Origin of the sequence: Campylobacter mucosalis, from assembly GCF_013372205.1 — a bacterium.
Classification (GTDB): domain Bacteria; phylum Campylobacterota; class Campylobacteria; order Campylobacterales; family Campylobacteraceae; genus Campylobacter_A; species Campylobacter_A mucosalis.
Map to the genome: position 1 here is coordinate 1 of NZ_CP053831.1, position 57,671 is coordinate 57,671.

Genomic DNA, 57,671 nt, shown 5'->3' on the forward strand with positions numbered 1-57,671 from the left:
TTGCTTGCAAATGAAATTTTAGAGATGCTTAAAGATAAAATATCCCCAAATGAGTATGATTTTTATATAAAACAGCTCAAATTTAACGAAAAAGCATCAAATGATGATAACATCGTATACAACGCACCAAACGAGATAATAGCAAAATTTATAAAGACAAAATATGCAGAAAAGATAGCCTATTTTTTTGAGGTAAAAACTGGTAAAAAAGTAAATATCACGATAAATACCCAAAATACGAAAAAATCAAATTTACGCACATCAAAAATTGACGTTAAAAAGATAAAAAGCACGGATTTAATTCAAGATCATACATTTGAAAATTTCGTTGTTGGCGAAACAAACCAGTTTGCATTTTTTGTTTCAAAAGAGGCAGCACAAAAGCCAGGAACCCAGTTTAACCCGCTATTTATCTACGGCGAAAGTGGCCTTGGTAAAACTCACCTACTTCACTCGATTGGAAATTTTTGTCTAAACACTGGAAAAATAGTCATTTGTGTAACCAGTGAAGTTTTTATGAACGATTTTATATATAACCTAAAAAATAATATGATGGAGAAATTTCGCGAAAAGTATCGAAACTGTGATGTTTTACTTATAGACGATGTCCAATTTTTGGGTAAAACTAGCGAAATTCAAAATGAATTTTTCCATACATTTAATGAAATTTATGGCAAAAATGGTCAAATTGTAATGACATCAGATAAACCACCAAAGACTTTAAAAGGCTTTGAAGAGCGTCTAAAAACACGCTTTGAATCTGGCTTGATAGCAGATATTACGCCACCTGATTTGGCTACAAAAATAGCCATTTTTCATAAAAAATGTGAAATAAATAATCTAAATTTAAACCAAGATATAATCAACTACATAACAACAAATTTAGGCGATAACATAAGAGAAATAAATGGAGTTATAACAAACCTAAAAGCATATAAAACTATGCTAAATGAAGAGATTACGCTTGATCTTGCAAAAAACATAGTAAAAGATATGCTAAAAGAAAAGATGGAAAATGTAAGTTTAGAACGTATAATAGATATAGTTTGTAAAGAGCAAAACATAAAACCAAGCGACATAAAGAGCAAATCTAGGGTAAAAAATATAGTAAAAGCAAGACAAATAGCGATATATTTAATAAGAAATTTAACGTCAAATTCAATGCCACAAATTGCAAACTACTTTAATATGGGCGATCACAGCAATGTAAGCAAAAATATCAAAAAGATAAACGAGCTTATAGAAAATGATGAAATTTTGAAGTTAAAAGTTGAAGAGATAAAAAATAAAATCATATCAAAAGGATAAAATTAAATATGAAATTTGTGAAAAGCTGTGAAAATTATAAAAATTTAATTCACATACAAAATACGCAAATAAAGGGAAAAAATATGAGTTTTCACATTTTCAACAACCCTACTAAGACTACTAAAAGAAATTTAAAAATAGACGGAGAAAAAATATGAAAGTCAGCATAAACAAAAACGTTCTTGAAAGCATAGTTGTAAATACAAATCCGTATTTAGAAAAAAGAGATTTAAGTGCTATAACATCTCACATTTACATTTGTGCAAAAGATGGAGTACTAAACATAAGAGCAACAGATCACGAAATAGGTCTTGCATACAAACTATCAAATGCAAAAATAATAGATGAAGGTTACGCAACTGCAAATGGTAAAAAACTTCTTGATATCATAAGAAGTCTAAAAGATGAAGATGTTATGCTTGAGAGCTTAAATAATTACCTTTATATAAAACAAAAAAACTCAAAGTATAAACTTCCAATGTATAAATTTGAAGATTTTCCAGAATTTCCAAATATACAAAACAAGGCAAAATTTGACATTGACGCTGTAATGCTTGGACGAAGCCTTAAAAAAATAATGCCAAGCATAGATAGTAATAACCCAAAATTTGAACTAAATGGAGCTATGCTTGATATAAAAAATGGCTATATAAATATCGTAGGAACTGATACGAAACGTCTTTCGATTTTTAAATTTGAAACTCCAACACAGAGTGAATTTTCACTAATAATCCCAAAAAAAGCCATAAGTGAAATGCAAAAGCTATTTTTTGACAAGATTGAAATTTACTACGATGAAAATGTTCTAATCGCACAAAGCTCAAATTTTGAGTTTTTTACAAAGCTGATAAATGGCAAATATCCAGATTATGATAAAGTAGTTCCAAAAGAGATTAAAAAACGCCTAAAATTAAGTCGTGATAAGATGATTGATGGCATAAAAACCATATCGATGTTAAGCGATACGATAAAAATAACATTTGCACCTGAAAATATAACTTTCGAAAGTATTATAGAAGATAATTCAGAAGCAAAAACAACTATTGATTATAAAACTGGACTTGATGAAGAGTTTTTTGTCGGCATAAAAAATAGATATATGCTTGATTTTTTAAGTAGCATTGAAGATGATGATTTTGAACTTGGTTTTAACGACTCAAATTTAGCATTTATCGTTAGTTCAAAAGAGTTAAAAACAATCATAATGCCTATAAATTTATAAGAAAAGAGATTAAATGAGCGAAAATAAAATTTACGACGAAGGTAATATTAAAGTATTAAAGGGGCTTGAAGCCGTTAGAAAACGCCCTGGTATGTATATTGGCGATACAAATGTAAATGGCTTACATCATATGATTTATGAAGTCGTTGATAACTCGATTGATGAGGCAATGGCTGGATTTTGTGATACCATAGATGTTGAAATTACACGTGAGGGTAGCTGTATAGTTACTGATAATGGCCGTGGAATTCCAGTTGGTATGCACCCAACTGAAAATATGCCAGCAGCAACCGTTGTTTTAACCGTTCTTCACGCTGGTGGTAAATTTGATAAAGATACATATAAAGTTTCAGGCGGTCTTCACGGCGTTGGTGTTTCAGTCGTAAATGCACTTTCAAAAAAGCTAGTAGTTACCATTAAACGAGACGGCAACGTTCATAGGCAAGAATTTGCAAAAGGAATTCCAGTAACTGATTTAGAGGTCATTAAAACTACAAACCGCACAGGCACGGCTGTTGAGTTTTGGGTAGATGATGAAATTTTTGAAGTTACAGATTTTGATAAAAATATCCTAACAAAACGCTTTAAAGAGTTAGCCTACCTAAACCCAAAAATTACTATAAATTTTAAAGACCAAAGGGACGGCACAAACGAGAGCTATCACTTTGAAGGTGGTTTAGAGAGCTTCGTAAATGATATGAATACAAAAGAGGCGGTAAGTAAAGCTGTATTTTTTAGTGGTGGCGAAGAGGACGTTATGGTTGATTTTGCCCTGATGTATAATGAAACTTATTCAGAAAATTTACTAAGCTTTGTAAATAACATTAAAACCCCAGACGGCGGAACACACGAAGCTGGTTTTAGAGCTGGTCTAACTCGTGTTATTACAAACTATATCGCCGCAAACGCAGCCGCTCGTGAAAAAGATACAAAAATCACTGGCGAAGATATCCGTGAGGGCTTGATCGCCGTTGTAAGTGTAAAGGTACCAGAGCCTCAGTTTGAAGGACAAACAAAAGGAAAACTTGGTTCAAGCTACGTTAAACCAATCGTTCAAAAGATGACTTTTGAGGTTTTAAGCAAATATTTTGAAGAAAATCCGATTGAAGCACGTGCGATTATGAACAAGGCCCTAATGGCAGCACGTGGTAGAGAGGCAGCTAAAAAAGCACGTGATTTAACTCGCAAAAAAGAGGGTTTAAGTGTTGGCACACTGCCTGGCAAACTTGCTGATTGTCAGAGTAAAGATCCAAGCATTAGTGAGCTATATTTAGTCGAGGGCGATTCAGCTGGTGGTTCAGCTAAACAGGGTCGTGACCGTGTGTTTCAAGCGATTTTACCGCTAAAAGGTAAAATTTTAAACGTTGAAAAATCAAGATTAGATAAAATTTTAAAATCAGATGAGATTAAAAATATGATAACAGCACTAGGTTGTGGTATCGGCGATGAGTTTGACGCTGAGCGACTTAGATATCATAAAATCATCATTATGACCGATGCTGACGTTGATGGCTCACATATTCAAACGCTACTTTTAACGTTCTTTTTTAGATTTTTAAATCCAGTGGTTGAGAGCGGTTGTATCTACCTAGCACAACCTCCACTTTATCGCTATGAAAAGGGCAAAAAAGAGGTGTATTTAAAAGATGACAAGGCATTAAATGAGTTTTTAATCCAAACTGGCATTGAAGGTATGGAATTTCAAGGCATTGGTAATAACGACTTAGTTGATTTTTTAAAAATCGTAGCCGCTTATGATAATGTTTTAAACGAACTTGCAAAACGTTTTAATCTACTTGTTGCACTTCGTTATTTAATAGAAAATCCAGATATTATTGGCAAAAGTTACCCTGAAATGTTTGAAATTTTAAAGAATTTTTTAGAAACTAAGGGCTATAACATACTAAATTCATACGTAAATGAGAGCGAAGCTAGAATTTATGTCCAAACTGAAAATGGACTTGATGAATTTTATTTAAATGACAATCTTTTTGCAAATCCTCTTTTTGAAGAGGCACTTCATATTAGTAAGAAGATTAAAGAGCGTGATATGGATTTTGGCGGTCGTGATGTGATTGAAATTTTAAAAGATGTCACGGATAACGCTAAAAAAGGCTCAAACGTAAAAATCCAACGCTATAAAGGTTTAGGTGAGATGAACCCTGATCAGCTTTGGGAGACGACTATGAACCCTGAAAATCGCCGTCTTTTAAAGGTTAGCATAGCTGACGCTCAAAGTGCAAGTGATACGTTTAATCTATTTATGGGCGATGAGGTTGAGCCTAGGAGAAACTATATACAAGATCACGCAAAAGATGTAAAACACTTGGATATATGATGAATTTTACTCAAAAAACGGAGAGGAGTGAGCGTTTTAAAAACGCACTTAAGATATCCTTTCCATTTATATTTGTTATTTGTATCTTGATTTTTATCTTTCAAAAATCAGAGCTTAAAATTTTAGATGTTTTGCTTCTTTGTGTTTTGATAATTTGTTATGTTTATTACACTTTTTATATGATAAAACAAAGCTCTGAAAGTGGCGTTTTAGACGATACAACTAAGGTTTTTAAACGTGAAAAATTTGAAGAAATTTTAAAAAATCTTATAAAAAAATCAACCAAAAATGATAGCATTGTTCTTTTAAGATTTAAAAATTTAGCCGAGCTTTCTGAAATATACGGGATTAAAAAAGTTGATAAAATTTTAGAAAATAAGCTAAATGAGCTAAGCCTATTTTTAGAAGAAAATGGAATGAAAAAAAGTATCATAGGTCACTATAATGCTAGTTATTTTTTGATGTATTCTTACACTCAAAGTACTAAAATATCGCATTTTTTAACTATATTTTCCAAGAAGCTGCAAACTCAGGATATAAGTTTAAATTTAGACTTTTCGGTTGTAAATGCTGATGTTGATAACGATATTTTTAGGATCATAAACTTACTTTTTGATGATATAAAAGATAAAAGTTGTGTAGATAAGAATTTACTTGATAATATACAAAAAGAGATTTTAGATAGTATCGATGATAAAAATTTTAGCTACAAGATACAAAAAATGATTGACATCAAAAATAATGATTTTATGTATTCGTTAATAACTAGCATAAAAACTAGAAATTTTGGCGATATCTCAAAATCAAAATATAGCGAAGTAAATGTAAAAAATGGATATAGTATCGTTTTTGATAAGTCAAATTTTGTCAAATTTTGTGAGATTTATAGATCTAGGCTAAAAAATGATAGGGTTTTATTTGAAGTCAGCTTAAATTCCATAAAAGATACTATGTTTTTAAATTTTGTAACAGACTATGTTTTTAAAAATGACATAGAGCCTAGAAATATAATATTTGAATTTGATGAGTGTGATGAAAACGAGGATCTAAATTTATTAAACGAAATAATAAATAGGCTAAAAATTGTAGGTTTTAAAGTAGCTCTTGGACATTTTGGTGGAGTAAGTGGGGCGTTTTTTAATTATTTTATGAATTTAAATATCGATTATATCATATACGATATATCGATGAGTAAGGGGCTTGGAAGTGAAAAAGTGGTGCAGGTTGTTACAAATTTAAATAAAGCTTGTAATGAACTTGGCATAAAAACCATAATGAAATTTATACAAAATGAGTATGAGTTTAATACGATAAAACATTGTGGTGTAGATTATATACAGGGTTTTTATATAGAAAAACCAAAAGAAATTAAAGGATAAAAAAATGAGTGAAAATTTACGATACGGAGAGCAAATTTTAAAGGAATTTGACCCAGAAACTGATTTAGAAATTTGGCAAAATAAGCACGAGCGTGATTATTTGATTAAAATTACCTTGCCAGAGTTTTGCTGTCTTTGCCCACGTTCTGGCTACCCTGATTTTGCCACCATTTACGTTGAATACGTGCCAAACAAGCTTGTTGTGGAGCTAAAAGCGATCAAACTTTACATAAACAGCTTTATGGGGCGAAATATCAGCCACGAGGATAGCATAAATGAAATTTACTCGCTTTTAGAGAGAAAGTTAGAGCCAAAATATCTAAAAATAGTTGGCGATTTTAACCCGCGTGGAAATGTGCATACCGTGATAGAAATTTGCAGTGATAGCGTTATAAAAAAGCAAAATGAGCCACAACTAAGAAGCGAAAATAGAGCAAATGGTGCAAGACGTATAGAAGAGAGAGAAAAAGATAGAAAAAGAGATGAAAAAAGAGGCGGTTTGAGGGATTTTAAAGGTGATAAAAAGCGTGATGAGAAACCAAAAAGAGGCTTAAAAGAGGGTTTTAGAAAACCAGCCTTTGCAGACGATAAAAAGCCAAGAGTAGTGAAAAAAGATAGATGATAAGTGCAAAGCTGATTGAACATATCTTTAAAGCCGCCTCAATTTCACGCTGGAATGACTATCCAAAAATGGCAAATTTAGTTGAGCTTGACAAACAGGCTCACAAATTTATCATCGCCTATTTTTTAGCAAAACTTGAAAAAGACGTGGATATAAACTTCATCATTGAAGCTGGAATTTTTGAGTTTTTAAGCCGTGTGGTAGTCACTGACATACGACCTGACGTCTTTCATCATATACAAAAGAGTAAAAAAGAGCAGGTAAATTCGTGGGTTATAAACGAGCTTGAAGATTTAATAAGCCAGATTAATGGCGGAGAATTTTTTAATCGTCTTAAAAACTATCTGCAAAATAGCGATAAATCGCACGAAAAAGAGCGTCTAATCCTAAAAGCAGCCAGTTATCTAGCCACACGTTGGGAATTTTCTATCGTCTATCAAACAAGCCAGTTTTTAAGCGATATAAACGAGCTAAAACGCAAGGTTGATGAGGAGCTTGAAGATTATTTTGAGCTAATTGGAGTGCGTAAAATCGCGATGAATCAAAAACTAGCCAAACTAGTTGATTTAAGCGGACGGCTTAGATTTCAAAAACGCTGGGCTCAAACGCCACGAATCCCTGAAACTGCGGTGCTTGGGCATATGCTTGTTGTTGCGATTTTAAGCTATTTTTACTCACTAAAAGTAAATGCGTGTGAAAAAAGAGCAGAAAATAACTTCTTTTGTGCCTTGTTTCACGACCTACCAGAGAGCTTAACTCGTGACATCATAAGCCCCGTAAAATACGGCATAAAAGGGCTAAATGAGATTATAAATGAGTATGAGATGAGACTTATTGATGAGCAAATTTTGCCATTTGTGCCTGAAAATTTTAGAGATGAGTTTAGCTATATTTTAGGTATTAGAAGCCAGGGCGAGAAATTTATTAAAGATGAGTTTGAAAACCGCACTTTTGAGCATAAAATTTTGCCATTTGACGGCACACTTGATAATGTCAATGAAAACCGCTTTAAAGCAATTGACGGCAAAGCCCTAAAATACTGCGATAAACTAGCTGCTTACATTGAGGCTGGGATTTCGATAAGCTATGGTGTTAAGTCAAAAGAGTTGCTTGACGGCTTTAAAAATATGTATAGATTTTTTATGGAGAAGCCAAGCGTTAATGGGGTGAATTTTTATGAAATTTGTAAGGATTTTAACGCGCATTTTAATTTAGAGGTTTAAAACCCCCTCTCAGATGGCTGCGGCACACACTATTTACAAGTGCTCTGCTGTGTTCCCACCCTGAAGCGGTGCCCATAAGTAGCATTGCACAGGTCTAAGAAGGAGCAAAGGGGATTTTATAGAAATTTTGCTTAAATTTTAGTAAAGGATTTTTTATGATAGACGCTTTTGATATTGTAAAAATGGTAAAAAGTGATATTTACCAAAATGCACTAAAAGAGTGCGTTAAATATTCTAAAATTAAATACAAAGATGATGAAATTTCAATTAGCTCTTGCCTAGAGCCTGAAAGAGTTATAAAGTTATCAGAAGTTAGCATTTTAAACATAATTTCTAGCATAAACTCGAGGAAATTTAGGGCATTTTTTTGCTCTTTAATAAATCTACAAACCGATATTGGATACGTAGATAGCGATAAAATTTATGATAACAACGCATTAGTTTTACCCGCTATATATTTTTATTTTTTAGAAAACAGTCTTGAAAATGAGCTTGAAAAATTTGTTAAAAAACTCGGTATGGATAGCTCATTTTATGAGAATTTGATACTTTTAGAGCATTAAAATGGGTTTTAAATTTAGGTTTTTATCCGCTTTTAGGGAATTTTTGATATATCATCACAAATCTCTTGAATTTCGTGCAAAAGTTTTTGCGTCCATAATTGCAGCAAAGCTTGATCCAGACGAAGATGACTTTGATGCTTTACTAGACATAGCTTCTGAAATCTACGATAAAGATGAGGATAGAAAGAGCTTTTTGGTTCAAACTACAAAAGAGTATGTATCAAAGGTAAAAAAGCGAGATTATATAACGCTAGACGCTTTGCTTTTAAGTATCGATAAGGATATGAAAGACCACCCAAGATATGCTAAAAAGATCGATTTTTCGCACCTTCGGCGATTTATAAACGGATGTGAAGATGAGGTCATAGTCCAGCAAAGAGTGTATGAGTTTTTGATAAATGAAGTCAAAATTTATCTACCAAATTGACCTAAATCATTGAAAATAAGACAATAAATATCTAAAATATCAGAAATTTTCTAAGGAGCAAAATGCAAACGATTTATCCATACGTGCAACTTATCCACATGATATGTGCTATCATTTTTTTAGGTTTTATATTTTTTGATGTTGTCATTTTTTCTAGGCTAAAAAATGTGCTTGGAAGCGATTTTGAGCGCGTTAAGAGTGCTATTAGCTCAAAAGCGATAAAGATAATGCCAATATGCCTTTTACTGCTGTTTTTGACTGGCGGTATGATGATGAGTACTTGGGTCGGCTCAAAAGCTGGTGGCTACTTTAATACTCCGCTTCAACAGGTCTTTATGCTAAAGGTTATACTAGCTGCCGTGCTTGGTTGTGGTGTGATTTTTAACCTTACACATAGGGCTTTAGGCAAACAACCGCCTAAATTTATGAGAGAAAATTTACACAAAATCGCTTTTGTTTTTGGCTTTATTATCGTAATTTGTGCCAAAGTAATGTTTTTAGTTTAAAAATTTCGTAGTTTTATATCTAAATTTGTCTTGATTTTTGTGGTATCAAAGCTGTTTTTTGGCTCATTTAAAGAGCCAAAATTTTGACTTGTAGGTAAGAAATTTTGTAAAAAATAGCTGTTTTTATAGCCATTTTGCTCTAAAAATTTTGCCATTTTTGATATATCGTCTTCGTTTAAAATATCAGCGTGAATTGTCGTTCTAACTTCAAATTCAAAGTCTAAATCTATTAAAAACCGCAAGGTTTTAGCAAAATTTTCATATAAATTTGAGCCAGTAACGGCGTGAAATTTCTCTTTTGTCGCCTTAAAGTCAAGTGAGATAAAGTCGATTAGATTTTGGCTTATTGCCGTTTTTAAAACGTTAAAATTTGTCCCGTTCGTATCTACTTTGATCTTGAAATTTCGCCTTTTAACCTCGCCTAAAAGCTCTAAAAAATGCGGACTTAATGTGCATTCTCCACCGCTAAATACGATACCTTCAAGTCTATTTTGTCGCTCGTTTAGAAATTTCATCAGCTCATCAAAGGTTATTTTGCCCTTGCCAAGCACGACAGGGACGTTGTAGCAATACTTACAACGCATATTGCATTCACTAAACCAAAGCACTGCTGATAGCGTATCGGTGTAGTCAGTCATCGTAAAAGGCGTGATGTCAAAGATATTTAGATTTTTCATTTTATGTTTATTTCATCTTATGTTTGCTATAATTTGCCTACATTCACGGCGGAGCTTATTATCCGCCATTTAAATACTCAATTAAACCGCTATCAAAACATTTTAAAATATCGTTAAAAAGCACTCTATTTTGGTTGGCTCTATGCCTATAATTGTTTTGCCACGCTTTGTAGATAGTCTTGGCGTTTTGTTTTCATTTAATTTGTATAAATTTTCAAAGTGAAACGCCCTGTTCCTAATCGTTCTTACTAGCGAATATGCAAACCAAACCTTTTGATAGTTTAAAAGTTTGTTGTTTTTGTTGCCTTTTGAGTAATCTCTAAAATCAATATTGCCAAAATCCACGATTTTATTGTGAATTTTCTCATTATCCATTAGCTCCACCCAATATCCAAGCGTCTGACGTGAGATAAATGTATCATCTTTTATATTAAACGTTTTAGCCACTTTGTTTCGTGTGATAATCTCTATAACGCCAAGTTTATCGCTTATGTTTTTTATGAGCTTAAAATTTGCTATATGCTCGTCATCATCGGCGTAGCTACTAAGTCGCTCTTTTGAAAATAGCTCAATTTTCCTATCGCTAGTCATTTATGCACTCAACAAATTTCACTCTCTCCTTGTGTTCGCCTTTCTTGCCTAGATTAAAGCTCTCAACAGGGCGATGATAGCCCATTACACGTGTATAAACCACACATTTTGTGCGTTTGTCAGCGTATTTTTTTAAAATTTCATCTCTTTTCATCTGTTCTCCTTTTGATATTCATTTACTATCTCTTCATCACAAAGCGGACAAAACTCGTGCTCACCAGCTATATATCCGTGTTTTTCGCAGACGCTAAATATCGGTGTTATCGTTATATAAGGCAGGGTGTAGTTTGTTAATATATTTTTTACTAGCGTTTTACAAGCAGTTGCTGAGCTAATACGCTCTTTCATATAAAGGTGAAATACCGTACCACCAGTGTAAGCACTTTGAAGCTCATCTTGTAAATCTAGGGCTTTAAACGGGTCGTCTGTAAAATTTGCAGGGAGCTGGGTTGAGTTTGTATAATAGATATTTTCACCACCACCAGCTTGAATGATGTCATCGTAGCGTTTTTTATCCTCTTTTGCAAAGCGATATGTTGTGCCCTCAGCCGGTGTAGCTTCAAGGTTGTAAAGGTTGCCGGTTTGTTCTTGAAATTCTTTGATTTTTTCACGTAAGAAATTTATCATTTCAAGTGCAAACTCGCGTCCAAAATCACTTGCGATGCTCTCTTTATCGTCCGTGAAATTTCTTAAAAGCTCGTTCATACCATTTATACCAATCGTGCTAAAATGGTTATTAAAATGCTTTAAATACCTAGCCGTGTATGGGTAAAGCCCACGCTCATACATATCGGTTATAAATTTTCTCTTCTTTTCTAGCGTTGATTTTGCAAGGTTTAAAAGGTAGGTTAGGCGTGTGTAAAGCCCCTTTTTGTCATTTTTATAAAGATAACCAAGACGTGCTAAATTTATTGTTACAACGCCAATTGAACCAGTCATCTCAGCACTACCAAAAAGCCCACCACCACGTTTTAAAAGCTCCCTAAGATCAAGCTGTAAGCGACAGCACATTGAGCGGACGTGTCCTGGTTTGTAAGCATTTTCGTTTGGTACTAAGTTGCCGTTTTCATCTTTTTTATATTGTGAGCCGATAAAATTTTGAAAGTAGCTTGACCCCATTTTTGCGGTGTTTTCAAAGATAATTTGGGCGATATCGCTATCCCAGTTAAAATTCTCAGTAATATTTATCGTTGGTATTGGAAAGGTAAATGGCTGCGAGTTCTTATCGCCAGTTGTTAGCACTTCATAAAATGCCTTTGTTATACGCTTCATCTCAGGCTCAAAATCGCCGTAAGTAAGCTCGGTTAAGCTATTTTTGCCACGTTCTTTTGCTTTGTTTAGCAAATTTTCATCATCAATATTTTTAAACAGATGAATATCATTTGCCGTTGGAATTTGAGCCTTTAAATCATCAGGGCAAGTAATATCAATCGTAACATTTGTAAATGGGCTTTGACCCCAACGTGCAGGGACATTTAGGTTAAAAACAAAGCTAGTTATTGCCTTTTTAATCTCTAAATCACTTAAATTATCTTTAAAAACGTAAGGCGCAAGATATGTATCAAAGCTAGAAAATGCCTGAGCCCCAGCCCACTCAGACTGCAAAATGCCTAAGAAATTTGCCATTTGACTAAGAGCCTCTCTAAAATGTCGTGGTGGACGGCTCTCAATCCTACCACGAACGCCGTTAAAGCCCTCGTTTAGCAAGGCTCTTAGCGACCAACCAGCACAATATCCAGTTAGGCAATCAAGGTCGTGTATGTGATAGTCAGCCTCTCTGTGTGCTAAGCCCTCTTCTTTGCTATAAACAGCGTCAAGCCAGTAGTTTGCGATGACTTTGCCGGCGGTATTGTTAATTAGCCCTGCGTTTGAGTAGCTTGTATTTGAGTTTGCAGCGATTCGCCAGTCGGATTTGCCGATGTATTCGTTAATTGTTTGGGTTGAGTTTATGTAGGTTGTATCCTCGTTTAGCCCTAAAATTTGCTCTCTTTGCATTTTGTGAGTGTGGCGATAGAGCATAAATGACTTTAAAACGTTAAAATGTCCGCTTTTAAAAAGCTCACTCTCAATGGCGTCTTGCACGTCCTCAACGCTGATTATATCAGTGTATTCAAAGACTTTTTGCACCACATTTGTAAAAATTTGCTCATCATAGTTTTCGTTTTCACTAGCAAATGCTTTTTTTATCGCATCTACGATTTTATAGGCTTTAAATTCCTCTTTTTTACCATCTCGCTTTAAAATTTCTCTCATTTTTTTGCCCCTTTTAAAGGCGAAAGTATAGGCAATTTTAGCTTAAAATTTAAGTTTTAAAAATTAGTTAAACGATAAAAATTATCATAAAAACATAAAAATTTCATTTTAATTTTAAGTTTATAAATTTAAAATTTCACGTTTAAAACGATATTTATTATAAAATTTCAATTTTAAAGCTTATAAAAAATATTTAATTTATTTTTTAAAAAATATAATATAAAATTCCAAGCCCAAAAATATCAGCCAAAGCGTGAGATAAGAAGTATGGATAGAGATTTTTAACTCTTAATTTCTCATACAACAAAAAGTAAATACACCCCAAAATAAGCGTGATTCCAAGTGCTGACGTCACGCCTTGATAGGTGTGAAATGAGAAGCGAACAAACAAGGAGTAGATAAAAACGCCTTTTATAATTTTAGGATTTACGCTAAGGCAGAGCCCAATAAAGAAAAATTCCTCATAAAAGCCGTTAAAAAGCGAGTAGATGACGATTGAGGTGTCAATGTAAGATGAGGCTGGATAGGCAACACCTAAAATGTCTAAAAGCCAAAAATAGCCGTCCATTAAAAGTGCTAAAAAGCAAAATAAAATCAGGGCAAAAATCGTGCTTTTTAGTGTGATTTGAAATTTCAAAACGCTAAAATCATACTTTATAAATTTTAGATAGCAAAGGGCTAAAAAAAGCCAAAAAAGTTGTATCCTAAGCCCCAAATAATTATCTCTTTGGCTAAAATCAGTAAGACTTGCAAAGTCGCTTGTGTCATTTAGAAAATATATCGTTGAGGTGTAGGCAGCATAGCCAAAAAGTGTTACTGAAAGTAATAAAATATCTTTAAATCTTAAATTTCTCATAGTATTATTTTAGCGAATTTTTAAAATTTCCGCTATAATCGCACCTATGAAAGCACTTTTATTTCCGTTTTTAGCAGTGATTTTTTCGCTGTTTTGTTATAGTTTTGCTGAGTTTTTTGTGCCTTTTAAAGGGCTTATTATACCTTGTTTGATGACGATAATGCTTGGTATGGGGCTTACACTAAATTTAAGTGAATTTCGCGGTGTTTGGGCTAAAAAATATGCGGTCGTTTTTGGTGTGGCGATTCAGTTTGTAGCTATGCCACTTTTTGCACTTCTTGTTTCAAAAATTTTTGGCTTTAATGAGGCACTTACGATTGGTATGATGCTTGTTGGCACGAGTGCTGGGGGGACGGCGTCAAACGTGATAACCTACCTTGCAAAGGGTGACGTGGCGTTGTCTGTGAGTATGACGCTTGTTTCTACGCTTGTTTCAATTATTTTAATGCCGATTTTAATGTGGTTTTATGTGGATGCTAGGGTTGATTTGCCGGTGATGTCAATGCTTTTTGACTTAATTAAAATCACGCTTTTACCGCTTGTGGTGGGTGCTTGTTTAAATACATTTTTTAATAAATTCATAAACTCATTTAAGCCGTTTTTGCCCATAGTTTCAATGGTTGCCATTATCTTTATAATCGGCGTGATTGTAGCGGTTAATGCTAAGAATTTTGCTGATGTTGGCGTAGTTGTGGCTTGTGCAGTGGCTGTGCATAACGTGCTTGGTATGTTAAGCGGATATTTTGGGGCTATGGCGTTTGGCTTTGATAAAAAGACGGCTAGGACGATTGCCATTGAGGTTGGTATGCAAAACTCTGGTCTTAGTGTGGCTTTGGCGATGAAGTATTTTACATCAGTTTCGGCGCTTGCTGGTGCGATTTTTAGCATTTGGCATAACATTTCAGGTGCGATTTTTGCTGGGTGGTGCAGTAAAAGCCAAGATTAGTCTTGGCTTTTATAAATTTTGTCTTATAAAACTATATAATATTTCAAAAATTTCGTTCTCTCTGTTAATAATATCATTCTTACCCCACTCATCTTGCGGTAACTCTGATAACTGCTTAGCTTCTAAAAAGCTTGATGTCTTATATCTCTCTTTTTTAGATTTAAAATAATGATTACTGGTCTTTATGTTTAAAGATTTTTCTAGCCACATTTTATTGCCAATACTTTCTATGTATCTTTGATGCTCATCTTTGGTTATATTTTGATAGCAGGTATCTTGCCAGTTTCTAGGTAAGATATGTTCTACTTCACCTTTTATTATATTTTGATTTTCGTATTGCAAGTATAAATTTAAAGATATTAAAGTCTTTGTTAAAGCACCACTTCTTAAAAAATCCTCTTTAAATCTATTTTTAACATCTAATATACTTTTTACATCAACTCTAAAATCCAAATTGCCGTTATCGTAAAGATTGACATACGCATTAAATATTGGGTCTTTAACAGCATTGACGGTTGGATTGTTTATGTAAATCGCAAGTATATTTGATATTGCTTTTGATAAAAATGGCAATAAAATTTTATCACTAAAAAAATCTTTTTTATTGTCTTTGCAGTAAAAATAAAATGCTGATATGAGCGATTTTGGATACTGATTAGGGAAGTGGTTGATCACATCAAGAAATTGCAACGCCCTTTGGCTAAAATTTTCATTAAAAACACCAAGCCAAAAATCCGAAAGCTCTTTTAACTCATTAAAAAGATTGCCATCTTTTAAACGCTCTTTTGTATAAAATTTTCTAGAAGCTATCTCTTTGCTTTTATCCTTATTTCTAGCTCTAATAACGTGCGTGTAATATGTAAAAATAGTATCTATGCTAATATCTTTTTCTTTTAGACTTTCTTCTAGCTCTCGCCACCCTTTGGCAAAGTTTTCTTTGCTATCTTTATCTTTTTGATATCCGTAAATTATGCCTTTAAAGATATCAGCATCACTTAGTGGCAAACCTCTGTTGTTTAATGTATTAAAAATTCTAAGTGCATTTTCTTGCTCATCACATTTGATAAATAAAATTTTTAAACGACCTTTATCGTCTATTAACATTTTACAAAGTGGCTTAAAAAGCGTGTGCTCCATAGTATTTACTTTTTCTATAAAAAGTTAAATTTTTAGCCCATCCCACTAGTTTATTTTGCGTTGCTTTTTGTAAAGCACCACGCATAAAAGAGTAAGGGTTGTAAGATGTTGCTGTGTATCTGTGGCTTCGCATTTTTTTATCATTTAAAAACTACAATAAAACATAAAACATACTTACCAAAGTCAAAGCTTATCTTATCACGCTCTTTACTATTTATGTTGTTTTCTAAAATATTCTTAAAGCTATTCGCGCTGCGTTTTTGCCTCCCACACATATGGTCTTTGATATGTTGGGATAGCAAATTTATATTACTTTAAAGCAGTTATAATACGCTTTTTATTTTAGCTATTTTGCTAAATTTACTGACATCCTTCGCATTCTATTGAGCGGTCGGCGACGCTATTTACCTTTTCACTATCTGGGCTTTCTGAGCGTAGGTAATAGGTTGATTTTAGCCCTAAACTCCACGCAAGGGTGTAAATTTCATTTAAATATCCACCACTTGCCTTATCAAGGCTCATAAAGATATTTAGGCTTTGACCCTGATCTATCCACTTTTGGCGGATAGCACCGGCACGGATTAGCACCCTTTGGTCAAGCTCGTAAGCTGGTGTGTAAAACTGCCACGTATCAGGGCTTAAATTTGGCACGACATTTGGGATCATACCGCTTAGGTTATGCTCAAACCACTTGCGTTTATAAACCGGCTCAATGGTTTGGGTTGTGCCAACAAGTATGCTTATGCTTGAAGTTGGTGCGATTGCCATTAGGTATCCGTTTCGCATACCATCGGTTTTTACCTTTGCTCTTAGCTTATCCCAGTCGCAATTGTTTTCATCAAATAGCCCACCGCGATTTACCAACGCTTTTGCGTTTTCGTTTGCGATGTCTATTGGCATTATGCCCCTGCTCCATTTTGAGCCTTCAAAGCTAGGGTATCTGCCTTTTTCAACGCTTAAATTTGAACTAGCGTAGATCGTGTGGTAGCTGATATTCTCCATTACACTATCAATTAACGCCAAATGCTCGTAACTGCCCCATTTTACCTGCTTTGAGGCAAGCATTTGTGCCTCGCCCATTACGCCAAGTCCTATCGCACGAGTTTGCAGGTTTGTATCTTTTACCTTTTTATGCGGGTAGAAATTTAGATCAATCACGTTATCAAGCATTCTAACGGCTATTGGCACTACTCTTGCGATATCTTCTGGGGTGTTGATTTTACTTAAATTTATACTTGCAAGGTTGCAAACTGCCGTTTGCCCAGCGATAGGCTCTTTTTCTACGATGAAAATCTGATCATCTTTTATGCTATCAAGAGCTGAGAGTTTTTTAGCTTTTTTTGTTATCCCGCTATCAACTAAAACATCGTCCTCTTCGTTATAAAGGCTGATTTTGCCACTATTAAATGTAACCTTTATCTGATAGTAGTTTGGTTGTGTGTTTTGAAAAATTTCGGTGCATAAATTTGAGCTTCTAATTATACCGGTGTGGTTGTTTGGATTTGCTTTGTTTGCGTTATCTTTAAAGCCAAGAAACGGCATACCGGTTTCAAAATAGCTTGTTAGCACCTTTTTCCAGAGCTCTTTTGCAAGCATTGTATTTTTTTGTATCGTGTCGTCGTTTTCATACTCTATGTAGCATTTTTCAAATTCATCGCCGTAAAGGTCGGTTAGGTCGCTAACTTGTGCCGGATCAAAAAGTGTCCATTTTTCATTCGCTGCAATTCGCTTCATAAATAGGTCATTTATCCAAAGTGCTGGAAATAGCTCGTGTGCGCGGCGTCTTTCTTCGCCTGAGTTTTTACGTAAATCCAAAAAGTCGCTCACGTCCATATGCCACGGCTCTACATAAACAGCGATCGCACCCTTTCTCGTGCCAAGCTGATCGACGGCTACGGCGATATCGTTTGTAACTTTTAAAAATGGTATGATGCCACCAGCGGCGTTTTTATGCCCATCAATGCTGCCGCCCATAGCACGAACCTTGCTCCAATCCCAGCCGATACCGCCACCAAATTTTGACAGCAACGCCATCTCTTTGTAGCTATCAAAAATGCCTTCAATATTATCAGGTGTAGAGCCGATGTAGCACGAGCTTAGCTGGTGGCGTGGCGTCCTTGCGTTTGAAAGCGTCGGCGTGGCTAACATTACTTCAAATTTGCTAATTAGATCGTAAAATTTCTTAGCCCAGCCTTGGCTGTCAAGCTCGTTTTGTGCTAAAAACATCGCAATTGCCATAAACATATGCTGAGGTAGTTCAATTGGCTTACCATCTTTATCCTTTATCAAATAGCGGTCATACAGGGTCTTAATGCCAAGATAGGCAAACTGCAAATCGCGCTCTGGCTTAATGTAGCTGTTTAGATCATCAAGGTCATATTTTTCTTTAAGCCCTGGCACAATTCGGCCTGCCTTTTCGCCCTTGATAAGATACTCACGCAGGTGGTTATAGCCGCTAAAACCAGTAACCTTGTGATAAAGGTCGTATAAAAACAGCCGTGCAGCAACAAATGTCCAATTTGGGCGGTCAATATCAATTTTTTCAACCGCTGTTTTGATTAGCGTCTGCTGAATTTCTTCGGTCGTAATCATATCTCTAAATTGGATTTTCGCATCAACTTCAAGCTCACTAAGGCTTACATTATCAAGCCCAAGCACCGCTTCACTCGTGTATTTTTTGATTTTTGAGACGTCCAGCTCTTCTGTGCGTCCGTTACGTTTTACTACTTTCATATTTGCACTTTCTGTAAATTTTAATTTTAATGTGTGGATTGTATCAAAATAGATATAAAAACTCTCTTGCTCGAACAATAATTTTTAATCTAAAATTTGCTCATATTTTAGAAAAATTTTTAAAATATTGGAAGTAAAATTTTTAAAATATTGGAAGTAATAGAATTTAAAGTATAAAAAAAATATACTATAATAAGTATTTGTAATAAAAAATATGGAAGTAAAATAAAATGAAAAAAGAAGTAAATGACAAAAACATAACTATACCAGAGCCATCTTTTGGAAGCAATTTAACTAGTATTATTGTAGATTTAGAAAAGTTAAGAACCAAGCGACTTGGTGGCGATGTGCCTCCTTATATATTTTTTCAATTAAAAGATATTTTTCAAATTTTAGAAACATTGGGGTCGGCTAGGATTGAAGGAAATAATACAACGCTTTCTGAATATGTTGAAAAAATTATAGATAAAAATTTAACAGATGAAAGCGACGATGAGATAAAAAATTTAGAAAACGCTATAAATTTTATAGAGGATAATACTGATGAAAATACCAAATTTGACCGCGCTTATATTTCACAAATTCATAAAATTATTACAAATAATTTAACACCGCCTCCAAATGGCGAAGGATCTATGTATCCAGGAGAGCTAAGAAAGCACGATGTAAGAATAAAAAAGTCAGGGCATAAACCACCTATTCATATTTTATTGCCAGACTATTTTGATAGTTTTATAGAATTTGTTAATCAAGAACGCAAAGAGCAATATCAGCTTTTAATGGTTGCTATTGCACACCATAGATTTGAGTTTATCCACCCTTTTGACAATGGAAATGGTAGAATGGGGAGACTATTAAATTATGCTTTTTTAATTAAGCTTGGATTTAGAGTAAAGCAAGGCAGACTTATTAACCCATCCTCGGTTTTTTACACAAACAGGGATCAGTATTATAATATGCTTTCAAGAGCCGATAGTTTAAACCCTGATAACTTATTAGATTGGTGTGAATATTTTTTAAAAGGGCTTAAAAATGAAATTGAAAAAATAGATTATCTTTTAAAAAAAGAGTATGTGCAAAACGATATACTTTTACCTATGCTTAAAATAGCCCTTGAAAAAAAATATATCACAGAACAAGAATTTAAAATACTAACATATCTTGTTAAAAAGAATGATATGTGCATGAAATCTGAGGAGCTTAGCAAATTTAATATAAACAATTCAAAAGAAAAATCATATTTTATGTCTAGATTAAAAAATAAAAAAATGATTGCACCTACATCTGAAAATGGACGAATATACACGATATATTTTGCAAACAACTATTTGCTTCGTAGTACTATGCAAGTATTAAAGCAAAATGGTTTTATATCTGATTTTCTAAATAACAATTAACAAAAGATATTATCTAGCTATCGTTTTTTTGATAGCTAGAAATTTTACTTTTCAAACACCCTTTTAAAAATTCTATCCACGTTTTTTGTGTAGTATGAGTAGTCAAAACACGCTCTAATCTCGCTCTGGCTAAGACTTTCTCTAAGCTCAGCGTCGGCTAGTAAATTTTGTAAAAATAGACTTTCGCCATTTTCGTTTAAAACCGGCTTATTTTGCCCCAAATCAGCCCAAACTTTCATCGCATTTCTTTGCACGATTTTATAGGCATTTTCGCGTGAAATTTCACGTTTTGGAAGCTCTAAAAGCACACGTTGAGAAAATACTAAACCGCCGGTTAGGTTTAAATTTTTCATCATATTTTCTGGATAAACGACTAAATTTTTAACCAAATTTGTAAGGCGAGCGAGCATAAAATCAGCCGTGATAAACGCATCAGGCAGGATAAAACGCTCAACCGAGCTGTGGCTGATGTCTCTTTCGTGCCAAAGCGCTACGTTCTCCATTGCTGGTAGTGCGTAGCTTCTAAGCATTCTACAAAGTCCAGTTACGTTTTCGCTTAGCACCGGATTTCGCTTGTGCGGCATCGCTGATGAGCCTTTTTGACCGGGGCTAAAATACTCCTCGCACTCATAAACTTCGGTGCGTTGGTAGTGGCGAATGGCAACAGCGATCTTTTCACAGCTTGAAGCCAAAATCGCAATCGCACTCATCACCTGTGCGTAGCGGTCGCGCTGGATTACTTGATTTGACGCTGGGGCTGGGGACAAATTTAGCTCGGCACAAGTTAGCTCTTCAAGATCAAGTGGTGCGTGTGCAAAATTACCCATCGCGCCTGAAATTTTACCAACTGAGATGACCTTTTTTGCGTGTTTTAAAAGCTCTAAGGCACGAACGATCTCATCATACCAAATGGCTAAAACTAATCCAAAGGTTATCGGCTCTCCGTGAATTCCGTGTGAGCGTCCGACCATTAGTGTGTTTTTGTGTTCAATCGCACGTGATTTTATCGCTTCAAGAAGCTCAGCGATATCAGCCTCAATTAGCTCTAAACTATCACGAATTTGAAGTGCGACAGCTGTGTCAATGCAATCTGAGCTAGTCATACCAAAATGCACAAACCTGCTCTCATCGCCAAGGCTTTCGCTTACACTTGTTAAAAATGCGATGACATCGTGCTTTGTTGTAAGCTCAATCTCATCAATCCTAGCTACGTCAAATTTTGCGTTTTGACAGATTTTTTTGCAGTCCTCATTGCTAATAAAACCAAGCTTATTCCACGCTCTAACCGCCGCTAGCTCCACTTTTAGCCACGCATCGTATTTTGCCTGTTGCGTCCATTTTTCACTCATAATCTTACGTGAATATCGCTCTACCATAATCTGCCTTTTACAAAATTTTAGTATAATTTTAGAATTATGGATTATATAAAAATGGCTCTTATAGGCTGGTTAAATTCCTATAAAATTTAGCTTAAAAGGAAAAATTTGCCCTACGTAAATAAAAAAATTGCAACTGCAAACGGCGAAAAAGCCTATGAAATTTTGCTAAAAAACGGATACGATACGAAAACGGCTCAGCGTTTGATTGATAGGGCAAGGCTTCATTGTAACGGCGTTTTGGTGAGCGAGAAAAATGCTATTTTAAAGGGCGTCGTAAGCCTTATTGATTACGAGTGCCGTCCGCTTGGGTTAAAGCCGATTTATGAGTTTAGCGACTTTGCGGTCTTTGATAAGCCAAGCGGTGTGCTAAGTCACCCAAATGGCAGACATTGTAAGTATAGCCTAAATGATGAAATTTGGTCGCTTTTTGGACGAGAAGCAAGTGTGGCTCACAGACTTGATAGAGAGACTAGCGGACTTATCGTGGTGGCTAAAAATAGAATTTCACAGGTTAAATTAAAACAAATTTTTGAAAGCCGAAAAGTTAAAAAAAGCTATCTAGCCGTGGTTTTTAATAGAGTTTATTTAGATGAATTTTGCGTTGATTTGGCTATGGATTTGGCCGATGATTATGATGATATAAAAACTCGTATGAAAATTTGCGAAAATGGCAAAAAGGCAGTAACGAAATTTAAGGTTTTAGAGCGTTTTTCTAACATTACACTGCTTCGTTGCTACCCGATAACTGGCAGACAGCACCAAATTAGACTGCATTTGTTTCACGTGGGACATAAAATTTTAGGCGAACCGCTTTATGGGCTAAATAAAACGCAAATTAGCGATATTTTAGATGGCAAACTAAGCCAAATTGAGCGGATAAATCTAACGGGTGCGGATAGACTTTTGCTTCACGCTGATGAAATTTCGTTTGAATTTGACGGACAAAAATATGAATTTAAGAGCAAAATGGACTTTAAAGATGAGTTTTATAATAAATTTGTATAATTTCATTTTATCAATTAAGGAGTAAAAATGAGAAAATACGAAACGTATAAATGTCAAAAATGTGGCAATGAAGTTGAGGTGCAAAATGTCGGTGGCGGGACGTTAAGTTGCTGCTCGGAGCCTATGGTTTGCGTGACTGAAAATTTAACGGCTATAAATTTAATGAAAGCGTTTGCAGGAGAAAGTCAAGCTAGAAATAAATACGAACTTTACGCAGATATAGCAAAAGAGGCTGGTTATCACGCTATCGCAAGGCACTTTTACGAGGCGGCTGAGAATGAGAAGTGGCACGCAAGAGCAGAGTTTAAACGCTATCACGAGCTGATAAACGATCCGATTGACAAAATGGACGCAAATCTAATCGCAGCAGCACAGGGCGAAAGATACGAGCATGAGATAATGTATCCTGAGTTTGCAGCTATTGCAAAAGAGGAGGGATTAAGGGATATTGAGAGGCTATTTAACGCTATTGGTAAGGTTGAGGTTGAACACGAGCGTGAGTATTTGGAGCTAAAACGAATACTGCAAGATGAGGGATTTTTTAGTAGTGATGATGAGGAGATTTGGGTTTGCGAGGTTTGCGGACACGTCCATCGTGGTAAAAAAGCACCAAACGCCTGTCCTTTGTGCAAAGCCGGACAAGAATACTTTAAGAAGGAATTTTTGGGGTAAAAAATAGCCGATTAAATTCGGCTATTTTAGTCTGAAATTTTCATTTTCTTTTGCGATATTTTCAAGTTCTGTTAAATTTTCTCTACTTTGTTTTAATAGCTCGTCAAATTTAAATCCTAGCATTACAATCCTATAAAGTTCTGGCTTATTTTTACGCCAATTGTAAATCGTCTTTGTGTCTATTTTTAAAATTCCAGCCATATCTCTTTGAGTTAAATTTGTCATTTTATGCCTTAAAAATTTATACGATTTTATGGCATACTTATTTATTTTTATAAAGGAGAAATTATTATTGATATTAACAAAAAAGGTATCATAAGTACGGGCGGTCAAAAAAATGATGGCGGACACGACCATAGGACAAATAAGGGAAATGATAGAACTCCTAGTCAAAAAGAGGGTGATGAGAAACGTAAAAAAACAACAAAAATAAGGAGAAGTAATGGCTGAAATGGTAGAAAAATATAGAAAAATGCTAGAAGATGGCACTTATGATAATGAGTGGGAGTTAATGAATGCTGAGGGCATAAATATTGATGACCTGTATCAAGATGAGGAAGATGATGAAACAAAAGAGGAGGAAGAATGGGCTTTTGGGAAAATGTAAAAAAAGTTGGTAAAGAAGTTCTAAATAGTGCCCTTGAAACTATGGAATATAAATTGCAAGAGTTAAGCGACGAAAAAATCAGAGAGCTTCTGAAAAAATCGCCAAACAATAGCCATTATATCAAAGAAGCTCGGAGGCGTGGCTTGATATAAGCGGATTAGTTTTAGTCCGCTTTTGTAACGTCGCAAAATTAAACATTTTTCTCATCCCTTAAAACTTTTAGTATCATTCCAAGTCCGCCCACTACGACGATAACTATAAAAATAAGTTGCGCTATGTCAAGTCCGCTCATATCCGTCCTCCTTGCTTCGCTCTTTTAGCTGACCGCAAGCTGCTGAAATATCAAGTCCTTTGCTCTGACGTATTGTGCAACTTACACCGTGAGCCGACATATAGTCTTGAAATTCCACCATTGTTTTTGTGTCTGGTCTAGTATACTCGCTACCTTCGTGTGGGTTAAAGTAGATGAGATTTACCTTTGCCTTTATGCCGTGAAGTAGCTTTACGAGCGTTTTTGCGTCCTTTATGCTGTCATTTAGCCCCTTTATCACGAGATATTCAAACAGCACACGCTTACGCATATCAACTGGAAATTCACGCACCGCTTGCATTACGGCTTCTATGTTGTATGCCTTATTTATTGGCATTAGCTTCGTTCTAAGCTCATCAGTTGTAGCGTGAAGTGATATGGCAAGTAAAACGCCTAAATTTTTTTCACCGAGTTTTTTTATCTGACTTGCTAGACCGCTGGTTGATATGGTTTGGCGACGTGGAGCGATCGCAAGTCCGTCGTTTTCTTTTAAAATTTGCACCGCTTTTGCGACATTTTCGAGGTTATCAAGCGGTTCACCCATACCCATATATACGATGTTTATACGGCGTTCGTATGGGATATTGTTCGCTTTTTTTATCCATAAAATTTGCCCTACGATTTCGCCGGGCGTGAGATTTCTAGTTAGTCCGCCCTTTGCCGTTAGACAAAACGAACAGCCCATACGACAGCCTACTTGTGAGCTAACACAGATCGTGTATCTGGCGTGGCGTTTGATACCGCCGTCCTCGTGCGTTAGCTCCTCTTTCATTGGTAAAAGTACGCTTTCAATACGTGAGCCGTCAGTTGCCTCAAAAAGATATTTTATGCTCTTGTCGCTACTCGTTTCAGAACGGACGCATTTTAACGGCTCAAAGTGAAAATTTTGGCTTAATTTTTCACGCATATCCTTTGGTAAGTTTGTCATATCGTCAAAACTGTTTGCGTATTTTTTGTAAATCCACTCGTAAATTTGCTTGGCTCTAAATTTTGGATTTAGTTCGTTTTCAAGCTCACAAAGCGTCAAATCTAGTAAATTTCTCAAATAATCCCCTTGTGTTCTAGATATTCGCACAAAATATCTTTTGCAAGAGTGTGATTTGTGATGAAGTCCTTGTGTGCGTTTTCGTTACAAAAATTTGTAGCGATAAATATGCCACGAGCAGGTATTTGAAACTTTTTTGCGACCGATAAAACCGAGAAAAATTCCATATTTTCAGCATACGCCCCGAGATTAAAAAGCTTATGTGCTGAAGCTTCATCTTTTGTGATAAAATTTGATGAGTTTATGAATGTTTCGTGTGAAACATCGTTGAAAATTTCTTGTGGAACAGGTACGTATGACTTTGCGTCAAGTAGCGAAATTTCAATGTTTGCAGCATTTTGGCTCTCAAAAATTTCAAACAAATTCCCCTCTTTGTAAAGCCCAGCCGAACCAATAAATATAATGCGATTTGGCATCTTTTTACATAAAATTTCAGTTAAATTTATCGCACTCTCAACAAGCCCAACACCTATTGGTGTAGCAAAGTCAAAACTCTCGCTCTTACCAGCACAAACTATCATTTGCAGCCTTTATAAAATTTTAGTAATCATATCAAAAAAGCGATAAATTTTAGGATAATTTTTGAAAAATAATCGTATTTTATATAGTCTATAGCAAATTAAATATGGATATTTTTAAAACCACACCTTATACAACAAAGCGGTCAAGATAGCCGATAACGAGAAGCAAAAATCTATCTCATACGCCTTAAAACTCTAAATAAGAGTTGTAAAATGGATTTTAGCCTTGAAAATGTGCTAAGTGTGGCTAATAAATTTTATAACATTACAAAGACCGAGTGCGATGAAAATGGCATTAAAATAAACTTTTAAGCAAATATAACGTAAAAGAAGGCTGATTTTTAGGCAACTGTGTATTTTCTTTGGCATTTTAACCTAAGTGCTCCAGAGAGAATCAAACGTATTTTGGATGGGCGAGATGCCAAAACAGATAGCCTCACGAACATATAAATTTAGTTTTTTTGTAAATACAGATAAGAGTGTCAGCCTAAAAGAGATCGTCCGAACCGACGATGATAAGACAGAAAAACTCTCAAAAATGTTTTTAGCAAAAGTTTATAAAAGGGATTAAGATGAAAAAATTTATTTTGTTTTTAAGTGTTTTTGCCTTTGCAAATGAGGCTAAAATTTCAGAGTTACAAAGTAGTTGTGATAACAAAATATGTCAGATTGCTACGAACTTGGCAATGCTTATGCGTTTGGTAATGGCGTGAAACAGGATTACAAAAAGGCAGTAGAGCTGTTTAATAAAGCCTGTGACGGCAAGGTTGCCGATGCTTGTTGGAGTTTGTAAATGGCTTAAATGTAGAAATAGAAGAAAAAAGGTTGTGATTACAGCAAAAAGGTGTGTGATTTGGGCAGATTTTATCGTGTTTTGCCTTTGCGACTCTAAGTGGAATTTATGGCGATACAAATATCCAAAAAGAATACTTCAAAAAAGCGTGTGAGCTAGGAAAAATCGGACGAAAACGACAAATAGCTTATAAAATAGCTTGTGAAAGTATATAAAATTTATGATTTTAAGTCTTTGATAATGAAAATTTATAGGTTGCTATAAAAATTACTCAACTGATTTTTTGATGGTTTGAACGTTTTTAGGCCATGATTTTTTATCATTAAATTTTTTATTCAAAATGATATTATTGATATTTTATGATTTTAAAAAGAGCGTTTTAAAGGAGCGAGTAAATTTTCGATTAATCACACTCTCACTTTCACGCCGTTTTGTGACAGATACGTTTTAAGGGCTAAAATTTCAATCTGCTTAAAGTGAAAAATACTAGCAGCCAAAGCTGCGTCCGCACCCGCTAAAAATGCGTCCTTAAAATGCACCATTTGCCCGGCTCCGCCACTTGCGATGACTGGGATGCTTAGCTCACGGCTCATCGTGCCAGTTAGCGTCAGCTCAAAGCCGTCTTTTGTGCCGTCTTTGTCCATTGAGGTTAGCAAAATCTCCCCAGCACCACGATTTGCCACCTCTTTTGCCCAACTAAATGCGTCAAGTCCAGTGTCAATCCGACCGCCGTTTATAAAAACGTTATATCCGTTGGCTGTTTTTTTTGCGTCTATGGCGACAACTACGCATTGTGAGCCAAATTTTTTAGCCGATTCATCTATGAGATTTGGATTGTTTATTGCAGCCGAATTTAGGCTTACTTTATCACAACCCACGTTTAAAAGCCTTGAAATATCGTCAATCTCTCTAATCCCACCACCAACCGTTAGTGGTATAAAAAGCTCACGAGCAACTTTTTTAACGACATCAACGATAGTTTGATTGCCTAAATGTGAAGCCGTGATGTCTAAAAAACAAAGTTCGTCAGCACCCTCGGCGTTGTAGCGTTTTGCGACCTCTACTGGATCGCCAGCATCAACAAGCCCTACGAAATTTACACCCTTTACCACTCGTCCATCTTTTACGTCTAGGCAAGGGATTATGCGTTTTGCAAAAGTCATTTTAAGCCTTTAATTTTTACTGATTTTAACTAAATAAAGCTTAATGCCCTATTTTTCTTAAAATTAAGCAAACTTTAGATACAATCGGCGAAATTTAATCAGTTTAGGATATTTTTGGTAAGAGCAAAGAAGCATTTTGGACAAAATTTCTTAAAAGATAGCAGTGTTTTAGATAAGATCATCAAAGCGATTCCCAAGCAGACTACGCCGGATTTTGGCGGTAATGTCGTTGAGATTGGGCCTGGCTTAGGTGATTTGACTCTCTGGCTTTTAAATGCAAAATTTAATCTAATAAGTTACGAAATTGATAGTGATTTAATAGCAAATTTAGAGATAAAATTTAAAAACGAGCTAGATGAGGGACGATTTAGACTGATAAATAAAGATGCTGTTTTAGCAAGGCAAGAGCAGGGTAGTTTGTGCAAAACACCATATATTTTGGTGGCAAATCTACCATATTATGTCGCGACAAAAATGATAATTGACGCACTTGCTGATTCGCTTTGTGTTTGCATTATTGTAATGGTGCAAAAAGAGGTTGCTATGAAATTTGCCTGTAAAAATGGCGATTTGAACGCACTTGGAATTTTAGCGAACCTAAATGCTAAAAGCGAACTACTTTTTGATGTGTCGCCTGAGTGTTTTAGCCCAGCCCCAAAGGTGGTTTCATCAGTCTTAAAGATACAAAAAGATAGAGATTTATTTGAAATTTTTAGTAATTTTAATGATTATGAAAATTTCAAGGAATTTTTACGTGTTGCGTTTATGGCACCACGAAAGACTTTGTTTAAAAATTTAAGCTCTAAATTTGATAAAAGCTTAATTAATCTCATCTTTAACGAGCTAAATTTAGCTTTAAATTTACGTCCTCACGAGTTAAATGTCGCCTTATATTTAGAAATTTATAACTTAATAAAGGCAAAAAATGAACGAAAACAACGAGAACAAAGCTAACGGCAAACCAAACAAAAGACGCCGTTTTCGTCCCAAAAATAAAACTAACAAAGATGGGCTAACAAACACTAACGTTAGCCAAACACAAGATGTGGTTGATAACTTTTTTGCAACTCCATTTGATGATGAAATGCCACAAAAAAAGGCAAAAAATAAGCCAAATCCAAATAAAAAAAACACTAACAAACAAGAGACCAACACTAACGCTAATATAACTAACGGCGTTAGTGATAGTGAGCAAAAAACACCAAAAAAGAGAAACAAAAAACCAAAGAAAAATTTGCCTGCTAAACTAAATGGCAATGAGCCGTGGCAACAAGATATCGCAAACGCAATGCAAAAAAATAATGCAACTCACGAGCTAGTCTTAGAACCGCTTAAATATCTAAATTCAAGCGAACACAAAATTCGCATAACTCCACTTGGCGGGCTTGGCGAGATCGGCGGTAATATGACGATATTTGAAACCGAAACGAGTGCAATTATCGTTGATATTGGTATGAGTTTTCCTAGCGAGGGTATGCACGGCGTGGATATTTTAATACCTGATTTTGACTACGTTAGAAAGATAAAAGACAAGGTTTGTGGCATTATCATTACTCACGCACACGAAGATCACATAGGTGCCGTGCCTTACTTTTTTAAGGAGTTTAAATTCCCAATCTACGCCACGCCTTTGCCGCTTGGTATGATAAATAATAAATTTGAAGAGCACGGACTAAAAAGCGAACGCTCACTCTTTCGCTCGGTTGAGAAGCGAAAGCCTTACCTAATAGGTGACTTTGAGATAGAGTGGATACATATCACGCACTCTGTCATTGACGCTTCGGCGTTAGCGATTACGACAAAGGCTGGCACTATCATTCACACGGGCGATTTTAAGATAGATCACACGCCAATTGACGGGTATCCAACCGATTTAGGACGCCTAGCATATTACGGCGAAAGGGGTGTTTTATGCCTACTAAGCGATAGCACCAACAGCTATAAAGAGGGCTTTACAAAGAGCGAAAGTAGCGTAGGCAAGACCTTTGACGCAATCTTTTCAAAGGCAAATGGACGCGTGATAATGAGCACGTTTAGCTCAAATATCCACAGGGTTTATCAAGCCATTGAGTGGGGGCTAAAATACAACCGAAAGGTTTGTGTCATCGGACGTAGTATGGAGCGAAATTTATTTACGGCAATGGAGTTAGGCTACATTAAACTTGACCGCAAAATTTTCATTGACGCAAATGAAGTTAGCAAATTTAAAGACAACGAAGTGCTAATCGTGACAACCGGCTCACAGGGCGAAACGATGTCAGCACTCTACCGAATGGCAACTGACGAGCATAAATATATAAAAATCAAACCAACCGATCAAGTAATAATCAGCTCAAAAGCAATACCGGGCAATGAAGCCAGTGTTTCAAGGGTGCTAAATTTCTTAATAAAATCAGGTGCAAACGTAGCGTATCAGGATTTTAGCGAAATTCACGTCTCAGGGCACGCCGCACAAGAGGAGCAAAAGCTGATGATTAGGCTTATTAAGCCAAAATACTTCTTGCCAGTGCACGGCGAGTATAACCATATCGCAAAGCACAAAGAAACGGCGATAAGCTGCGGTGTAGATGAGAGAAATGTTTATCTTATGAGTGACGGCGATCAGGTTGAGGTGTGCCAAAAATATATGAAGCGTGTTAAGACCGTTAAGACAGGCAAAGTGTTTATTGACAATCAAATAAATAAGCAAATCGCCGATGATGTCGTCATTGACCGCCAAAATTTAGCCGAGGCTGGTGTGGTAATGATAATAGCTCAAATTTCAAGTCATAACCAAACGCTAATTGGCAAACCTCGCGTTATTAGCTACGGGCTTGTTGCAAATAAGCAAGATGCTGAGTTTAGCAAAGAGATGCAAGAAATTTTGGTGCAGTTTTTAAGCAACGTAAAAGAGGAGCTTTTAAAAGACAACCGAATGCTTGAAAGCCAGATCCGCCAAGTCCTTAGAAAGCACATTTTTAGAAAAGTCAAAAAATATCCGACAATTGTGCCGATAATATATATAATGTAAGGCATTAAGATGAGTGAGCTTGTAAATATCGCAAAAGACGTGCTAAGACTTGAAGCAAATGAGCTTTTAAGAAATGCCGAAATTTTAGGTAACGAGATTGAAAAAGCGGTGGGTTTGATACTAAACTCAAAGGGCAAAGTCGTGGTAACTGGCGTTGGCAAAAGCGGTCATATCGGTGCTAAAATCGCAGCTACGTTAGCTAGCACTGGCACACCTAGCTTTTTTCTGCACCCAACAGAGGCTATGCACGGCGACCTTGGTATGATAGAAAAAAACGACATAGTTTTAGCCATTAGTTTTAGCGGAGAGAGTGATGAGCTAACAAAAATCTTGCCTCACATAAAGCGTTTTGGTGTTAGTGTTATTGGTATGAGTAAAAATGTTAGTAGCACGTTAGCAAAATTTAGTGATGTTCTTTTAAAGCTTGACATTGACAAAGAAGCTTGTCCGCTAAACGCCGCTCCGACAAGTTCAACCACGCTAACGTTAGCATTAGGCGACGCTTTGGCTGTTTGTCTTATGAAAAAGCGTGATTTTAAGAAAGAGGATTTTGCAAATTTTCATCCGGGTGGAGCACTTGGTAGGCGACTTTTTGTTAAAGTAAAGGATGTAATGCTAACACAAAATTTGCCAGTTGTTAGTGATGATGTTAGTTTAAAAACTGCGATAGATACAATGACACACGGCAAAATAGGTAACGTTTTACTAACAGATAAAAGCGGTTTGTTAGTAGCTGTTTTAAGTGACGGCGATTTAAGACGTGCTTTAATGAGCGAAAATTTTGACATAAACGACAAAGCCATAAACTACGCAACTAAAAATCCAAAAACAATTGATGATGAGAATATGTTAGCCATTGACGCACTTAGTGTTATAGAGCAATACAAAATTCAACTTCTAATAGTAGCTAAAAATGGCAAAATTTTAGGACTACTTCACATACACGATCTAACAAGTTTGGGGTTAAAATAATGCAAAAAATGCGTCTAAATAAATTCATCTCTCATAACACAAACTACTCACGCCGTGAGGCTGATGAGCTAGTAAAACAAGGCAAGGTTAGCGTTAATAACAGAGTTGTTGGTGAGTTTGTTAGTGTTAGTGATGATGATAAGGTAAAGATAAATGGTAAGCTTGTAAAGCTAAAAAAAGATTTTACGATGATAGTTTATCACAAACAAAAGGGTGAGCTAGTAACTAAAAAAGATGATAGGGGTCGAAAGACTATTTATGATAATTTGCCACGCGGATTTTCTAAATTTGTAAGCATTGGACGGCTTGATTATGCGAGTGAAGGACTGCTTTTGCTTACGGACGCACCAGCGATTGCGACTGCTTTGATGAATAGCAACATTGAGCGTGAATACTACCTAAAAATAAAGGGCGAGATAAACGAAGAGGTAAAAATAGCGATGAGAGAGGGCTTTTTTGCCAGTGACGCAACAAAGGGTGCTCACGCAAAAAGCAAAATAACATCAATGGAATTTGCCCCGTTTGTTTCGTTTGAAATTTTTGGTAGCAGTGGTGGTTATACAAAGCTTAGAGTGATGATAAACGAGGGTAAAAACCGCGAACTTAGAAGGTTTTTTGGCTACTTTGACCTTGAAGTTATGGACTTAAAGCGTGTTAGCTTTGGCAGGGTTGATTTAGGTATGCTAAAAGAGGGTAAATGGCGATACTTTGAAAAAAGTGAATACGATGATTTGCGTGATTTTTTAAAGGTTAATAACGTGCGTTACTAACGCGTTAGTTGAGCGTTAGTAATTAAAGATGATTTATAATACTTGCGTTATATGCAGCACCATATCCGTTGTCGATATTTACGACCGTTATACCGTTTGCACAGCTATTAAGCATAGATAAGAGTGCAGAAATTCCACCAAAGCTAGTCCCATAGCCGACACTAGTTGGCACGGCTATTACTGGCTTATCTACAAGTCCAGCTATAACGCTAGGAAGTGCACCCTCCATACCAGCAACTGCGATTACAACCCTGGCATCTCTTATCTCATCTAGCTTTAAAAATAGCCTATGTATTCCAGCTACCCCAACATCTGTTATTTTTTTTACGCTATTTCCTAGCATTAAAGCACTTTCATAAGCCTCTTCAACAACTGCCATATCAGATGTCCCAGCCGATACGATGGCTATAAAACTATCGGTTAGGCTTATTGGCTTTACTCGTATGCTTATCGTTTTGCCTCGCTCATTAAAGCTTATATCGTTAAAATTTGGCTTAAGTAGGTTAAAAACTTCTTCATTTGTTCTAGTTATTAGCATGTTTTTATCGTAGCTTGTGATATGCTCTACGATTTTTTTAATCTCATTTGCAGTTTTACCAGCACCATAAATGACCTCTGAAACGCCGTTTCTAAGCTCTCTTTGGCGATCTATCTTAGCACAACCAATATCATCAAATGGGTAGTTTTTAAGGGCGTTTATAAGCCCGTTCTCATCAAGTTTGCCACATTTTATAGCACTATAAATATCTAAAATTTCTCTTTCATTCATTTTAAAACTTCTTGTCTTAAACCCTTTAAATCAAGCACAATATCGTGTTTGCCAAGGCTGTTTAATGTCTTTATGATCTCTTTGAAATTTTCATCTGCTAAAAATTTAGACATATCTTTTTGATTTAGCTCTATTTTTATGCATTTTGTGTCATATCTAGCACGGACATTTTTATATCCGTAGCTCATCATCGTTGTTTCTGCTAGTTCAACTATTTTTATATCATCTAAGCTAAATTTATAATCTTGTGGCAAACGAGTTAGCAAACAGGCATAACTTGGCTTATCGTGTGTTTTTAGACCAAGCTCTTTTGAAAATTTTCTAATCTCATCTTTTGTAAAAATGGTAAGCGGACTTATGACGCCAAGCTCACTTAGTGCTTTAAGTCCTGGTCTAAACTCACCCAAGTCATCTTTATTTGTCCCATCTGCAAAATTTTCAAAGCCAAGCTCACGCCCCTTTGCTATTAACATTTTAAACACGTTGCTTTTGCAAAAGTAGCATCTCATTAGTGGATTTGTCGCGATCTGCTCTGAAATTTGTGCGTTTATGATGATGTGATTTATGCCTTTTTCTTTGCAAAACTCCTTTGCCTCATCTATCTCATACCTTGCCATATATGGGCTATCTATCGTAAATGCAGATACATTTTTGCCTAAAACTTCGTTTGCAACGTTTAGTAAAAATGAGCTATCTACTCCGCCTGAAAATGCAACTGCTAGGTTTTTATAGCCTATTAACTGCTCTTTTAACTGCTCAATTTTTCTCACTTAGTGCCTCTTTTGCTACTTCATCAATGCTTACGTTGTGTTTTATGGCTAATGTTTTACAATCTTCAAATTCGGCTTTTGCCTTTTGTTTGCCGTTAAAATCTGAAATTTTAACCCTAACTTCGCCAAATTTTGTATTTACGCTCTTAACCTTGCGAGGCAGTTCGCATTTGCTAACCTCATACTCCCTTAGTCCGATTGCACTAGTGTGAGTAAAGATAAGCTCTTTAAGCTTTTGTGCGTCGTTTGGCTTTGCTAATACACTTAGTTTGACACCAGCTCTGCCCTTTTTCATTATGATTGGTGTGCAAAAAACATCATTTGCACCAGCTTTTAATAGCACTTCACAGGCAAATGCTAGACTTTCGGCACTCATATCATCAATATTTGTTTCTATCATCACGTTTGTTGTATTTTGCGTGGATTTTTCACAAAGCATTATCTTTAAGACATTTGCGAAATTTTCGTTATCTTTACTTCCTGCTCCATAACCTATCTTTTTAATATTAAAATTTTGCCTTTGTACAGAGTCTTTACAAAGAGTGGCTAAAATACCAGCACCTGTTGGCGTAGTCATCTCGTAATTTGCCCTATTTATGCTTACATTTTTGCCAGATAAAATCTCGCACACAGCAGGGACAGGCACACTAAGCTCTCCGTGTTCGCACTTTACTATGCCACCACCAAGCTCAATAGATGAGCTTACAAACTCATCAATGCCTAAAATTTCATAACATATACAAGCTCCAACGATATCTATAATACTATCAGTAGCACCTATCTCGTGAAAGTGTATATCATCAATTTGTTTGTTGTGAATTTTTGCTTCGGCAACGGCTATTGTTGTAAATATGCTAATGGCTCTATCTTTTACATTTTGGCTTAAATTTGAGCTTTGAATAAGCTCTTTTATCTGCTTAAAGCTTCGCTCGTGAGTGTGTGTTTTTAGTTTGACATCAAATTTACTCGCACTTATGCCGTTTTTAACGACCTTTGTTAGCTCTAACTCATACTCATCTGCAAGATTAAGCTTTAAAAGCTCATCTTTTAACTCATCAAAATTTACACCAAGTTCAAGCAGGGCAGCGATATTCATATCGCCACTTATTCCTGCACTTGCGTCATAGTAAATTATCATTATTTTACTTTTGGAACTGTTATAGAACCAGCTGGTAGTATAACTATCTTTGCGTCATCTCCGCGATCTTTTAATGCGTCATTGATTGCAGTTTGTAGGTCGTGATATGGCTTTAAATGCACAGCTTTCATCTGTTCATCAGTTAGATCACTTACAGCCCAAGTCTTTGCCCAAAGTGAAATTTCAGCCATCTTTGCTGCTTTGTGATATCCTAGATGAAATCCATCGGCTATTTTATCAATTACCTTTTGTGGTGTGTCTGCTGAGCTCATAAGCTTATAAAATGTATCTGGACCTATGCCAGTTCGGCACTTTGCGACCATTATTAAAACGCCATCTTTTTTAAGTGCTAGTTTGCCGTTATCTAAGGCTTTTTGTGCTTGATATAAATCAACGTCCATTGGGTATGGAGCTACACTTATTACGATATCGCCCTTTTGTGCTATGTCAACACAAAATACTTCGTCAGCCTTTTTAATACAATCATAAAAGCTATCATTTAGATCGCCACAGCTTACATAATAAACCCCGTGATCGCTATCTAACACCGTCATAATGGCAAAGACATCGATTCCTGCTAAAACTTTCATCGCGTCAATCATATCTTCGTGAACTGGGTTGCCATCAAGTCTTAGGGCTTGTGCGTCTTGGCTTAGGGCTAGTTTGTGATTTTGCTCGATCGTATCATATCTTGCTGTACCAGGCAAAAATGCCTTTCTACCACCTGTGTAGCCTGCAAAGTAGTGTGGTTCAACTGAGCCTATGACGATTACCTTTTTGGCTTGTGCTACTATTTTATTTAGATACATCTGTGTGCCGTTTTTACTCTCGCCAAGATAGCTCATCTCATCTGTTTTTGCGTTATGGCTATGGACTTCGCCCTTTTTGCTGACCTCTTCGTAAATCTCTTTTGAAAATATCATATAGTATTCATCTACTGTTGGATCTCTGTGACAACCATTTGCGATGATGAAAATTTTATCTTTATCGCGTAGTTTTGGATAAATTTGGGCTAAAACTTTTGAAGTTGGGGTGGGGCGTGTGCCGTCATTTACGATTATTACTATTTTATCGTTTGTGTTGATAAAATCATCAAAATTTGCTTGATTTATAGGATTTGCAAGAGCGTCCTTGATAAGCTTATGCTCATCTTGCTTTTTAACCTCGTTTGGCTCGTAAATTCCAACTAAATTTTTATCGTCGATGTTTATATTAAAACTATCGTCTTTGCCGTATTTTATAGAAACGTTCATTTTTGCCCCTTTAGAGAAATGTTTGCAGATTATATCTAAAAAATATATATCTTAAACATAAATTTAAATGAATTATTTAATATTTTCTCCATTAAATTTACGATTTTAATCTTTCAAGTATGAGTTTTTCGTGTTTTGTAAAACTTAAGAGATAACTGCAAATAGCGTAAATTTTGTATAAATTTAAATGAATTATTTAAATATTTTTAATTATTTTTTAATTTTAAAGAATTTATAATTTCAGCACTTCATTTAATTTAAAGGGGAAAAGATGGAATTTTTAACATCTTTGAGTGAAAGCACGCAATTTACGCTTCAGCTAATAGTTGTGCTTGGTTGTTTGTTCTACGGAGCAAAAAAAGGCGGTATGGCACTTGGTATATTAGGCGGTATAGGTCTTATAATCCTAGTGTTTGGTTTTGGTATGGCACCTGGAAAACCAGCGGTTGATGTTATTTTAACTATTTTGGCTGTTGTTGTTGCTAGTGCGACTCTTCAGGCTACTGGCGGTCTTGATGTTATGCTTCAGATAGCTGAAAAAGTGCTAAGAAAAAATCCAAAATTTGTATGTATTTTAGCTCCATTTTGCGGTTGGTTGCTAACAATTTTGTGTGGAACAGGACACACGGTTTATACCTTGCTTCCTATTATCTATGACGTATCTATTAAGAGCGGTATACGCCCAGAGCGTCCTTTGGCTGCAACTACGATATCATCACAGTTAGCTATCATTGCTAGTCCAGTTTCTGTTGCTGGTGTTTCTATGGTTGCTGTTTTGCTTGGAACTGGAACGGCTATAGCTGGTTTTTCAAGCTATCTTGACCTATTAAAAGTTACTATCCCTTCTACATTTTTAGGTATGATTTTCATTGGAATTTACTCTATTTTTAGGGGTAAAGACTTAGATAAAGATGAAGAATTTCAAGCTAAACTTAAAGATCCTGAGCAGAAAAAATATATTTACGGCTCTGATGATGTAAAATCATTTATCGGTATAAAACTTCCTGCTAAGCAGTGGAACTCAATGTGGATATTCTTAGCTGCTATCGCTGTTGTTGCGGTTTTGGGCTACTACAAAGAGCTTCGCCCAAGCTGGAACGTATCAAAAGACGCAGCTGTTGTTCAGATAATGGTTGATTTACCAACTGAGAAAAAGGTTTTAAAAGCGATTTCTGTTAAAGAGGGTTCTATCTCAACTCAAGCTGCTCAGCTAAGTGTTGCAAAGAGCAAAATGGGTGCAAACCAAAAGGCTCAAGCTGTTGAGATAACAAATAAAAATGGCGAAAAAGAGAGCATTGTCCGCGCTGAAAATGGTGCTGTTGTGTATATAAACGCAAAAGGCGAAAAGAGCGAGTATCAAAATGCTTACATAAATATCACAAACAAGCAGTCAGGCAAACAAACTCTTGGTATGGTTCATACTATCCAAATTTTTATGCTTCTAGCTGCTTCAGTTATGATGATTTACACAGGTATCAAATCAGCTAAAATCGCTCAAAATGAAATTTTCCACAGCGGTATGGTTGCACTTGTTGCGATTTATGGTATCTCTTGGATGGCTGATACGATGTTCCACTCACACATTGAAATGCTTAAAGGCTCACTTGGCGAAGCTATGAAAGCATATCCGTGGATGTATATTATTATTGGTATGCTAATCTCAAAATTCCTTAACTCTCAAGCTGCTGCAGCTGCTACATTTGTACCACTAGCTGTTGCTATAGGTGTTAATCCAGGCGTTATTATAGCTTTTGCTACCGCTTGTTATGGATATTTTATCCTGCCAACTTATCCAAGCGACCTTGCTGCTATCCAGTTTGACCGCTCAGGAACTACACAAATAGGAAAATATGTTATTAATCACAGCTTTATTATACCGGGCTTAATCGGTGTATTCTCATCTTGTGCTGTTGGTTATGTATTTGCTAAATTCTACGGATTTTTATAAGATCTAGCCCTCCTTTTTTGGAGGGTTTTTCTCCTTTGATTAAAATTTTTATGTTAAATTAAGTTACTAAAAGTATTAGTAAAATGGCTTAAATTTATAAAATAAGTATATTTTTATATTTTCTTAAAACTTCTCAAAGTATAATCGCTCATCTATCTTACAAATTTAGGATCAAAAATGGATTTTTTAACCGATATCGTCAATACCATTAATGGCTTTCTTTGGGGACCATACTTTCTTATCGCTTTACTTTGTGGCACAGGTATTTACTTTACGATACGGCTTAGATTTGTTCAAATTTTTAAATTTAAAATCGCATCTCATAGGCTTTTTGGTAGCTTTTCACTTCACGGCGAGGCAGCTGGAAAAGATGGTATGAGCTCATTTCAGGCGGTTGCGACATCGGTTGCGGCACAGGTTGGTACGGGCAACTTAGTTGGTGCTTCGACTGCTATTATTATGGGTGGGCCAGGTGCTATTTTTTGGATGTGGATTGCTGCATTTTTTGGTATGGCGACCAATTTTGCCGAAATATGTTTAGCTCAAATTTATAAAACAAAAGATGACAGCGGACACGTTATAGGTGGTCCTGCGTTTTATATCTCAAAAGGTCTTGGTGGGAAATTTGGCAAAATTTTAGCCACTTTTTTTGCTGTTGCTATTATTTTAGCTCTCGGTTTTATGGGAAATATGGTTCAGGCAAACTCAATAACAGGTGGCTTTGAGGGTGCATTTAACGTGCCAAAATGGTTTAGCGGAGCAGTTTTGGCGTTAATTTGCACGATTGTATTTATAGGTGGCGTAAAACGCATAACAAGAGTTGCTGAAAAAGTCGTGCCTATAATGGCTATCTGCTATGTTTTAGTCGGGCTTGTGATAATTGCTGTAAATTTTAAAGAGATACCAGGCGTTGTTGCTTTGATATTCAAAGCAGCATTTAACCACTCAGCCGCTTGGGGTGGTGCGACAGGTGCTACAATCGCTGCTGCGATGAGATACGGCATAGCTAGGGGGCTATTTTCAAATGAGGCAGGTATGGGCTCGACTCCACATGCACACGCCGCTGCAAAGACAAAACACCCAGTTGAGCAGGCGGTTTTGGGTGTAATGAGTGTTTTTATAGATACTTTTGTGGTTTTAAATATCACGGTTTTTGTTATCCTGACTTCTGGTGTGATCGAGTTTAGTGCGGTCGGTAAGCCTGTTTTTGAGGGTATTACGCTTGTTCAAGAGGCGTTTTCATCGCACCTTTTGGGTCACACTTTTGGCTACTCTTTTATTGCTGTGTGTCTATTTTTCTTTGCATTTACGACTATTGTTGGCTGGTATTATTTTGGTGAGATAAATGTTCGTTATCTTTTTGGTAAAAAGGGCATAAAGTATTTTCAAATTTTAGTTGTTGCGTTTGTGTTTTTGGGAAGTCTTTTAAAAGTAAAACTCGTTTGGGAGTTAGCAGATATGTTTAATGGACTTATGGTATTGCCAAATTTGATTGCTATTTTGATTTTAAGCCCTATCGTGCTAAAACTTTTAAACGACTATGATAGTGGCAAGGCGTATGAGGCTAGTGATTATATAAAATAACAAAATTTTGTTTGGGGGAGTAGATGCAACAAAAACATTTTGATGTAGTTATAGTTGGTGCTGGTATTACTGGGACGGCACTTTTTTATGAGTTGGCAGCTTTTAGCGATATTAAAAAAGTGGCGATTTTGGAAAAATACGAGGGCGTTGCTACATTAAATTCAAACGGAAAAGGCAACTCGCAGACCATTCATTTTGGCGACATAGAGACAAACTACACGCTCCAAAAAGCACAAAAAGTCAGCAAAATAGCAAATATGCCTGTCAAATACGCTTTAAAATACGGCTACAATGAAAAATTTATGTTTTCTCATCAAAAGATGACATTGGGCGTTGGTGAAGATGAGGTTTGTAAGTTAAAAGATAGGTATGAAATTTTTAAACAAACTTATCCGTATCTTGAGCTTTACGGCAAAGATGAGTTAAAACAGATAGAGCCAAATGTGGTTTTTGATGAGCGTGGAAATGAACGAAAAGAGGATATTATCGCCATTGGCACGACAAAGGGTCAATATACCACAATGGACTTTGGCGCGATGTCTGACTCTCTTGTGAAAAACGCAAAAGATCTTGGCGGAGATGGTTTTGAGCTTTACTTAAACTGCAATGTTCAGGAGATTAAAAAGATAGGCGATACGTTTTATCTAAAAACCAGCGATAATCAGTCCATAAGTGCAAGTTACGTTGTCGTCGACGCTGGGGCGCACTCGCTTTATTTGGCACATAAAATGGGCTATGGCTTAGAGCTTAGCACTCTGCCAGTGGCTGGTAGCTTTTATTTTACGAAAAAGCGTCTTTTAAACGGCAAGGTCTATATGGTTCAAAATGACAAGCTACCATTTGCCGCACTTCACGGCGATCCTGATATTTTGATGGACGGTTGTACTCGCTTTGGACCAACGGCACTTGTGATACCAAAGCTAGAGCGATATCGTGGGCTTTCTAGCTTTTTTGACTTTTTTAGCACACTTAGACTAGATACTAGCATGTTTAAAATTTTAAAAGATCTGCTATCTCAAGATGATATTAGAAATTATATGCTTAGAAATTTCTTGTTTGAGATACCTTTGCTTAATAAAAAAGAATTTGCAAAAGACGCAAAAAAGATAATCCCAAGCTTAAAAGAGAGCGATATCTACTATGCACACGGATTTGGTGGTGTAAGACCACAGGTGATAAATCATAACACTTGTAAACTAGAGCTCGGCGAGGGTAAGATTAAGACAGATGATGGCATTATTTTTAATATGACACCAAGTCCTGGTGCGACGAGTTGTTTTGAAAATGCACGTTGTGATCTTGTAGGCATTTGCGATTTTTTGGGTAAGACATTTGATGAAGAGAAATTTAAAGCGGAATTTATAGATTAGTAGCATTGCCCCGCTTTAGGCGGGGGCTTTGTGTTTAGAATTTTTTCTTTCTTACATCTTCCGCGATTGTTTTAGCCATATTATCAACTTCGGCAGTTACTTCGTTTGTACGGTTTGCTACGCCAACGTTTGCACGAGTTAGGTTATCAATTTGAGCCACCGACTGATTTATCATACTTATACCGTCAGCTTGTTCTTTTATGCTCTCGCTCATTTCGTTGATTGACTGAGCTAGGACGTTTGTATTTGCCTCTATCTCGCCTAGGCTTTTTTGAGTGCGTTCGGCTAGTTTTCTAACCTCGTCAGCAACGACTGCAAAGCCACGTCCGTGCTCCCCAGCACGAGCCGCTTCAATGGCAGCATTTAGGGCAAGTAAATTTGTCTGATCAGCGATATCACGGATAATTGTGATGATATTTTTTATCTCATCACTTTGGCGGATTACATCCTGAGTTTTTTGACTAACCGCGCTCATTGAGCTTGACATCTGCTCAACTGCGGCTGCACTTTCTTGAAGTGAACTAGCTTGAGAGTTTGCGCCGTCGGTTAGCTCTTTCATACTTTGGGCTAAAATTTGAGCCCTGTTTTCTAAAATTTCAGCTTGATTTAGGTTGGTATTAAGCATTTTTGAAACTTCACTTCCCATATTTTTAACGCCCAAAATCATATCCTTTAACTCACCCTCAATGCCATTTGGTAGCTCGATTGTCGCGGTAAAATCGTTTTTGGTGTATGAGTTTAGCACATCTACGACATCTGTTAAATTCTTTGAGATTGAGTTAAAAAAGGTATTTAAAAGCTCTTTTAACTGAACAAGCGCTGGGTTGTTTGGGTCTGATGAAATTTTAGCTCCCAAATTTCCTTTTATCATCAAATTTGCGACATTGTTTAGCTCTGAAATCATCGTGTTGTCAAGCTTGACACCCTGTGTGACCTTGTCGATATTTTTGTTGATATTATCGCTCATTTGCGAAAATTCATCGTTTGTGTAAATCTCTAGCCTTGAAGGCACTGGTGCTTCGTGCGTAACAAAGGCAAAGACCTCGTTTAGCTTATTTTGGATTATGCTAATTGGGCTGAGCGATTTTTTAAGCAAGAAAAAGACAAACAAACATAGCAACACTATAAAGACCACGGCGAGTGTCGCTTGTGTTTTTAAAATAGGCATTGTGTTTGTCGAAAATGTGTTTGCGTCAAGCACGGTTACAATAAGCCAACCTTGCTCGTTTGCTGGGATAATTTTTGCAAAAACGCTCTCGCTATTAGTATTTACGTAGGATATTAGCCCATTTTTGTCAAAATCTTTTTTGTTGTATTTTTCTACAAGCTGTTGCGTCGCAGGAAAGATTTTACCGATGTTTTCAGGATTTTCATGGATAAGAATTTTACCATCTTTATTCATAATGTAGGCGTAACCGTATTGAGTCTTGCCAATTTGTAAAATTTTATCGCTTAGTTCTTTAACAAATGCATTTACGCCTATACCGCCTATGAACGAACCGTCCTTTGTGATAGGCGCTGAAAATGCCACAACTAGCTCGTTTTTGCTAACTGGCATGTATGGCTCGGTAAAAATCGGCTTATTTGCTGCTTTTACCTCCTTATACCAGTCGCGAGTTCGTGGGTCGTAGCCATCTTTTGGAGTTTGGTGTTTGCCACTTGAGCGATACATCGCCCCATCAGCTTCGTAACCTGCAAAAATGACATCTATAGTATCAGCCGACCACGCCTTTGCATTTTTTAAATTTTGCCCTACTGCGTAGCCATCTCTTTCTTGATTTGAGAGCGATTTTGCTACCTTTTTTGCCAAATTTAGACGCTCGTTAAAAAACGAATCTAGAGTGATTTTGACATCTTGAAGAATTTTATCTTGAGTTTGATTAACTAGCGCTACTACTTTGTCACCAGATGTGTAGTAGCTTGCCACCGAAATCGCTGAAAACGACACGATGAGTGCAACTATTAGCATTATTGCTATCTTGTTTGTGATTGATCTCATATCGCCCCTTTGTAAATTTAAAGTAAAGTATTGTAATTATAAAATTTTATTTACAAAAAAGAGTTGATTTAAAATAACATTCTTATTAATATTTTACAAAATGTTACTTTTTTATTTTCTCCACCCACTCATCAAGCGTTTTTTCAAAGCCGATACGTTTGCTCTCATAAAATTTGAGCGGTTTTTCTAGATATTTTTGCTCTATCCAACCGCCAAAATCGTGCGGATATTTGTAGAATTTTTTATCAGGCGAATTGTTGATTAGATATTTTGGAATTTCAAGCTTTGGCTCGGTTTTAACGTAATTTATCGCCTTATTTATCGCCAAGTAAGATGAGTTTGATTTTGGGCTACTAGCTAGATAAACCACGCATTGAGATAGGATGATTTTGGCTTCTGGAAAGCCTATTTTGCTAACTGCTATTAGTGTATTTGTCGCTAAATTTAGTGCATTTGGGTTTGCGTTGCCGATGTCTTCACTTGCAAAAATCACAAGCCTTCTAGCGATAAAATCAGCACTCTCTCCTGCGTTAATAAGTCTTGCAAGATAGTAAAGAGATGCATCAATATCACTACCACGTAAGCTTTTAATGAGTGCTGATGCTAATTCATAGTGTGTATCATCGCTACTTACGCCTTCACTTACGGCATTTGCCCTTAAAATTTTTAGATTTTGTAGGGTTACATTTGTATCAATTGTGAGTGCAAATTCAAGCAAATTTAAAAAACTCCTAGCGTCTCCACCGCTACTTTTAAAAAGATACTCTTTTGCGTCATTCTCAATGCTAAAATTCACATTTTTTTGCACGTTTAAGAGCAGTTTTTCAAAATCGGCGGAATTTAACGGCTTAAATTCAAAGAGCATTGACCTGCTTCTAATGCCTGAACTTAGCGTGAAAAATGGATTTTCAGTGCTAGCTCCAATGATTATTGCAGCGTAGTTTTCCATTGGCACAAGCAGTGCTTCTTGTTGTGTTTTGCTAAGGCGATGAATCTCATCAATGAAAAAAAGTGGCTTATTTAGGGCATTTTTGTAGTTGTTTAGGATTTTTCTAAACTCATCAACCTTTAAATTTCCGCCGTCAAACTCGTAAAAATCATAGCTCATCGCCCTAGCCACCGCACGTGCAAAGCTCGTTTTACCGCACCCAGCAAGCCCGTAAAATATGCTGTGTGGGATCTTCTCATTTGCGATGAATTTTTTAAAAACAGCGACAATTTCGCTTTGACCGCAAATCTCATCAAGTGTTTTTGGACGAAAATTTAGAGCGAACATTCATACTTCTTGCAAAAATTTTATCAGCTCACAACAACTAACTAATTTGGGTTTTTCAGCAAGAGAATTATCTGAAATATTTTCAACTTTTTCGTTAAGAATTCTGTGTATTGCTACATCATCACTAGAAGTGTGGGATAAAAAAATAAGCGTCATATTTAATGTTTCAAGCGGATTGTCATTAATGTTTAAGTCGGTTGCTATAAAATATCTTTTTTTAGATTTAGCCAAATCAATGCTATTTTCGTTTGAGATACTATTTAAAATGCGGTTGCTATCTTTTAGTTTTTTTTCAAAATCAAACTTTCCTATTTGATTATTTATTACTTCTTTATTTAATGGAGTATTATATTTTTTAAAGTTCTCAAATCCTTTCATCTCTATAAAGTCAATTCGATTATGGCTAACATCTAAACAATCACAAGAAGCCATAGATGGTTTTTTATTTTGTTTGCAGTATATATCTTTAACCTCATCAAAATCGATTATTTTATAATCTAGTTCTTTGCAGCAGCTATTTTTTAGATTTCCTATGGCTTTAGTCTTGATATTATAAGGCGTTGTTTGCAAAACATTTAATAATCTATTGAGCATATACTACCCCCAAGTAATATCTTGCAACGGTTTGGCTAGTCTAATAAAAATATCATTTAAATTTTCTGTTTTGTCGATAATTTCACTTTGCCAATCGTTTTTTAAAGTTTGTGCCAAGTAAAATTTGGTTTTATTTTTAACAATTTTATTTTCATTACTGTATTTATTAATAGCTTGAAGCATATATGGACTGTGAGTATTTACAAGAATACAAACACCGGTTCTAGCAAGCTCAACTAAAATTTGTGCATATTTTAGCTGCCATTCTGGGTGAAGATGATTTTCTGGTTCGTCGATTATTAAAAGATTTTTTTTTGTAAGATAACCATTGTTATTTATGAGTTGAAGCACACCAAAGGATTTTATGCCAAATGCTGTATTAGAAATTTCGATATTAAAAATGCCATTCTTTACGTTTTTTTCAAAACTTAATTTATCATAATTCTTTTTTATTTCTCCTCCAATTATTTTTTTAATCTGACCAGCAAGATTACTGGATTTACCAGAATTAGGAAAAGGGTTGTCTTGATATATTTTATTATGCAAATCCCAAAGTGTAACGGGATAAGAAAAGCCAAAATCTAATTTCATTTTTTTTCTTTGATTGCTAAAAATATCGTATGTGTCCATATTGTTTTTTATGCTTAAAATCTTTACAAAAAAACTACTTAAATCAAAGACAATTGGAGTATGTATAAATGTTGCATCAGTAAAAGGTATATTATTTACTTCCTTTAATGAATTTACAGTTATTCTATGTTTATTGTTATTATTTTTTATCCCTAGTTCTATTTTTGCAGTATTTTCAGAAAAACAAATCTTTCCAGTATCAAATGTGGCGTTACCATCAAAAGTAAGATTAAACCAAGTAGCCAATGTTCTGCCGATGTCAGGGTTTTTTTTACTTCTTATAATATTTAAGCTTTTTATGGTTGCAAACAGCACTTTTCCGATTGTGCTTTTTCCAGTATCATTACTTCCAGCAATAACTGTTATACCATTTATTTCTATATTAGACTGCCTGATCATGCCAATATTTTCAACTAATATATTCAATTTTTTTCCTTAATTTTATCTATACTTTAATTCGAAATTATATCTAAAAAATACACTTTTAAATTACTTATAGCCTTATCTAATCTTTGAGAGCGAACATTTAAAGCCTTTTTTAGGGCGATTATATCAAATTTGCCTAATTATCAAGTTTAGTTTTTCTACGTTTTGCCTGTTTTGTTACAGGGTAAAAACGCAGTTTGGTTTAATGGTAAAAGTATAGGCTACTTTACGGCTAGTAGTTATCTAGAAATTTTAGAGATTTAAGTGGATGCTGATTTTAGTAGTTGGACTTTTAGTAATTAGCCTTTGTAGGATTAAATCCGCTTTATCTCATCTTTTGTCATTCTAAATTTTATCCAGCCGTTTTGGCGTTTTGCACCGAGATTTTCATAAAATTTAATGCTTGGCTCATTCCAGTCAAGACACTCCCATTCAAGTCGCCCAAGCCCTTCATCACGGCAAATTTTAGCTAACTCTTTGATGAAATTTAGCCCTATGCCACGCCCACGAAACTCCTTTTTGATATACAAATCTTCAAGGTAAATTCCAGAACGCCCTAAAAACGTTGAAAACGAATAGAAAAATAGTGCGTAACCTACGATATTTTCATCATTAAGGGCAACTAAAACGTGAGCCAATTCACGCTTAAAAATATGTGAAATAAAGACATTTTCATCAATATCCACCGCCTCGCTTAAATTCTCATACTCCGCTAGCTCTTTAATCAGAGCGATTATCGCCTTTGCGTCATCAATTGTCGCTTTTCGTATCTGCATTTTTGCTCCTTTTTTGCCCTATTTTAGCAAATTTGGTATAAAATAGCCAAAAACAAGGGAGTAAGAATGAAATTTAGCATAAATGGGGGGGGGTGTAAGCGAATTTTATTCTTAGGATATGCGCAAAATCGCCTTATTGATTTTTTAGTAGATGATGGATTTTGCGTTTATCAAAGCGATGAAAAGCTCGTATTTAGCGAGATTGAGAGCCTGAAATTTTCATATCTAGTAAGCTATGGCTACCGATTTATGATTAAGCCTGAAATTTTAAGCTTGTTTGATAAATCCGCCGTTAATCTACACATCTCGCTTTTGCCGTTTAATCGTGGTAGTGACCCCAATTTTTGGAGCTTTGTTGATGATACGCCAAAAGGTGTGAGCGTTCATTTTTTAGACGCCACGCTTGATACTGGCGATATTATCGCACAAAAAGAGCTGGAATTTGAGCCTAAAAATGAGAGTTTTTCTAGCACTTACGCTGTTTTAAAGGATGAGATTGAACTGCTTTTTATGAAAATTTGGAGTGAAATTCGTGATTTTAAAACCACACCAAAACCACAAACCGGGTTTGGCTCGTATCACAAAACAGCTGATAAAGAGCCATATTTGGGGCTTTTAACAAGCGGCTGGGATACGAACATTGATGAATTTTTAAAAAATATTAAGAGCTAAATTTAAATAAGAAATTTTTTAGATTTTTTATAGACGTTTTTGTAAAATTATTAAAATTTTTATCAAAAAGGTAGAGGCGTGTTTAAGCGAAATCTAGTTGTTAAAGATTTGATACAGATAGACAACGAAGTAATTATGGCCAATAAAAAGCTCGATGAGTTTTTTGAGTTAAAACAGAATTTAACAAATCTCATAAAGCAGATTGCTACGAGTAGTGATGAAGAGCAGGTAGCATCTTATTTGAAAGATTTAAGAGTGTTTGAAGCGAAATTTCATCCGCTAAAATCCATATCTAACATAAAAGAATTTGATGAAGATAAAATTTATAAGCTAAATATAGAGCTTTTGACATTGGAAAATTCCATCAAAAAGCTTGTAAAACTGCTTGAAGAAGAAGTGAATATCGCAAAAATGCAAGTATCATCTACTGAGCTTTTAAAAAAGAGGGCTTTGTATAACAGTTTTTTAGAAAAAGAGAAGCAAATTTTTGAAATTTATGAAAGCATTAATACCTTTAAAAACAACGAATTTGCCCTGATACATAATATCAATGCTATGAGATTTGATTTAGAAAAAACCTATAAAAGGTCAAGACGTTTTTTATTTTCCATTTCTACGATTTTTGCAGCGTTGCTTTGTTTGCCATATTTTATATTTATTAACAAAATCCCATCAGTTGCCATAGATGACATATCGTTTTCTTTGTTTATGATTTTGCCAGTTGGATTTTTTGTTATTGTTTATGCTGGATTTGTTTTTATTCAAAATTTTATCTTATTTAGAATTTTTAAAGAGCATGATAGATTTTTTAATCATATATTTGTCTTTTTGTATAATTTTTTTCTATTTTTTCTACTTATTTTACCATTTACTAGGTATTTTGACACAGGTGCGTTGTGTACGTTAATTTTTATGCAAGTTTTTGTGTCTATATCTTTTGTGTGCTATATAACCTTTTATACACAGAAAATTTTGTTTAGTATATTTTTGGTCTCTATTACAATTTTTGTAGATCTGCTACCTATTTTTGCCGTTTATTTTGTGTTTGATGAGATTAATATCTCCTATATTTGTCTATTTTTTACCATATTGTTTATCTCTAGGTTGATTTCAAATTATAAAATTTTTCTTTACAGGATACAATTTGCCCTATCGCTCATGCTTTTATCTTTGATATTGGTGTTTTTAAATAGAGATTTTGTGCGTTTAGCAGATATTGCTAACTATAATGCAGATTATGTCATCCCGACTAAATTTATTCCATCTTATGTTTTAAATTTAAAACCTAATTGTAGCCAAACAAAAGTGATAAAATTTGATGAAAATTTAACAAAACTAGAAAACATAAAAGTAGTCGTCAAGTCAGATGAGAAGTATTTTTTAAAGATTGAGCAAAAGCCTTTTGAGTGCGTTAGATATGACAAATTTAGTGTCAAATGCGAACAGACTGTGCTTGAGTTAGAAAATTTAGACTGCAAAAAGAAGAACGACAAACTCTTGTGCGAGTATAAGGAATTTGACGTTCATCAAAGAAATATTTTTAACTAGCCATTATTTAAATCCCAGTCGATCGGCGTTTTTCCACACTTTATTAAATACTCGTTTGTTTTTGAGAAGTGCTTAGAGCCAAAAAATGCCCCACGAGCAAGTGGGCTAGGATGAGCGGCTGCGAGTATTAGATGTTTGCTTTGGTTAATGAGTGGAATTTTGGCCTTTGCTGGGTTGCCCCAAAGTAAAAAGACGATATTTTCACGCTTTTGGTTTAAAATTTTAATAACCGCGTCAGTGAAAGTTTGCCAACCAAAATGTGCGTGAGAGTTCGCTGCTCCTGCTGATACGCTAAGCGTTGCATTAAGCAGTAAAACCCCCTGCTTCGCCCAGTATGTCAAATCGCCGGAATTTGGCTCTTTTATACCCAAATCATCGTAAATTTCTTTGTAGATATTTACTAGACTTGGCGGAATTTTTACCCCTTTTGGCACCGAAAAGCTAAGCCCCATCGCCTGATTTGCTCCGTGATATGGATCTTGCCCTAAAATCACGACTTTTACGCTATTAAACGGCGTTAGGTTAAAAGCGTTAAATATAAGATTGCTTGGCGGATAGACTATACCTGTGCGTTTAGCTTCTAGTAAATTTTGCTTGATTTGGACAAAATACGGACTTAAAAACTCATCTTTAAGTGCCTCTTTCCAGCTTGGCTCGATTTTGACATCATCTAAATTTATCTGCATTTTTAACCTTTTTTGTATGATTATAACAAAATTTTAAAAGTTATGTAAAATTATAATATTAAATTAAATTTTAAGGATAATTACGATAAAGACAATATTTAGTTTTTAAGATATATTAAATAAAACTTAAAAAAACTGCGATAATATGATATTTTTTTGAGAAAATCAAAATTTTTTGTTCCTCAATTATTAAAAAATCATTTTAAATTAGAACTTAAGTATGCTATTTTAAAAACGATAAATTTACGTTAAAGTCCCTAAAAATAGGCATTGTATATATTTATAAATTTTTGTTTAAAATTATAAATTATTTTCTTAATTTTATTCTAAGGATTTAAGGCTTATGATTTCAACAATATATTTTGCTAATAAGGAGTAAACAATGGCAACTAGAAAAGAACACGATTTTATAGGTGAGCTTGAGATAGACGATAGCGTTTATTATGGAGTTCAAACATTCAGAGCACTTGAAAATTTTCATATGACCGGACGTAGATTAAAAGATTATCCGTTTTTTGTAAAAGCATTTGCACAGATTAAAAAAGCAGCAGCTCTTGCAAATAAAGAGGTTGGCGTTCTTGAGCCAAAACTAGCTGATAACATCGCTAAAGCTTGCGATAAAATCATAGCTGGAGAGTATGCTGATCAATTCGTAGTTGATATGGTTCAAGGTGGTGCTGGAACTTCTACGAATATGAACGCAAACGAAGTTATCTCAAACGTGGCGCTTGAGCTTATGGGACATAAAAAAGGCGAATATCAGTTTTTGCACCCAAATGACCACACAAACTTAGGTCAAAGCACAAATGATACATATCCAAGCTCTATAAAAGTTGCAACTTATGCGAAACTAACAGACCTTTTAAAGGCTATGGAAGAGCTAAAAAATGAGCTTGAAATAAAAGCAAAAGAGTATAAAGACATCATAAAAATGGGTAGAACAGAGCTTGAAGACGCTGTTCCTACAACACTTGGCAATACATTTAACGCGTTTGCAAGTTACATTAAAAGCGATATTGAAAAAATCACAGCAGCACGCGAGTCGATGAGCTTTTTAAATATGGGTGCGACTGCGATTGGAACAGGTATTAACTGCCATCCAGACTACAAAGTAGCTGTTCATAAAATTTTAAGTGACATTACTGGAGTGAAATTTAAACCAGCTGATGATTTTATCGCTGCTACTCAAGATACAGCAGATTTTGTTCACGTTAGTGGTGCATTAAAAACAGCGGCTGTTAGACTAAGCAAAATCGCAAACGACCTTCGCTTAATGAACTCAGGTCCAAGATGTGGCTTGGGTGAGATAAATCTACCACAAATGCAACCTGGCAGCTCAATTATGCCTGGTAAAGTAAATCCAGTTATTGCTGAGGTTGTTGGTGAGGCTTGCTATGAAGTTATCGGAAATGACGTGACTATAATGCTTTGCAGTGAAAGAGGCGAGTTTGAGCTAAATGCATTTGAGCCTGGCATTGCTTATGCGTTATTTAACTCTGTTGTTATTCTTGAAAATGCGATGAGAACTCTAGCTCAAAAAGCGATCAAAAAACTTACAGCTAACCCTGAAGCTTGCTTAAAATCAGTTCTTGGCTCAGTTGGTATCGTAACAGCATTTAATCCACACATCGGATATGAAAAATCAGCAAGTATTGCAAAAGAAGCTCTTGCTACTGGCAGACCTGTTGGCGAGATTTGTTTAGAAAGAGGCTATCTGACAAAAGAGCAGATTGATAAAATTTTAGAGCCAAAAAATATGCTTAACCCTAGTATGGTAAGATAAATTTAAATAAAATGTAATGATAAAAATATTATCATTACATTAAAATATTAATCGAAATCTTTAAATAAAGGAGTCTAAAATGGATATAATGCTGATTTTGCAGATTATAGTCCTATTTGGGGGTATCTACCTAGGCGTTAGGCTAGGTGGTATGGGCGTAGGATATGCCGGTGGTCTTGGTGTCATCGTGCTTGCTATGCTAGGTATGAAGGTCGAGATGAAGGGCATCCCTATGGATGTTATCCTTATTATCGCTTCTGTTATCTCGGCTATTACAGCTATGCAAGTTGCTGGCGGTCTTGACTTTTTGGTTCAAACGGCTGAGAAAATTTTACGTAGAAATCCAAAACAGATAAACTATCTAGCTCCGATAGTAGCTTATTTGCTTACAATTTTTGCAGGTACTGGACATACAGCGTTTTCAATTATCCCTGTTATTGTTGAGGTTGCAAAAGGTCAAAATATCAAGCCTTCCGCACCACTTTCACTATCTGTTGTTTCATCACAAGTTGCCATTACTGCTAGTCCGATCTCAGCAGCATTTGTTGCGATGACTGGTGTTTGTGAGCCACTTGGTGTAAGCTATCCGATATTGCTATTTATTTGTATATCTACCACATTTGTTGGCATGCTAGTTTCAGCATTTATAGTAAATAAATTTTACGACCTTGACCTTTCAAAAGATCCTATTTATCAAGAAAGACTTGCAAAAGGTTTGGTTGAAGAGATTAAGGCTGCTGAGTATAAAGAGCTAAAACCTTATGCAAAACTATCTGTTGCTATCTTTGGTATCGGCGTTTTAATCATCGTTGCTTATGCTCTAGCTATCTCAAAGAGCGTTGGACTTATCCAAAATCCTATACTATCAAGAGATAACGCAATCATTAGCTTTATGCTAACGATAGGTTTCTTAATAGTTGTATTTTGTAAAGTTGAAACAGGCAAATTGCTATCAACTAGCACATTCCAAAGCGGTATGAACGCTTGTATATGTGTTCTTGGTATTGCTTGGCTTGGCACAACATTTGTAAATGGACATATTGATAGCATTAAAACTGTTGCTTCAGAGGTTGTTACAAAATACCCTTATATTTTAGCTATTGCACTATATTTTATTAGTTGTCTGCTCTATTCACAAGCTGCCACAACTCGCGTTATGATGCCTGTTGTTGCTGCTGCTATGGGTATGACAAGTCCTGAAAATGCACAAAATGTTTGGATTTTAGTTGCTTCATTTGCGGCTGTTTCTGGTCTATTTGTATTGCCAACATATCCGACAACACTTGGTGCTATCGCTATGGACGATACTGGCACAACAAAGGTTGGTAAATTAGTGCTAAACCACTCATTCTTCGTGCCTGGCACAATTATGGTTGCCGTATCAGTTGCTCTTGGCTTTTTAATAGCTCCTGTACTTTTATAACAAATTTTCCCAGACGAGCTTTCGTCTGGGGGCTACTTTATCCTTTAAATTCTGTGCTAAAGCAGTATTTAACAGCTCCGCTAAAAAATATCTTGCCATTTTCTAGTCTGAGCCCTAGCTTTTCGCCACTTTTTGGATAGACGTTTGCGGTTTTATCTAGTCTATCATTTAGCACTCCGCCGTAAAAGCAAGCTGCCATTCCTGTCCCACAAGCTAGTGTTTCGTTTTCTACGCCTCTTTCGTAGGTTCTGACAAAAAGCTCGTTGTTTGAAATTTTGGCGAAATTTACATTTGCGTTGTATTTTTGCCTTAACTCTCTTGCTAGATTTACATCAAATTCGTTCAAATCATCGGTAAAATGCACCAAGTGTGGCACACCTGTGTTATAAAAGTGCCAAGTTTTATCAAAATCTACAAATTTATCGTTTAAAATCACAGGGGTTGTCAGCTCGACTTCGACGCTATCGCCTGAAATTTTTGCTAAAACTTTACCGCTTCCAGTTATGAGTGTTAAATCATCGCCACAAAGTCCGTTGTCTACTGCGTATTTTGCAGCCGCTCGTGAGCCGTTTCCACACATATCGGCGTGGCTTCCATCGGAATTGTAAAATTCCCAAACTATCTCGTTTTTGCCACCTGGCTTTAAAACGATAAGTCCATCAGCACCCACCCCGTTTTGTCTGTGGCATAAAATTTTGGCTAATTCGCTACGATTTTTGCTTAAAAATGTGTGAAAAATCACAAAATCATTGCCACTTGCGTTGTATTTGCTAACTATCAAAATTTATCCTTTTTAAAAATTTTTTAACTTCATTGTCTAAATTTTGCAAATCTTTGCTGTTATCGATTACAAAATCAGCTAATTCTCTTTTCTTTTCAATATCCATTTGTAGCTCGACTCTGTTTTTTGCCGCAATAAAATCAAGCGAATTTCTACTCATCACGCGTGAGATTAGTAAATTTTTGGGTGCATAAACGACGATAATCTTATCAAAATCATAATTTTTTTGCTTTTCAAAAAACAGCGGAATATCCACAAAATAAGGCTTTGCATAGCTTTCATAAATTTCACACTGCCTTTGTATCTCGCTTTTGATTTTTAAATGAAGCAAATTTTCAAGCCATTTTAGCTCATTTTTATCGTTAAAAACGATACTGCCTAGCTTTTTTCTATCTACTTTTTTATCAGTTAAAATTTCACTACCAAAGTGCAAAACCACTTCATCTTGCGAATTTTCAAGCTGTTCGTGGGCGATTAAATCAGCGTCAATCACGCTAAAACCACGCTCTTTTAGCAGATTTACAAAGGTGCTTTTGCCACTACCGATTGAGCCAGTTACAACGTAGGCGTTTTTAAAATTTGACATACTTTGCCCTAAATTTTTACTGAGATTTTAGCAGATTTAGGTTAAAATTGCCAAAAATTTTAAGGGGCAAAAATGATAACCTACAAAGACGCGGGCGTTGATATTGACGCTGGAAATGAGTTTGTAAATGCGATAAAACCACACGTAAAATCAACCTTTACGCCACTTGTTTTAGGCGGGATTGGCTCGTTTTCTGGGGCGATTAGACTGCCAAGCGGATATAAAAATCCAGCGATTTTAGGTGCGACTGATGGCGTTGGGACAAAGCTTAGGCTTGCAATTGACGCAAATAGTCTTGAAAACGTAGGCATTGATTTAGTCGCAATGTGTGTAAATGACTTGATTTGCAACTTCGCAACTCCGCTGTTTTTTCTTGACTATTACGCAACATCAAAGCTTGATATAAAATCCGCCGAAGTCGTAGTTAAGGGCATAGCACAGGGTTGTGTTAGGGCAAAATGTGCTTTAATTGGTGGCGAAACGGCTGAAATGCCTTCAATGTATGAGGGCAAGGATTTTGATTTGGCTGGATTTGCTGTGGGTATGGCTGAGATTGATGAGATTGACCGCACGAAATTTGTAAAACAGGGCGATGTTTTGGTGGCACTGCCTTCAAGCGGACTTCACTCAAATGGTTACTCGTTAGCACGAAAAGTGGTTGAGAAAAAGGGGCTAAAATTTGATGATAAAATGGGCGAAAAGTCGCTAATAGAGCTACTTTTAGAGCCGACTAGAATTTACGTTGATGAGTTTTTGCGTTTAAAAGATAAGATAAATGCCCTAGCTCACATTACTGGCGGTGGTTTGGTTGAAAATTTACCACGCGTTTTTGGCGAAAATTTAGGTGCAAAAATCAACAAATCAGCCATAAAAACGCCAAAAATTTATGAAATTTTTAATGGCGTCGTTAGCGAAACTGAGCTTTATAGGACGTTTAATATGGGCGTTGGCTTGGTGCTTGTCGTGTCAAAAGAAAATGTGGATTTTGTGCTAGAAAATAGCGATGGCTATGTAATCGGCGAGGTCGTAAGCGGTAGTGGCGTCAAGCTTGTATAAGCCCCGTTTGGGGCTTATACCTCTTGAGTGCGTTGAGCGATCATGGTGTTATATAGCTTAAATATCTGCTCATTTATCGCTTCTACTTTTGTAAATTTAGACGTCAGTAGGCTAATGCTACCAGCCTTAAAGCCGTCTTTTGCGTCGTTTATGACCTCATTTGTAATATTTGCGAACTCATCGATTAGCTCTTTTAGCTTTGCATACGACGCGGTTTTGCCAAATTTCTGCTGACACTCGTTCTCATACCAGCCCTTTAGCTCGTCCGTGATAGCTGTAAACTCATCGATGTTTATATGCTCGTTGATGACGTCAGAGTAGGCTTTGGTTTTGCTTACTATCTGTGAAATTTTAGCGATAATCGCAAATGTCTTATCCTCAACAAATCTCGATTTTATCGCTGTATCCTTTGCATCTTGGTTAAATTTATATAGTGTGTCTTTAAACACCTCTACGCTTGAGTTTGCACTTTTTGCTATATTTGTTATCTCATCAGAATTTGCACTTATGGCGTTTGCTTCTTGTTGCAAAGTTTGTATGCTTATGCTTATTTCGCTTGTGGCTTTTTGCGTGTTTTCTGCTAGTTTTCGCACTTCATCAGCCACGACCGCAAAGCCTCTACCGTGCTCACCAGCACGAGCCGCCTCAATGGCAGCATTTAAAGATAGCAAATTTGTCTGATCGGCGATATCTTTTATAAGCCCCACAACAGAGCTTATCTCATTTGTTTTGCTTGTAAGCGCGTGTATGGCGTGACCTGAGTTGTTTATAAGCTCTTCTAAATTTGCGATATTTGAGCTAAGCTCATTTACGTTTCCTAGCGTTTGCTCGGCTACTTTTGATGTAGATACCGCGCTTTCTGCCATTTGGCTTAGGGTTTGCATACTTGAGTTTAGATCAGCTTGAACTTCGTTTATACCTCTGTTTCCATTGCCAAGCTCTCCAAATTTCTCAGATAGAACACCCCTTATCTTGCCCTTTTGTCCAGCTTTTATCCCATCTACGCCCCTGCTCATTGATATGGCGTTTGTTTTAAAAAGACCACGAAAGCCCTCTGTAAATATATTTCTATGAGTTGAGCCACTTTGTGCCATATTAACACACGTCGCCATCTCTCTTTGAAGTGCTTCAACTTGATCTAATAGGTCATTTATCCCAATTGCGATATCATATAGTGGATCTTTTGGATTTGGGTTTATAACTCGTGGTTCTAGGATCCCGTTTCTTGCTGCTTGTATAACTTTTAAAATTTCATCTTTGCAGAGCGATTTTTTATCAAACATTTCTAACTCCTATGATCTTTGTAAGTTATTTACAAATTCGTCGTAACTTAAATTTTTGTTTTTTAACGTAGTTTCAAGAAGTTTTAGCGATGCGTCCATACCGCCCTTTTTCTCGGTATCTAAAAGCTGTGCGTAAAGGGGTTTTATGACCTCTAGTGCTTTTGGGTTTGGCTTACGTCTAACAGAGTAGTATCCTATGATATTTCCGCTCTCATCAAGCGAGGCTGTTATGTTTGCAAAGACCCAGTAAAACGAGCCATCAAAGCTTCTGTTTTTCACGTAGGCGAAAATTTCTTGCTTTTGTTTTATGTATTCCCAAAGTAGTTTAAAAACCACCTTTGGCATATCTGGGTGACGCACTATGTTGTGAGGTTTGCCAACTAAATCGCTACCTTTTGCCCCGACTATTTTTATAAATGGTTCGTTGCAATACGTGATGATGCCCTTTGTGTTGGTCTTTGATACCAAAAAGGAGTTAGCATCAACTTCTTTTTCTACGTTGCTATTCATTTTTGACTCCATAAAATTTATGTGTTCCTTGCAATTATATCATTTTTATTTTTAGTTGGTTAAAAAACCATAAAATTTTAAAGCTGATAAACTTATGCCATAATAGTCGTATATTTTAGAAGTATAAAAAATAGTATTTAATGGTTGTATCAGGCAAACAAAAGGCTACATTTTCAATAGATACTGAAGTAATGCAAATGCTTAGAGAGCTACAAATTACCTATTCATTTAAGTCTTTATCAGTAGTAATCGACTAGGCAGTGAAGAGTTACAGCAAACAAAAAAAGCTCGAAAAATGGAAAAATGGTTATGAGATAGCAAAAGGTGATAGTGGTATTATGACTGAGGAGCTAGAACTTGCGCAGAGCGGGGATTTTAACTACTA

At 35.8% G+C, this 57,671-nt stretch carries 55 protein-coding genes, 1 other RNA gene and 3 pseudogenes (1 of these 59 running past the window's edge); 31 read left to right on the forward strand and 28 right to left on the reverse strand.

Going from position 1 to position 57,671, the window contains the following annotated elements; translation table 11 throughout:
• The 6 genes from dnaA to CMCT_RS00030 all read left to right on the forward strand — a co-directional run bounded on the left by dnaA (position 1) and on the right by CMCT_RS00030 (position 8,092).
• Positions 1–1,308, forward strand: coding sequence for a chromosomal replication initiator protein DnaA (dnaA, locus tag CMCT_RS00005; RefSeq protein WP_034970201.1), 1,308 nt, complete (start codon positions 1–3; stop codon positions 1,306–1,308).
• Positions 1,309–1,462: 154 nt separating this feature from the next.
• Positions 1,463–2,530 carry a DNA polymerase III subunit beta gene (dnaN, locus tag CMCT_RS00010; protein WP_034970199.1) on the forward strand — a complete coding sequence of 356 codons (1,068 nt, stop codon included), beginning with the start codon at positions 1,463–1,465 and terminating at the stop codon, positions 2,528–2,530.
• Between the two features lie 13 nt (positions 2,531–2,543).
• Positions 2,544–4,868, forward strand: coding sequence for a DNA topoisomerase (ATP-hydrolyzing) subunit B (gyrB, locus tag CMCT_RS00015; RefSeq protein WP_176324945.1), 2,325 nt, complete (start codon positions 2,544–2,546; stop codon positions 4,866–4,868).
• Positions 4,868–6,247 carry an EAL domain-containing protein gene (locus CMCT_RS00020; RefSeq protein WP_034970196.1) on the forward strand — a complete coding sequence of 460 codons (1,380 nt, stop codon included), beginning with the start codon at positions 4,868–4,870 and terminating at the stop codon, positions 6,245–6,247. The genes gyrB and CMCT_RS00020 overlap by 1 nt, the downstream gene beginning before the upstream one ends.
• Before the next feature lie 4 nt (positions 6,248–6,251).
• Complete coding sequence (gene queF / locus CMCT_RS00025) at positions 6,252–6,869, forward strand: preQ(1) synthase (protein ID WP_034970194.1); 618 nt, start codon at positions 6,252–6,254, stop codon at positions 6,867–6,869.
• A complete protein-coding gene (locus CMCT_RS00030) occupies positions 6,866–8,092 on the forward strand; it encodes an HD domain-containing protein (RefSeq protein ID WP_176324947.1) in 1,227 nt (408 codons plus the stop codon). The genes queF and CMCT_RS00030 overlap by 4 nt, the downstream gene beginning before the upstream one ends.
• A gap of 3 nt (positions 8,093–8,095) precedes the next feature.
• Here CMCT_RS00030 and ffs read toward each other — a convergent pair.
• An RNA gene (gene ffs, locus CMCT_RS00035) (signal recognition particle sRNA small type) lies at positions 8,096–8,193 on the reverse strand.
• A gap of 54 nt (positions 8,194–8,247) precedes the next feature.
• Between ffs and CMCT_RS00040 the strand changes: the two genes are divergently transcribed.
• The 3 genes from CMCT_RS00040 (at position 8,248) to CMCT_RS00050 (ending at position 9,588) form a co-directional block, all read left to right on the forward strand.
• The gene (locus CMCT_RS00040; RefSeq protein WP_034970192.1) at positions 8,248–8,655 is read left to right on the forward strand and encodes a hypothetical protein; all 408 of its coding nucleotides are present in this window, start codon (positions 8,248–8,250) and stop codon (positions 8,653–8,655) included.
• Between the two features lies 1 nt (position 8,656).
• Positions 8,657–9,082, forward strand: coding sequence for a hypothetical protein (locus tag CMCT_RS00045; protein ID WP_034970189.1), 426 nt, complete (start codon positions 8,657–8,659; stop codon positions 9,080–9,082).
• A 62-nt stretch (positions 9,083–9,144) separates the two neighbouring features.
• Entirely contained in the window at positions 9,145–9,588 is a 444-nt protein-coding gene (locus CMCT_RS00050; protein WP_034970188.1) for a copper resistance protein CopD, read from the forward strand.
• Here CMCT_RS00050 and CMCT_RS00055 read toward each other — a convergent pair.
• The 5 genes from CMCT_RS00055 to CMCT_RS00075 all read right to left on the reverse strand — a co-directional run bounded on the left by CMCT_RS00055 (position 9,585) and on the right by CMCT_RS00075 (position 13,965).
• Positions 9,585–10,265, reverse strand: coding sequence for an anaerobic ribonucleoside-triphosphate reductase activating protein (locus CMCT_RS00055; protein ID WP_034970185.1), 681 nt, complete (start codon positions 10,263–10,265; stop codon positions 9,585–9,587). The genes CMCT_RS00050 and CMCT_RS00055 overlap by 4 nt on opposite strands.
• Before the next feature lie 102 nt (positions 10,266–10,367).
• Complete coding sequence (locus CMCT_RS00060) at positions 10,368–10,856, reverse strand: ATPase (RefSeq protein ID WP_244948652.1); 489 nt, start codon at positions 10,854–10,856, stop codon at positions 10,368–10,370.
• A complete protein-coding gene (gene nrdD / locus CMCT_RS00065; protein ID WP_034970183.1) occupies positions 10,849–11,010 on the reverse strand; it encodes an anaerobic ribonucleoside-triphosphate reductase in 162 nt (53 codons plus the stop codon). Before nrdD ends, CMCT_RS00060 begins: the two co-directional genes overlap by 8 nt.
• A complete protein-coding gene (locus CMCT_RS00070; RefSeq protein WP_034970180.1) occupies positions 11,007–13,109 on the reverse strand; it encodes a ribonucleoside triphosphate reductase in 2,103 nt (700 codons plus the stop codon). The genes nrdD and CMCT_RS00070 overlap by 4 nt, the downstream gene beginning before the upstream one ends.
• Before the next feature lie 205 nt (positions 13,110–13,314).
• Positions 13,315–13,965: a CPBP family glutamic-type intramembrane protease gene (locus tag CMCT_RS00075; protein WP_034970178.1), complete on the reverse strand. Its 651-nt coding sequence runs from the start codon at positions 13,963–13,965 to the stop codon at positions 13,315–13,317.
• A gap of 46 nt (positions 13,966–14,011) precedes the next feature.
• Here CMCT_RS00075 and CMCT_RS00080 point away from each other — a divergent pair, with 46 nt between their 5' ends.
• Positions 14,012–14,911, forward strand: a complete 900-nt coding sequence (locus tag CMCT_RS00080) for a bile acid:sodium symporter family protein (protein WP_034970176.1) — start codon at positions 14,012–14,014, stop codon at positions 14,909–14,911.
• 9 nt (positions 14,912–14,920) lie between these two features.
• On the opposite strand, the gene CMCT_RS00085 is transcribed toward CMCT_RS00080, so the two are convergent.
• Together CMCT_RS00085 and CMCT_RS00090 are read right to left on the reverse strand one after the other, a co-directional pair.
• On the reverse strand, positions 14,921–16,048 hold the full coding sequence (locus CMCT_RS00085) for an HNH endonuclease family protein (RefSeq protein WP_051654931.1): 1,128 nt from the start codon (positions 16,046–16,048) through the stop codon (positions 14,921–14,923).
• A 360-nt stretch (positions 16,049–16,408) separates the two neighbouring features.
• Positions 16,409–18,781 carry a ribonucleoside-diphosphate reductase subunit alpha gene (locus tag CMCT_RS00090; RefSeq protein ID WP_034970174.1) on the reverse strand — a complete coding sequence of 791 codons (2,373 nt, stop codon included), beginning with the start codon at positions 18,779–18,781 and terminating at the stop codon, positions 16,409–16,411.
• A 230-nt stretch (positions 18,782–19,011) separates the two neighbouring features.
• Here CMCT_RS00090 and CMCT_RS00095 point away from each other — a divergent pair, with 230 nt between their 5' ends.
• A complete protein-coding gene (locus CMCT_RS00095) occupies positions 19,012–20,178 on the forward strand; it encodes a Fic family protein (protein ID WP_034970171.1) in 1,167 nt (388 codons plus the stop codon).
• A gap of 44 nt (positions 20,179–20,222) precedes the next feature.
• On the opposite strand, the gene purB is transcribed toward CMCT_RS00095, so the two are convergent.
• On the reverse strand, positions 20,223–21,554 hold the full coding sequence (purB, locus tag CMCT_RS00100; RefSeq protein WP_034970167.1) for an adenylosuccinate lyase: 1,332 nt from the start codon (positions 21,552–21,554) through the stop codon (positions 20,223–20,225).
• A gap of 108 nt (positions 21,555–21,662) precedes the next feature.
• Between purB and CMCT_RS00105 the strand changes: the two genes are divergently transcribed.
• Entirely contained in the window at positions 21,663–22,562 is a 900-nt protein-coding gene (locus tag CMCT_RS00105; protein WP_176324948.1) for an RluA family pseudouridine synthase, read from the forward strand.
• A 27-nt stretch (positions 22,563–22,589) separates the two neighbouring features.
• A complete protein-coding gene (locus CMCT_RS00110) occupies positions 22,590–23,234 on the forward strand; it encodes a ferritin family protein (protein WP_034970165.1) in 645 nt (214 codons plus the stop codon).
• A 21-nt stretch (positions 23,235–23,255) separates the two neighbouring features.
• Here the strand turns inward: CMCT_RS00110 and CMCT_RS00115 are convergent, their stop codons facing one another.
• The gene (locus tag CMCT_RS00115; protein WP_034970162.1) at positions 23,256–23,459 is read right to left on the reverse strand and encodes a hypothetical protein; all 204 of its coding nucleotides are present in this window, start codon (positions 23,457–23,459) and stop codon (positions 23,256–23,258) included.
• A gap of 217 nt (positions 23,460–23,676) precedes the next feature.
• Here CMCT_RS00115 and CMCT_RS00120 point away from each other — a divergent pair, with 217 nt between their 5' ends.
• Entirely contained in the window at positions 23,677–23,841 is a 165-nt protein-coding gene (locus CMCT_RS00120) for a hypothetical protein (RefSeq protein WP_176324949.1), read from the forward strand.
• Positions 23,820–23,993, forward strand: a complete 174-nt coding sequence (locus CMCT_RS00125) for a hypothetical protein (RefSeq protein ID WP_176324950.1) — start codon at positions 23,820–23,822, stop codon at positions 23,991–23,993. The genes CMCT_RS00120 and CMCT_RS00125 overlap by 22 nt, the downstream gene beginning before the upstream one ends.
• Before the next feature lie 126 nt (positions 23,994–24,119).
• Here CMCT_RS00125 and rlmN read toward each other — a convergent pair whose 3' ends face one another.
• Together rlmN and CMCT_RS00135 are read right to left on the reverse strand one after the other, a co-directional pair.
• Positions 24,120–25,196 (reverse strand): dual-specificity RNA methyltransferase RlmN, encoded by a 1,077-nt coding sequence (gene rlmN / locus CMCT_RS00130; protein WP_034970159.1) that lies wholly within the window; start codon positions 25,194–25,196, stop codon positions 24,120–24,122.
• Positions 25,193–25,717, reverse strand: coding sequence for a nucleoside phosphorylase-I family protein (locus tag CMCT_RS00135; RefSeq protein WP_034970157.1), 525 nt, complete (start codon positions 25,715–25,717; stop codon positions 25,193–25,195). The genes rlmN and CMCT_RS00135 overlap by 4 nt, the downstream gene beginning before the upstream one ends.
• 409 nt (positions 25,718–26,126) lie before the next feature.
• On the opposite strand from CMCT_RS00135, the gene CMCT_RS00140 reads away from it, so the two are divergent.
• From CMCT_RS00140 to CMCT_RS00145, 3 genes are read left to right on the forward strand one after another with little or no spacing between them, the layout of a single operon-like run.
• Positions 26,127–26,288 (forward strand): hypothetical protein, encoded by a 162-nt coding sequence (locus tag CMCT_RS00140; protein ID WP_217903842.1) that lies wholly within the window; start codon positions 26,127–26,129, stop codon positions 26,286–26,288.
• 1 nt (position 26,289) lies between these two features.
• A complete protein-coding gene (locus tag CMCT_RS09235; protein WP_171993202.1) occupies positions 26,290–26,430 on the forward strand; it encodes a hypothetical protein in 141 nt (46 codons plus the stop codon).
• Positions 26,379–26,510 (forward strand): SEL1-like repeat protein, encoded by a 132-nt coding sequence (locus CMCT_RS00145; protein WP_176324952.1) that lies wholly within the window; start codon positions 26,379–26,381, stop codon positions 26,508–26,510. Before CMCT_RS09235 ends, CMCT_RS00145 begins: the two co-directional genes overlap by 52 nt.
• 407 nt (positions 26,511–26,917) lie before the next feature.
• On the opposite strand, the gene hisF is transcribed toward CMCT_RS00145, so the two are convergent.
• Positions 26,918–27,673 (reverse strand): imidazole glycerol phosphate synthase subunit HisF, encoded by a 756-nt coding sequence (gene hisF, locus CMCT_RS00150; protein ID WP_034970155.1) that lies wholly within the window; start codon positions 27,671–27,673, stop codon positions 26,918–26,920.
• A 114-nt stretch (positions 27,674–27,787) separates the two neighbouring features.
• On the opposite strand from hisF, the gene rsmA reads away from it, so the two are divergent.
• The 4 genes from rsmA to CMCT_RS00170 are packed head-to-tail and all read left to right on the forward strand — an operon-like array spanning position 27,788 to position 32,425.
• Entirely contained in the window at positions 27,788–28,627 is an 840-nt protein-coding gene (gene rsmA / locus CMCT_RS00155; RefSeq protein ID WP_034970153.1) for a 16S rRNA (adenine(1518)-N(6)/adenine(1519)-N(6))-dimethyltransferase RsmA, read from the forward strand.
• Positions 28,599–30,683 (forward strand): ribonuclease J, encoded by a 2,085-nt coding sequence (locus tag CMCT_RS00160; RefSeq protein ID WP_176324953.1) that lies wholly within the window; start codon positions 28,599–28,601, stop codon positions 30,681–30,683. Before rsmA ends, CMCT_RS00160 begins: the two co-directional genes overlap by 29 nt.
• Before the next feature lie 9 nt (positions 30,684–30,692).
• A complete protein-coding gene (locus tag CMCT_RS00165) occupies positions 30,693–31,655 on the forward strand; it encodes a KpsF/GutQ family sugar-phosphate isomerase (RefSeq protein ID WP_034970150.1) in 963 nt (320 codons plus the stop codon).
• A gap of 8 nt (positions 31,656–31,663) precedes the next feature.
• The gene (locus CMCT_RS00170) at positions 31,664–32,425 is read left to right on the forward strand and encodes a pseudouridine synthase (protein WP_244948666.1); all 762 of its coding nucleotides are present in this window, start codon (positions 31,664–31,666) and stop codon (positions 32,423–32,425) included.
• Between the two features lie 22 nt (positions 32,426–32,447).
• On the opposite strand, the gene larB is transcribed toward CMCT_RS00170, so the two are convergent.
• Genes larB through CMCT_RS00190 form a run of 4 tightly spaced genes read right to left on the reverse strand, consistent with a single transcriptional unit; the run spans position 32,448 to position 36,355 of the window.
• Complete coding sequence (gene larB / locus CMCT_RS00175) at positions 32,448–33,194, reverse strand: nickel pincer cofactor biosynthesis protein LarB (RefSeq protein ID WP_034970146.1); 747 nt, start codon at positions 33,192–33,194, stop codon at positions 32,448–32,450.
• Entirely contained in the window at positions 33,191–33,964 is a 774-nt protein-coding gene (gene larE, locus CMCT_RS00180; RefSeq protein ID WP_034970144.1) for an ATP-dependent sacrificial sulfur transferase LarE, read from the reverse strand. Before larE ends, larB begins: the two co-directional genes overlap by 4 nt.
• Positions 33,951–35,102: a nickel pincer cofactor biosynthesis protein LarC gene (larC, locus tag CMCT_RS00185; RefSeq protein WP_034970141.1), complete on the reverse strand. Its 1,152-nt coding sequence runs from the start codon at positions 35,100–35,102 to the stop codon at positions 33,951–33,953. The genes larE and larC overlap by 14 nt, the downstream gene beginning before the upstream one ends.
• Positions 35,102–36,355 carry a lactate racemase domain-containing protein gene (locus CMCT_RS00190; protein ID WP_034970138.1) on the reverse strand — a complete coding sequence of 418 codons (1,254 nt, stop codon included), beginning with the start codon at positions 36,353–36,355 and terminating at the stop codon, positions 35,102–35,104. The genes larC and CMCT_RS00190 overlap by 1 nt, the downstream gene beginning before the upstream one ends.
• A 271-nt stretch (positions 36,356–36,626) precedes the next feature.
• Between CMCT_RS00190 and CMCT_RS00195 the strand changes: the two genes are divergently transcribed.
• The 3 genes from CMCT_RS00195 (at position 36,627) to CMCT_RS00205 (ending at position 41,257) form a co-directional block, all read left to right on the forward strand.
• The gene (locus CMCT_RS00195; RefSeq protein ID WP_034970136.1) at positions 36,627–38,303 is read left to right on the forward strand and encodes an anaerobic C4-dicarboxylate transporter; all 1,677 of its coding nucleotides are present in this window, start codon (positions 36,627–36,629) and stop codon (positions 38,301–38,303) included.
• Between the two features lie 177 nt (positions 38,304–38,480).
• Entirely contained in the window at positions 38,481–39,887 is a 1,407-nt protein-coding gene (locus tag CMCT_RS00200; protein WP_034970134.1) for an alanine/glycine:cation symporter family protein, read from the forward strand.
• A 23-nt stretch (positions 39,888–39,910) separates the two neighbouring features.
• Positions 39,911–41,257 carry an FAD-dependent oxidoreductase gene (locus tag CMCT_RS00205; RefSeq protein WP_176324954.1) on the forward strand — a complete coding sequence of 449 codons (1,347 nt, stop codon included), beginning with the start codon at positions 39,911–39,913 and terminating at the stop codon, positions 41,255–41,257.
• A 34-nt stretch (positions 41,258–41,291) separates the two neighbouring features.
• On the opposite strand, the pseudogene CMCT_RS09655 reads toward CMCT_RS00205, so the two are convergent.
• The 6 genes and pseudogenes from CMCT_RS09655 to CMCT_RS00230 form a co-directional block, all read right to left on the reverse strand.
• Positions 41,292–41,720: pseudogene (locus tag CMCT_RS09655) on the reverse strand (methyl-accepting chemotaxis protein); the annotation flags it as partial.
• Positions 41,721–42,518: 798 nt separating this feature from the next.
• A pseudogene (locus tag CMCT_RS09510) lies at positions 42,519–43,256 on the reverse strand (cache domain-containing protein); the annotation flags it as partial.
• Between the two features lie 103 nt (positions 43,257–43,359).
• A complete protein-coding gene (locus tag CMCT_RS00215) occupies positions 43,360–44,532 on the reverse strand; it encodes a replication-associated recombination protein A (RefSeq protein WP_034970130.1) in 1,173 nt (390 codons plus the stop codon).
• Positions 44,533–45,126, reverse strand: a complete 594-nt coding sequence (locus CMCT_RS00220; protein ID WP_034970127.1) for a hypothetical protein — start codon at positions 45,124–45,126, stop codon at positions 44,533–44,535.
• A 3-nt stretch (positions 45,127–45,129) separates the two neighbouring features.
• Positions 45,130–46,182: an AAA family ATPase gene (locus tag CMCT_RS00225; protein WP_034970124.1), complete on the reverse strand. Its 1,053-nt coding sequence runs from the start codon at positions 46,180–46,182 to the stop codon at positions 45,130–45,132.
• A 314-nt stretch (positions 46,183–46,496) separates the two neighbouring features.
• Positions 46,497–46,958 carry a GNAT family N-acetyltransferase gene (locus CMCT_RS00230; protein ID WP_176324955.1) on the reverse strand — a complete coding sequence of 154 codons (462 nt, stop codon included), beginning with the start codon at positions 46,956–46,958 and terminating at the stop codon, positions 46,497–46,499.
• Positions 46,959–47,024: 66 nt separating this feature from the next.
• Between CMCT_RS00230 and CMCT_RS00235 the strand changes: the two genes are divergently transcribed.
• Together CMCT_RS00235 and CMCT_RS00240 are read left to right on the forward strand one after the other, a co-directional pair.
• Positions 47,025–47,630, forward strand: a complete 606-nt coding sequence (locus tag CMCT_RS00235; RefSeq protein ID WP_169752675.1) for a formyltransferase family protein — start codon at positions 47,025–47,027, stop codon at positions 47,628–47,630.
• Positions 47,631–47,708: 78 nt separating this feature from the next.
• Positions 47,709–49,178, forward strand: a complete 1,470-nt coding sequence (locus CMCT_RS00240; RefSeq protein ID WP_034970119.1) for a hypothetical protein — start codon at positions 47,709–47,711, stop codon at positions 49,176–49,178.
• Here the strand turns inward: CMCT_RS00240 and ung are convergent.
• Positions 49,175–49,864: a uracil-DNA glycosylase gene (gene ung, locus CMCT_RS00245; protein ID WP_034970116.1), complete on the reverse strand. Its 690-nt coding sequence runs from the start codon at positions 49,862–49,864 to the stop codon at positions 49,175–49,177. The genes CMCT_RS00240 and ung overlap by 4 nt on opposite strands.
• Before the next feature lie 382 nt (positions 49,865–50,246).
• On the opposite strand from ung, the gene CMCT_RS00250 reads away from it, so the two are divergent.
• A complete protein-coding gene (locus CMCT_RS00250; protein ID WP_034970113.1) occupies positions 50,247–51,647 on the forward strand; it encodes an aspartate ammonia-lyase in 1,401 nt (466 codons plus the stop codon).
• Positions 51,648–51,726: 79 nt separating this feature from the next.
• The gene (locus CMCT_RS00255) at positions 51,727–53,070 is read left to right on the forward strand and encodes an anaerobic C4-dicarboxylate transporter (protein WP_034970110.1); all 1,344 of its coding nucleotides are present in this window, start codon (positions 51,727–51,729) and stop codon (positions 53,068–53,070) included.
• A 37-nt stretch (positions 53,071–53,107) separates the two neighbouring features.
• Here CMCT_RS00255 and dapF read toward each other — a convergent pair whose 3' ends face one another.
• The gene (gene dapF / locus CMCT_RS00260) at positions 53,108–53,851 is read right to left on the reverse strand and encodes a diaminopimelate epimerase (protein WP_034970109.1); all 744 of its coding nucleotides are present in this window, start codon (positions 53,849–53,851) and stop codon (positions 53,108–53,110) included.
• Positions 53,841–54,437: a dephospho-CoA kinase gene (coaE, locus tag CMCT_RS00265; protein WP_034970108.1), complete on the reverse strand. Its 597-nt coding sequence runs from the start codon at positions 54,435–54,437 to the stop codon at positions 53,841–53,843. Before coaE ends, dapF begins: the two co-directional genes overlap by 11 nt.
• Positions 54,438–54,509: 72 nt before the next feature.
• On the opposite strand from coaE, the gene purM reads away from it, so the two are divergent.
• Positions 54,510–55,493: a phosphoribosylformylglycinamidine cyclo-ligase gene (gene purM, locus CMCT_RS00270; protein WP_034970106.1), complete on the forward strand. Its 984-nt coding sequence runs from the start codon at positions 54,510–54,512 to the stop codon at positions 55,491–55,493.
• 14 nt (positions 55,494–55,507) lie between these two features.
• On the opposite strand, the pseudogene CMCT_RS09515 reads toward purM, so the two are convergent.
• Both CMCT_RS09515 and CMCT_RS00280 read right to left on the reverse strand, forming a co-directional pair.
• Positions 55,508–56,215: pseudogene (locus CMCT_RS09515) on the reverse strand (methyl-accepting chemotaxis protein); the annotation flags it as partial.
• 570 nt (positions 56,216–56,785) lie between these two features.
• The gene (locus tag CMCT_RS00280) at positions 56,786–57,286 is read right to left on the reverse strand and encodes a PAS domain-containing protein (protein ID WP_034970095.1); all 501 of its coding nucleotides are present in this window, start codon (positions 57,284–57,286) and stop codon (positions 56,786–56,788) included.
• A gap of 260 nt (positions 57,287–57,546) precedes the next feature.
• Here CMCT_RS00280 and CMCT_RS09400 point away from each other — a divergent pair, with 260 nt between their 5' ends.
• A protein-coding gene (locus CMCT_RS09400) for a hypothetical protein (protein ID WP_257791971.1) crosses the window boundary here: on the forward strand, positions 57,547–57,671 show its 5' portion. 10 nt of this gene lie beyond the right edge of the window; the window shows 125 of its 135 coding nt (coding positions 1–125); it begins with the start codon at positions 57,547–57,549; its stop codon lies beyond the right edge, outside the window.

What these genes read in the sequence shown, in the direction of transcription:
- dnaN (WP_034970199.1), top strand. Translation starts at nt 1,463, where the DNA reads ATGAAAGTCAGCATAAACAAAAACGTTCTTGAAAGCATAGTTGTAAAT.
- gyrB (WP_176324945.1), top strand. Translation starts at nt 2,544, where the DNA reads ATGAGCGAAAATAAAATTTACGACGAAGGTAATATTAAAGTATTAAAG.
- CMCT_RS00020 (WP_034970196.1), top strand. Translation starts at nt 4,868, where the DNA reads ATGAATTTTACTCAAAAAACGGAGAGGAGTGAGCGTTTTAAAAACGCA.
- queF (WP_034970194.1), top strand. Translation starts at nt 6,252, where the DNA reads ATGAGTGAAAATTTACGATACGGAGAGCAAATTTTAAAGGAATTTGAC.
- CMCT_RS00030 (WP_176324947.1), top strand. Translation starts at nt 6,866, where the DNA reads ATGATAAGTGCAAAGCTGATTGAACATATCTTTAAAGCCGCCTCAATT.
- CMCT_RS00040 (WP_034970192.1), top strand. Translation starts at nt 8,248, where the DNA reads ATGATAGACGCTTTTGATATTGTAAAAATGGTAAAAAGTGATATTTAC.
- CMCT_RS00045 (WP_034970189.1), top strand. Translation starts at nt 8,657, where the DNA reads ATGGGTTTTAAATTTAGGTTTTTATCCGCTTTTAGGGAATTTTTGATA.
- CMCT_RS00050 (WP_034970188.1), top strand. Translation starts at nt 9,145, where the DNA reads ATGCAAACGATTTATCCATACGTGCAACTTATCCACATGATATGTGCT.
- CMCT_RS00055 (WP_034970185.1), bottom strand. Translation starts at nt 10,265, where the DNA reads ATGAAAAATCTAAATATCTTTGACATCACGCCTTTTACGATGACTGAC.
- CMCT_RS00060 (WP_244948652.1), bottom strand. Translation starts at nt 10,856, where the DNA reads ATGACTAGCGATAGGAAAATTGAGCTATTTTCAAAAGAGCGACTTAGT.
- nrdD (WP_034970183.1), bottom strand. Translation starts at nt 11,010, where the DNA reads ATGAAAAGAGATGAAATTTTAAAAAAATACGCTGACAAACGCACAAAA.
- CMCT_RS00070 (WP_034970180.1), bottom strand. Translation starts at nt 13,109, where the DNA reads ATGAGAGAAATTTTAAAGCGAGATGGTAAAAAAGAGGAATTTAAAGCC.
- CMCT_RS00075 (WP_034970178.1), bottom strand. Translation starts at nt 13,965, where the DNA reads ATGAGAAATTTAAGATTTAAAGATATTTTATTACTTTCAGTAACACTT.
- CMCT_RS00080 (WP_034970176.1), top strand. Translation starts at nt 14,012, where the DNA reads ATGAAAGCACTTTTATTTCCGTTTTTAGCAGTGATTTTTTCGCTGTTT.
- CMCT_RS00085 (WP_051654931.1), bottom strand. Translation starts at nt 16,048, where the DNA reads ATGGAGCACACGCTTTTTAAGCCACTTTGTAAAATGTTAATAGACGAT.
- CMCT_RS00090 (WP_034970174.1), bottom strand. Translation starts at nt 18,781, where the DNA reads ATGAAAGTAGTAAAACGTAACGGACGCACAGAAGAGCTGGACGTCTCA.
- CMCT_RS00095 (WP_034970171.1), top strand. Translation starts at nt 19,012, where the DNA reads ATGAAAAAAGAAGTAAATGACAAAAACATAACTATACCAGAGCCATCT.
- purB (WP_034970167.1), bottom strand. Translation starts at nt 21,554, where the DNA reads ATGGTAGAGCGATATTCACGTAAGATTATGAGTGAAAAATGGACGCAA.
- CMCT_RS00110 (WP_034970165.1), top strand. Translation starts at nt 22,590, where the DNA reads ATGAGAAAATACGAAACGTATAAATGTCAAAAATGTGGCAATGAAGTT.
- CMCT_RS00115 (WP_034970162.1), bottom strand. Translation starts at nt 23,459, where the DNA reads ATGACAAATTTAACTCAAAGAGATATGGCTGGAATTTTAAAAATAGAC.
- CMCT_RS00120 (WP_176324949.1), top strand. Translation starts at nt 23,677, where the DNA reads ATGGCTGAAATGGTAGAAAAATATAGAAAAATGCTAGAAGATGGCACT.
- CMCT_RS00125 (WP_176324950.1), top strand. Translation starts at nt 23,820, where the DNA reads ATGGGCTTTTGGGAAAATGTAAAAAAAGTTGGTAAAGAAGTTCTAAAT.
- CMCT_RS00135 (WP_034970157.1), bottom strand. Translation starts at nt 25,717, where the DNA reads ATGATAGTTTGTGCTGGTAAGAGCGAGAGTTTTGACTTTGCTACACCA.
- CMCT_RS00140 (WP_217903842.1), top strand. Translation starts at nt 26,127, where the DNA reads ATGGGCGAGATGCCAAAACAGATAGCCTCACGAACATATAAATTTAGT.
- CMCT_RS09235 (WP_171993202.1), top strand. Translation starts at nt 26,290, where the DNA reads ATGAAAAAATTTATTTTGTTTTTAAGTGTTTTTGCCTTTGCAAATGAG.
- CMCT_RS00145 (WP_176324952.1), top strand. Translation starts at nt 26,379, where the DNA reads ATGTCAGATTGCTACGAACTTGGCAATGCTTATGCGTTTGGTAATGGC.
- hisF (WP_034970155.1), bottom strand. Translation starts at nt 27,673, where the DNA reads ATGACTTTTGCAAAACGCATAATCCCTTGCCTAGACGTAAAAGATGGA.
- CMCT_RS00160 (WP_176324953.1), top strand. Translation starts at nt 28,599, where the DNA reads ATGAACGAAAACAACGAGAACAAAGCTAACGGCAAACCAAACAAAAGA.
- CMCT_RS00165 (WP_034970150.1), top strand. Translation starts at nt 30,693, where the DNA reads ATGAGTGAGCTTGTAAATATCGCAAAAGACGTGCTAAGACTTGAAGCA.
- CMCT_RS00170 (WP_244948666.1), top strand. Translation starts at nt 31,664, where the DNA reads ATGCGTCTAAATAAATTCATCTCTCATAACACAAACTACTCACGCCGT.
- larB (WP_034970146.1), bottom strand. Translation starts at nt 33,194, where the DNA reads ATGAATGAAAGAGAAATTTTAGATATTTATAGTGCTATAAAATGTGGC.
- larC (WP_034970141.1), bottom strand. Translation starts at nt 35,102, where the DNA reads ATGATAATTTACTATGACGCAAGTGCAGGAATAAGTGGCGATATGAAT.
- CMCT_RS00190 (WP_034970138.1), bottom strand. Translation starts at nt 36,355, where the DNA reads ATGAACGTTTCTATAAAATACGGCAAAGACGATAGTTTTAATATAAAC.
- CMCT_RS00195 (WP_034970136.1), top strand. Translation starts at nt 36,627, where the DNA reads ATGGAATTTTTAACATCTTTGAGTGAAAGCACGCAATTTACGCTTCAG.
- CMCT_RS00200 (WP_034970134.1), top strand. Translation starts at nt 38,481, where the DNA reads ATGGATTTTTTAACCGATATCGTCAATACCATTAATGGCTTTCTTTGG.
- CMCT_RS00205 (WP_176324954.1), top strand. Translation starts at nt 39,911, where the DNA reads ATGCAACAAAAACATTTTGATGTAGTTATAGTTGGTGCTGGTATTACT.
- CMCT_RS00215 (WP_034970130.1), bottom strand. Translation starts at nt 44,532, where the DNA reads ATGTTCGCTCTAAATTTTCGTCCAAAAACACTTGATGAGATTTGCGGT.
- CMCT_RS00220 (WP_034970127.1), bottom strand. Translation starts at nt 45,126, where the DNA reads ATGCTCAATAGATTATTAAATGTTTTGCAAACAACGCCTTATAATATC.
- CMCT_RS00230 (WP_176324955.1), bottom strand. Translation starts at nt 46,958, where the DNA reads ATGCAGATACGAAAAGCGACAATTGATGACGCAAAGGCGATAATCGCT.
- CMCT_RS00235 (WP_169752675.1), top strand. Translation starts at nt 47,025, where the DNA reads ATGAAATTTAGCATAAATGGGGGGGGGTGTAAGCGAATTTTATTCTTA.
- ung (WP_034970116.1), bottom strand. Translation starts at nt 49,864, where the DNA reads ATGCAGATAAATTTAGATGATGTCAAAATCGAGCCAAGCTGGAAAGAG.
- CMCT_RS00250 (WP_034970113.1), top strand. Translation starts at nt 50,247, where the DNA reads ATGGCAACTAGAAAAGAACACGATTTTATAGGTGAGCTTGAGATAGAC.
- CMCT_RS00255 (WP_034970110.1), top strand. Translation starts at nt 51,727, where the DNA reads ATGGATATAATGCTGATTTTGCAGATTATAGTCCTATTTGGGGGTATC.
- coaE (WP_034970108.1), bottom strand. Translation starts at nt 54,437, where the DNA reads ATGTCAAATTTTAAAAACGCCTACGTTGTAACTGGCTCAATCGGTAGT.
- purM (WP_034970106.1), top strand. Translation starts at nt 54,510, where the DNA reads ATGATAACCTACAAAGACGCGGGCGTTGATATTGACGCTGGAAATGAG.
- CMCT_RS00280 (WP_034970095.1), bottom strand. Translation starts at nt 57,286, where the DNA reads ATGAATAGCAACGTAGAAAAAGAAGTTGATGCTAACTCCTTTTTGGTA.